This is a genomic window from Modestobacter caceresii, assembly GCF_000761485.1.
GTDB classification, from domain to species: domain Bacteria; phylum Actinomycetota; class Actinomycetes; order Mycobacteriales; family Geodermatophilaceae; genus Modestobacter; species Modestobacter caceresii.
In genome coordinates, this window is the sequence record NZ_JPMX01000077.1 from 11,768 (window position 1) to 64,571 (window position 52,804).

The 52,804-nt window shown below is 73.2% G+C and carries 58 protein-coding genes; 34 read left to right on the plus strand and 24 right to left on the minus strand.

Annotated elements, in window-relative coordinates; translation table 11 throughout:
* Positions 1–941 (plus strand): HNH endonuclease signature motif containing protein (locus IN07_RS16225; protein ID WP_231558417.1); only part of this gene is annotated, 941 nt, incomplete at its 5' end.
* Between the two features lie 42 nt (positions 942–983).
* On the opposite strand, the gene IN07_RS16230 is transcribed toward IN07_RS16225, so the two are convergent.
* Positions 984–1,343: a cupin domain-containing protein gene (locus IN07_RS16230; RefSeq protein ID WP_036337643.1), complete on the minus strand. Its 360-nt coding sequence runs from the start codon at positions 1,341–1,343 to the stop codon at positions 984–986.
* Between the two features lie 54 nt (positions 1,344–1,397).
* On the opposite strand from IN07_RS16230, the gene ychF reads away from it, so the two are divergent.
* Together ychF and IN07_RS16240 are read left to right on the plus strand one after the other, a co-directional pair.
* Entirely contained in the window at positions 1,398–2,471 is a 1,074-nt protein-coding gene (gene ychF, locus IN07_RS16235; RefSeq protein ID WP_036337381.1) for a redox-regulated ATPase YchF, read from the plus strand.
* 127 nt (positions 2,472–2,598) lie between these two features.
* Entirely contained in the window at positions 2,599–3,942 is a 1,344-nt protein-coding gene (locus tag IN07_RS16240) for a GntP family permease (protein ID WP_036337382.1), read from the plus strand.
* A 123-nt stretch (positions 3,943–4,065) separates the two neighbouring features.
* Here IN07_RS16240 and IN07_RS16245 read toward each other — a convergent pair whose 3' ends face one another.
* Positions 4,066–4,554: a hypothetical protein gene (locus IN07_RS16245; protein WP_156119239.1), complete on the minus strand. Its 489-nt coding sequence runs from the start codon at positions 4,552–4,554 to the stop codon at positions 4,066–4,068.
* A 149-nt stretch (positions 4,555–4,703) separates the two neighbouring features.
* Between IN07_RS16245 and IN07_RS16250 the strand changes: the two genes are divergently transcribed.
* Entirely contained in the window at positions 4,704–5,555 is an 852-nt protein-coding gene (locus IN07_RS16250) for a mechanosensitive ion channel family protein (protein ID WP_052091368.1), read from the plus strand.
* Positions 5,556–5,568: 13 nt separating this feature from the next.
* On the opposite strand, the gene IN07_RS16255 is transcribed toward IN07_RS16250, so the two are convergent.
* Complete coding sequence (locus tag IN07_RS16255; RefSeq protein ID WP_036337384.1) at positions 5,569–6,375, minus strand: LmeA family phospholipid-binding protein; 807 nt, start codon at positions 6,373–6,375, stop codon at positions 5,569–5,571.
* A complete protein-coding gene (locus tag IN07_RS16260; protein WP_052091369.1) occupies positions 6,372–8,762 on the minus strand; it encodes an MMPL family transporter in 2,391 nt (796 codons plus the stop codon). Before IN07_RS16260 ends, IN07_RS16255 begins: the two co-directional genes overlap by 4 nt.
* Positions 8,763–8,855: 93 nt before the next feature.
* Here IN07_RS16260 and IN07_RS26455 point away from each other — a divergent pair, with 93 nt between their 5' ends.
* On the plus strand, positions 8,856–9,434 hold the full coding sequence (locus IN07_RS26455) for a hypothetical protein (protein ID WP_052091370.1): 579 nt from the start codon (positions 8,856–8,858) through the stop codon (positions 9,432–9,434).
* Positions 9,435–9,567: 133 nt separating this feature from the next.
* Positions 9,568–9,801, plus strand: a complete 234-nt coding sequence (locus tag IN07_RS16275) for a hypothetical protein (RefSeq protein ID WP_036337391.1) — start codon at positions 9,568–9,570, stop codon at positions 9,799–9,801.
* 8 nt (positions 9,802–9,809) lie between these two features.
* Here IN07_RS16275 and IN07_RS16280 read toward each other — a convergent pair whose 3' ends face one another.
* Both IN07_RS16280 and IN07_RS16285 read right to left on the minus strand, forming a co-directional pair.
* Positions 9,810–10,541, minus strand: a complete 732-nt coding sequence (locus IN07_RS16280) for a polyamine aminopropyltransferase (protein ID WP_036337393.1) — start codon at positions 10,539–10,541, stop codon at positions 9,810–9,812.
* A gap of 26 nt (positions 10,542–10,567) precedes the next feature.
* Positions 10,568–11,917: a reverse transcriptase family protein gene (locus IN07_RS16285; protein ID WP_036337395.1), complete on the minus strand. Its 1,350-nt coding sequence runs from the start codon at positions 11,915–11,917 to the stop codon at positions 10,568–10,570.
* 294 nt (positions 11,918–12,211) lie between these two features.
* Here IN07_RS16285 and IN07_RS16290 point away from each other — a divergent pair, with 294 nt between their 5' ends.
* The gene (locus tag IN07_RS16290; RefSeq protein WP_231558418.1) at positions 12,212–12,832 is read left to right on the plus strand and encodes an LURP-one-related/scramblase family protein; all 621 of its coding nucleotides are present in this window, start codon (positions 12,212–12,214) and stop codon (positions 12,830–12,832) included.
* A 12-nt stretch (positions 12,833–12,844) separates the two neighbouring features.
* Here IN07_RS16290 and IN07_RS16295 read toward each other — a convergent pair whose 3' ends face one another.
* Together IN07_RS16295 and IN07_RS16300 are read right to left on the minus strand one after the other, a co-directional pair.
* Positions 12,845–13,249: a hypothetical protein gene (locus tag IN07_RS16295; RefSeq protein WP_036337400.1), complete on the minus strand. Its 405-nt coding sequence runs from the start codon at positions 13,247–13,249 to the stop codon at positions 12,845–12,847.
* A gap of 100 nt (positions 13,250–13,349) precedes the next feature.
* Positions 13,350–13,685 (minus strand): hypothetical protein, encoded by a 336-nt coding sequence (locus IN07_RS16300; RefSeq protein ID WP_156119240.1) that lies wholly within the window; start codon positions 13,683–13,685, stop codon positions 13,350–13,352.
* Positions 13,686–13,807: 122 nt separating this feature from the next.
* On the opposite strand from IN07_RS16300, the gene IN07_RS16305 reads away from it, so the two are divergent.
* Positions 13,808–14,797: an LLM class flavin-dependent oxidoreductase gene (locus tag IN07_RS16305; RefSeq protein WP_036337404.1), complete on the plus strand. Its 990-nt coding sequence runs from the start codon at positions 13,808–13,810 to the stop codon at positions 14,795–14,797.
* 5 nt (positions 14,798–14,802) lie between these two features.
* Here the strand turns inward: IN07_RS16305 and IN07_RS16310 are convergent, their stop codons facing one another.
* Positions 14,803–16,122 carry a C40 family peptidase gene (locus IN07_RS16310; RefSeq protein ID WP_036337406.1) on the minus strand — a complete coding sequence of 440 codons (1,320 nt, stop codon included), beginning with the start codon at positions 16,120–16,122 and terminating at the stop codon, positions 14,803–14,805.
* Positions 16,123–16,292: 170 nt separating this feature from the next.
* On the opposite strand from IN07_RS16310, the gene IN07_RS16315 reads away from it, so the two are divergent.
* Complete coding sequence (locus tag IN07_RS16315; protein ID WP_036337408.1) at positions 16,293–16,490, plus strand: hypothetical protein; 198 nt, start codon at positions 16,293–16,295, stop codon at positions 16,488–16,490.
* Positions 16,491–16,550: 60 nt separating this feature from the next.
* Complete coding sequence (locus IN07_RS16320; protein ID WP_036337410.1) at positions 16,551–17,159, plus strand: GDSL-type esterase/lipase family protein; 609 nt, start codon at positions 16,551–16,553, stop codon at positions 17,157–17,159.
* A gap of 1 nt (position 17,160) precedes the next feature.
* On the opposite strand, the gene IN07_RS16325 is transcribed toward IN07_RS16320, so the two are convergent.
* The 4 genes from IN07_RS16325 to IN07_RS16340 form a co-directional block, all read right to left on the minus strand.
* Positions 17,161–17,541 carry a thiol-disulfide oxidoreductase DCC family protein gene (locus IN07_RS16325; protein ID WP_156119241.1) on the minus strand — a complete coding sequence of 127 codons (381 nt, stop codon included), beginning with the start codon at positions 17,539–17,541 and terminating at the stop codon, positions 17,161–17,163.
* 85 nt (positions 17,542–17,626) lie between these two features.
* Positions 17,627–18,406, minus strand: a complete 780-nt coding sequence (locus tag IN07_RS16330; protein WP_231558419.1) for a succinate dehydrogenase/fumarate reductase iron-sulfur subunit — start codon at positions 18,404–18,406, stop codon at positions 17,627–17,629.
* Complete coding sequence (locus IN07_RS16335; protein WP_036337416.1) at positions 18,403–20,349, minus strand: fumarate reductase/succinate dehydrogenase flavoprotein subunit; 1,947 nt, start codon at positions 20,347–20,349, stop codon at positions 18,403–18,405. Before IN07_RS16335 ends, IN07_RS16330 begins: the two co-directional genes overlap by 4 nt.
* 17 nt (positions 20,350–20,366) lie before the next feature.
* Positions 20,367–21,077 (minus strand): succinate dehydrogenase cytochrome b subunit, encoded by a 711-nt coding sequence (locus tag IN07_RS16340; protein WP_036337418.1) that lies wholly within the window; start codon positions 21,075–21,077, stop codon positions 20,367–20,369.
* Positions 21,078–21,282: 205 nt separating this feature from the next.
* Between IN07_RS16340 and IN07_RS16345 the strand changes: the two genes are divergently transcribed.
* The 8 genes from IN07_RS16345 (at position 21,283) to IN07_RS16380 (ending at position 29,049) form a co-directional block, all read left to right on the plus strand.
* Positions 21,283–21,894, plus strand: coding sequence for a sulfite oxidase-like oxidoreductase (locus IN07_RS16345; RefSeq protein WP_036337654.1), 612 nt, complete (start codon positions 21,283–21,285; stop codon positions 21,892–21,894).
* 58 nt (positions 21,895–21,952) lie between these two features.
* Positions 21,953–22,666: an FAD-binding oxidoreductase gene (locus tag IN07_RS16350; RefSeq protein WP_231558420.1), complete on the plus strand. Its 714-nt coding sequence runs from the start codon at positions 21,953–21,955 to the stop codon at positions 22,664–22,666.
* Between the two features lie 216 nt (positions 22,667–22,882).
* Entirely contained in the window at positions 22,883–23,902 is a 1,020-nt protein-coding gene (locus IN07_RS16355) for an iron ABC transporter substrate-binding protein (protein ID WP_036337420.1), read from the plus strand.
* Positions 23,903–24,024: 122 nt separating this feature from the next.
* Positions 24,025–25,542: an ABC transporter permease gene (locus IN07_RS16360; RefSeq protein WP_036337422.1), complete on the plus strand. Its 1,518-nt coding sequence runs from the start codon at positions 24,025–24,027 to the stop codon at positions 25,540–25,542.
* Complete coding sequence (locus tag IN07_RS16365; protein ID WP_036337424.1) at positions 25,539–26,606, plus strand: ABC transporter ATP-binding protein; 1,068 nt, start codon at positions 25,539–25,541, stop codon at positions 26,604–26,606. The genes IN07_RS16360 and IN07_RS16365 overlap by 4 nt, the downstream gene beginning before the upstream one ends.
* Before the next feature lie 57 nt (positions 26,607–26,663).
* Positions 26,664–27,482, plus strand: a complete 819-nt coding sequence (locus IN07_RS16370; protein ID WP_036337425.1) for a beta/alpha barrel domain-containing protein — start codon at positions 26,664–26,666, stop codon at positions 27,480–27,482.
* A complete protein-coding gene (locus IN07_RS16375) occupies positions 27,479–28,378 on the plus strand; it encodes an NAD-dependent epimerase/dehydratase family protein (protein ID WP_052091371.1) in 900 nt (299 codons plus the stop codon). Before IN07_RS16370 ends, IN07_RS16375 begins: the two co-directional genes overlap by 4 nt.
* Entirely contained in the window at positions 28,375–29,049 is a 675-nt protein-coding gene (locus IN07_RS16380) for a glycosyltransferase (protein WP_036337426.1), read from the plus strand. Before IN07_RS16375 ends, IN07_RS16380 begins: the two co-directional genes overlap by 4 nt.
* A gap of 37 nt (positions 29,050–29,086) precedes the next feature.
* Here the strand turns inward: IN07_RS16380 and IN07_RS16385 are convergent, their stop codons facing one another.
* Positions 29,087–30,547 (minus strand): glycosyltransferase family 39 protein, encoded by a 1,461-nt coding sequence (locus IN07_RS16385; protein WP_231558421.1) that lies wholly within the window; start codon positions 30,545–30,547, stop codon positions 29,087–29,089.
* A gap of 558 nt (positions 30,548–31,105) precedes the next feature.
* Here IN07_RS16385 and IN07_RS24815 point away from each other — a divergent pair.
* From IN07_RS24815 to IN07_RS16400, 3 genes are all read left to right on the plus strand, one after another.
* Complete coding sequence (locus IN07_RS24815; protein WP_231558422.1) at positions 31,106–31,453, plus strand: MEDS domain-containing protein; 348 nt, start codon at positions 31,106–31,108, stop codon at positions 31,451–31,453.
* Positions 31,454–32,144: 691 nt separating this feature from the next.
* Entirely contained in the window at positions 32,145–33,137 is a 993-nt protein-coding gene (locus IN07_RS16395) for a helix-turn-helix domain-containing protein (RefSeq protein WP_036337430.1), read from the plus strand.
* Between the two features lie 227 nt (positions 33,138–33,364).
* Positions 33,365–34,786, plus strand: a complete 1,422-nt coding sequence (locus IN07_RS16400) for an ATP-binding protein (RefSeq protein ID WP_036337431.1) — start codon at positions 33,365–33,367, stop codon at positions 34,784–34,786.
* A gap of 84 nt (positions 34,787–34,870) precedes the next feature.
* On the opposite strand, the gene IN07_RS16405 is transcribed toward IN07_RS16400, so the two are convergent.
* From IN07_RS16405 to IN07_RS16430, 6 genes are all read right to left on the minus strand, one after another.
* Positions 34,871–35,797, minus strand: coding sequence for a cation diffusion facilitator family transporter (locus tag IN07_RS16405; RefSeq protein WP_036337432.1), 927 nt, complete (start codon positions 35,795–35,797; stop codon positions 34,871–34,873).
* Positions 35,794–36,429: a methyltransferase family protein gene (locus IN07_RS16410; protein ID WP_036337434.1), complete on the minus strand. Its 636-nt coding sequence runs from the start codon at positions 36,427–36,429 to the stop codon at positions 35,794–35,796. The genes IN07_RS16405 and IN07_RS16410 overlap by 4 nt, the downstream gene beginning before the upstream one ends.
* A 5-nt stretch (positions 36,430–36,434) precedes the next feature.
* Entirely contained in the window at positions 36,435–37,211 is a 777-nt protein-coding gene (locus IN07_RS16415) for a cation diffusion facilitator family transporter (RefSeq protein ID WP_036337436.1), read from the minus strand.
* The gene (locus tag IN07_RS16420) at positions 37,208–37,558 is read right to left on the minus strand and encodes an ArsR/SmtB family transcription factor (RefSeq protein ID WP_036337437.1); all 351 of its coding nucleotides are present in this window, start codon (positions 37,556–37,558) and stop codon (positions 37,208–37,210) included. The genes IN07_RS16415 and IN07_RS16420 overlap by 4 nt, the downstream gene beginning before the upstream one ends.
* Positions 37,559–38,129: 571 nt before the next feature.
* Positions 38,130–39,005, minus strand: a complete 876-nt coding sequence (locus IN07_RS16425; protein WP_036337438.1) for a cytochrome c biogenesis CcdA family protein — start codon at positions 39,003–39,005, stop codon at positions 38,130–38,132.
* Positions 39,002–39,595, minus strand: a complete 594-nt coding sequence (locus IN07_RS16430; RefSeq protein WP_036337440.1) for a TlpA family protein disulfide reductase — start codon at positions 39,593–39,595, stop codon at positions 39,002–39,004. The genes IN07_RS16425 and IN07_RS16430 overlap by 4 nt, the downstream gene beginning before the upstream one ends.
* A 169-nt stretch (positions 39,596–39,764) precedes the next feature.
* On the opposite strand from IN07_RS16430, the gene IN07_RS16435 reads away from it, so the two are divergent.
* The 9 genes from IN07_RS16435 to IN07_RS16480 all read left to right on the plus strand — a co-directional run bounded on the left by IN07_RS16435 (position 39,765) and on the right by IN07_RS16480 (position 45,532).
* Positions 39,765–39,977 carry a hypothetical protein gene (locus IN07_RS16435; RefSeq protein WP_036337441.1) on the plus strand — a complete coding sequence of 71 codons (213 nt, stop codon included), beginning with the start codon at positions 39,765–39,767 and terminating at the stop codon, positions 39,975–39,977.
* A gap of 275 nt (positions 39,978–40,252) precedes the next feature.
* A complete protein-coding gene (locus tag IN07_RS16445) occupies positions 40,253–41,005 on the plus strand; it encodes a prolipoprotein diacylglyceryl transferase (RefSeq protein WP_036337444.1) in 753 nt (250 codons plus the stop codon).
* Positions 41,006–41,145: 140 nt separating this feature from the next.
* On the plus strand, positions 41,146–41,514 hold the full coding sequence (locus IN07_RS16450) for a BlaI/MecI/CopY family transcriptional regulator (protein ID WP_036337662.1): 369 nt from the start codon (positions 41,146–41,148) through the stop codon (positions 41,512–41,514).
* The gene (locus tag IN07_RS16455) at positions 41,511–42,470 is read left to right on the plus strand and encodes a M56 family metallopeptidase (protein WP_052091372.1); all 960 of its coding nucleotides are present in this window, start codon (positions 41,511–41,513) and stop codon (positions 42,468–42,470) included. The genes IN07_RS16450 and IN07_RS16455 overlap by 4 nt, the downstream gene beginning before the upstream one ends.
* Before the next feature lie 64 nt (positions 42,471–42,534).
* A complete protein-coding gene (locus tag IN07_RS16460) occupies positions 42,535–43,488 on the plus strand; it encodes a F510_1955 family glycosylhydrolase (protein WP_052091373.1) in 954 nt (317 codons plus the stop codon).
* Positions 43,488–44,072 (plus strand): TlpA family protein disulfide reductase, encoded by a 585-nt coding sequence (locus tag IN07_RS16465; RefSeq protein WP_036337445.1) that lies wholly within the window; start codon positions 43,488–43,490, stop codon positions 44,070–44,072. The genes IN07_RS16460 and IN07_RS16465 overlap by 1 nt, the downstream gene beginning before the upstream one ends.
* A gap of 171 nt (positions 44,073–44,243) precedes the next feature.
* The gene (locus tag IN07_RS16470) at positions 44,244–44,651 is read left to right on the plus strand and encodes a four-helix bundle copper-binding protein (RefSeq protein WP_036337447.1); all 408 of its coding nucleotides are present in this window, start codon (positions 44,244–44,246) and stop codon (positions 44,649–44,651) included.
* Positions 44,652–44,935: 284 nt separating this feature from the next.
* Entirely contained in the window at positions 44,936–45,175 is a 240-nt protein-coding gene (locus IN07_RS16475) for a hypothetical protein (RefSeq protein WP_036337448.1), read from the plus strand.
* An 84-nt stretch (positions 45,176–45,259) separates the two neighbouring features.
* Entirely contained in the window at positions 45,260–45,532 is a 273-nt protein-coding gene (locus tag IN07_RS16480) for an SHOCT domain-containing protein (protein WP_036337449.1), read from the plus strand.
* 63 nt (positions 45,533–45,595) lie between these two features.
* On the opposite strand, the gene IN07_RS24105 is transcribed toward IN07_RS16480, so the two are convergent.
* The 3 genes from IN07_RS24105 to IN07_RS16495 form a co-directional block, all read right to left on the minus strand.
* The gene (locus IN07_RS24105) at positions 45,596–46,390 is read right to left on the minus strand and encodes an SCO family protein (protein WP_197058514.1); all 795 of its coding nucleotides are present in this window, start codon (positions 46,388–46,390) and stop codon (positions 45,596–45,598) included.
* Positions 46,391–46,605: 215 nt separating this feature from the next.
* Positions 46,606–47,265 (minus strand): class I SAM-dependent methyltransferase, encoded by a 660-nt coding sequence (locus tag IN07_RS16490; RefSeq protein ID WP_231558423.1) that lies wholly within the window; start codon positions 47,263–47,265, stop codon positions 46,606–46,608.
* Between the two features lie 94 nt (positions 47,266–47,359).
* Entirely contained in the window at positions 47,360–48,019 is a 660-nt protein-coding gene (locus IN07_RS16495; RefSeq protein WP_036337452.1) for a catalase, read from the minus strand.
* Between the two features lie 221 nt (positions 48,020–48,240).
* Here IN07_RS16495 and IN07_RS16500 point away from each other — a divergent pair, with 221 nt between their 5' ends.
* Positions 48,241–49,110 carry a formate/nitrite transporter family protein gene (locus IN07_RS16500; RefSeq protein ID WP_052091375.1) on the plus strand — a complete coding sequence of 290 codons (870 nt, stop codon included), beginning with the start codon at positions 48,241–48,243 and terminating at the stop codon, positions 49,108–49,110.
* Between the two features lies 1 nt (position 49,111).
* On the opposite strand, the gene IN07_RS16505 is transcribed toward IN07_RS16500, so the two are convergent.
* A complete protein-coding gene (locus IN07_RS16505) occupies positions 49,112–49,660 on the minus strand; it encodes a DUF1990 family protein (protein WP_081975472.1) in 549 nt (182 codons plus the stop codon).
* A gap of 40 nt (positions 49,661–49,700) precedes the next feature.
* On the opposite strand from IN07_RS16505, the gene IN07_RS16510 reads away from it, so the two are divergent.
* From IN07_RS16510 to IN07_RS16520, 3 genes are all read left to right on the plus strand, one after another.
* Positions 49,701–50,570, plus strand: coding sequence for a HipA family kinase (locus tag IN07_RS16510; protein ID WP_231558424.1), 870 nt, complete (start codon positions 49,701–49,703; stop codon positions 50,568–50,570).
* Positions 50,567–50,962 (plus strand): DUF3037 domain-containing protein, encoded by a 396-nt coding sequence (locus IN07_RS16515; protein WP_036337455.1) that lies wholly within the window; start codon positions 50,567–50,569, stop codon positions 50,960–50,962. Before IN07_RS16510 ends, IN07_RS16515 begins: the two co-directional genes overlap by 4 nt.
* 287 nt (positions 50,963–51,249) lie before the next feature.
* Positions 51,250–52,804: PhoX family protein (locus tag IN07_RS16520; RefSeq protein WP_231558425.1), on the plus strand; the 1,555-nt coding region annotated here is incomplete at its 3' end.

The window sequence follows — 52,804 nt, forward strand, 5'->3', positions numbered from 1 at the left end:
TGCTGGAGCGCTTCCCGGCGCTGGCGGCCGGGTTCGTCAGCGGTGACATCGCCGCGGCGCAGGTGAACGTGGTCGCCGAGAAGATCGGGGCCGGTGAGGTGGCCCGGGCCGAGGAGCAGGGCATCGACCTGGGCGCGTTCGATCGGGTGTGGGCGCAGGTAGCTGCAGAGTCCCCGCACGAGTCGCTGGCCGCCGCGGTGCAGGCCTTCGACGACGCCCTCGACCCTGATGGCCCGGAGCCGGATTCGACCGAGGGGCGTCGGCTGACGATGGTCAAGCACGCCGATGGGAGTGTCACCGGCCGGTTCGACCTGGATGCCGTCGGTGGGGAGAAGGTGCAGGCGGCGGTCGAGTCGATCGTGCAGGCCGACCGCCGCAAGGGGGACGACCGCACCCGCACCCAGCAGAACGCCGACGCGCTGGTGCAGCTGTGTGACAACCAGCTGGCCTCCGGGCAGCTGCCGATCCTGCGGACCGTCAAGCCGCACGTGGTCGTCGGCATCGACCTGAACGACCTGGTCGACCCGGCCACCGGCGCCGGTGCGGGGGAGATGGGCTTCGGGGCGACGATCTCCGCGGCGCGGGCCCGCTACCTGGCCTGTGACGGCAGCATCTCCCGGATCGTGATGGGCCCCGACGGAGTCCCGCTGGACCTCGGCCGGGACCACCGGGTCGTCACCCCGGGCCTGCGCAAGGCCGTCGAACGGCGGGACGAGTCCTGCGTGTTCGCCGGCTGCGGCGCCCTGAGTTGGTGGTGCGACGTCCACCACCTGATCCACTGGCTCCACGGCGGAGAGACCTCGCTGCAGAACTCAGCCCTGTTGTGCGAACGGCACCACACCAAGGTCCACCACGGCTTCCGGGTGGAACGAGATCCCGGCGGACGATGGCGCACCTACCGCCCCGACGACACCGAGATCCTCATCGGCCCACTGCTGTAGCGGCCTGCCCCCGAACGGTCCTGCACTCGGACGGACCGCTTCTCAGACGACTCTGCGCTCGGCGGTCAGCTCGCTGGGGGTGTCGCCGGTGTTCACCGTCGCGCTCGGCTCGACCAGCAGCACCTGGGCGCCGTCCGGGCTGTACGGCTGGTGCGGGGTGCCCTTGGACACGACGTACAGCTGACCGGGGGCGAGGGTGACGTCGCCGTCGTCCATCCGGATCGTGAGCGAGCCGGAGAGGACGAGGAACACCTCGTCGGTCTCCGGGTGGCTGTGCCGGGTGAACTCGCCGTGGGTGTGCACCACGCGCAGGTCGTAGTCGTTCAGCACGGCGACGGTGCGGGGCGACCACGGCTGGTCGACGGTGCTGAGGACGGCGGCGAGATCCACGGGTTCGGGCACCTGCTCATCCTCGCCCACCGGGGGAGCGCGCCGACGCCCGTAAGCTGGTCTCCCGTGAGTCTCACCATCGGGATCGTCGGCCTGCCCAACGTCGGCAAGTCGACCCTCTTCAACGCCCTGACCAAGAACGACGTGCTCGCGGCGAACTACCCGTTCGCGACGATCGAGCCCAACGTCGGCGTTGTCGGCGTCCCCGACCCGCGGCTGGCGAAGCTGGCCGAGGTCTTCGGGTCGCAGAAGATCATCCCGGCGACGGTGTCCTTCGTGGACATCGCCGGCATCGTGCGCGGCGCCAGCGAGGGGCAGGGCCTGGGCAACAAGTTCCTGGCCAACATCCGCGAGAGCGACGCGATCTGCCAGGTGATCCGGGTGTTCACCGACCCGGACGTGGTGCACGTCGAGGGCAAGGTCTCCCCGTCCGACGACATCGAGACGATCAACACCGAGCTGATCCTCGCCGACATGCAGACGCTGGAGAAGGCGATCCCGCGGCTGGAGAAGGAGTCGCGCAAGGAGAAGGACCGCAAGGTCCTGCACGACGCCGCCGTCGCGGCACAGGAGGTGCTCAACAGCGGCAGGACGCTGTTCGCCGCCGGCGTCGACGCGGAGCCGCTGCGTGAGCTGACCCTGCTGACCACCAAGCCGTTCCTGTACGTCTTCAACGTCGACGCCGACGAGCTGGCCAACACCGAGGTGCTCGACGAGCTGCGGGCGCTGGTCGCGCCGGCCGAGGCGATCTTCCTCGACGCGCAGACCGAGTCCGAGCTGATCGAGCTCCCCGACGACGAGGCCGCCGAGCTGCTGGCCTCCATCGGCCAGGACGAGCCGGGGCTGGACCAGCTGGCCTCCGTCGGCTTCCGCACGCTGGGCCTGCAGACCTACCTGACCGCCGGGCCGAAGGAGTCGCGGGCCTGGACGATCCCGGTCGGCGCCACCGCCCCCGAGGCGGCCGGCGTCATCCACACCGACTTCCAGCGCGGCTTCATCAAGGCCGAGATCGTCGGCTTCGAGCAGCTGATGGAGGCCGGCTCGATGGCCGAGGCCAAGTCCAAGGGCTGGGTCCGGATCGAGGGCAAGGACTACGTCATGGCCGACGGCGACGTCGTGGAGTTCCGCTTCAACGTCTAGCCATCGCTGGACGCTCGGCCCCTGACTGCGTCAGCCCGCGGTGGCGAACGATCGGTGCCAGGGTGAGCACCCGACGTGGCGACGGCGGTGGTGGCCGCGCCACTCCCCGTACCGGGAGGACCTGTTCATGGTCGTGGCGCACACCGCGATAGCCATCGCGGTCATCGTCCTGCTCATCATCAAGGCCAAGGTCGACCCGGTGATCTCGCTGATCATCGGGTCGCTCTACCTCGGCCTCGCGACGGGTGTCGGCTTCGCGGCGACGCTGGCGGCGATCGCGACCGGCTTCGGCGAGATCATGGCCGAGGTGGGCCTGCTCATCGGCTTCGGTGTGCTCATCGGGGCCCTGCTCCACGCGGTGGGCGCGTTCCGGAAGATGGTGGCGCTGCTCGTCGGCCGGGTCGGCGCGCAGCGGCTCCCGTACGCGTTGACGGCGGCGATGTCGACGATCTTCCCGTCGATCTACGTGGACGTGCAGGTCGTGCTGGCCTCGCCGGTGGCGCGTTCGACTGCGCCGTTCATCGGCCGGACCGGCCTGCCCCTCATGTCCGGTGCGCTCGGCGCCGGGATCTTCGCCGGCTACGTCTTCGTGATCCCGGGGCTGGCCGCCATCTCCATCGCGGGCCTGCTGGGCGTCCCGCTCGGGACCTGGCTGATCTACGGCGTCGTGCTCGGGCCGTTGACTGCGCTGGTGACGACGGTCGTCTTCCGGCTGCTCCTGCGCGGCGGCTACTGGAACTCGGCCAGGGACGAGCAGGTCGACGAGGCCATGGTCGAGCAGGAGCGGGCTGAGCTGGTCGAGGAGGAGCGCTCGACGCCCCCGCTGGTGGTCAGCCTGCTGCCGATCCTGGTGCCGCTGGTGCTGATCGCGTTCGGCGCGTTCGCGGAGCTCCTGGAGTTCTCCAACGACTTCATCGCCTTCCTCGGCGACGCCAACTTCGCGCTGTTCCTCGGCCTGGTCGGGGCCTATGTGCTCTGCCGGCGCACGCTGGGCCCGGAGGGCACGGACACGGCGATGAGCGAGGGCTTCCACACCACCGGCGCGATCCTCCTCATCACCGGCATCGGCGGGTCCCTCGGCGCCGTCATCGGGGAGACCGGGCTCGACGCGATCCTGGCCGGCCTCTTCACCGCCGACGCGGGGGCACCGGTGATCCTCAGCATCCTGCTCGCCTGGGTCATCGCCGCGGTGCTGCACCTGGCGATCGGGTCGGTGTCGGTGGCGGCCATCGCAGCCGCCGGGATCATCGGCCCGGTGCTCGGGTCGATCGACGTCGCGCCGATCGTCATCGGGCTCGCGATCGCCTCGGGCGCGATGTTCGCGCTCCAGGTCAACAGCAACTTCTTCTGGATGTACAAGTCGCTGCTGGGGCTGTCCACCCAGGGGAGCTTCAAGACCCTGACGATGGTCACCTCCATCGCCTCGGTCGTCTCGCTGCCGATGGTCATGGCAGCGGCGCTCATCGCATAGCCGTCGCCGCCGGGCCCGCTCAGCGGCTTCCGGACGACGTGCAGCTCGTCCTGCACGTCGTCCAGGAGCTGGTCGAGGAGCTGGAGCTGGTCGCCGGAGAGGGCCCGGACGAGACGACGCGGGTCAGCCCAGGGTCGCGGTCATGACGACGTTCTCGGGCGTGACGGTCGTGCACTCGAGGTTGAGCGGCCCGGCCGACACGCTCTCGCCCTCGCTGCAGGAGACCTCCTGGCCGGCGATGCCGACGGTGGCCCGGCCGTCCTGGACCTGCCCGAGGGTCACGGTCGTGCCGAGCACGTCCACCTCGGTGCCGTCGCCGGAGAGCGTGACCACGCAGGAGCTCCCGGAGCACTCCACGCCGGACTCGGTGCTCGTGGCGCCGCCGGTCCCGGTCGCCATGGCGTCGGTCTCGGTGGCGGTGGCGGTGGCGGAGTCGTCCGTCATCGTCGGCTCGCTCGTCTCCCCCTCGGCTGGGGTCTGGGTCGCGGTGTCCAGTGCGCTCGTGGCGTCGTCCACGGGCTCGTCAGAGCAGGCAGAGAGGGGGACGAGCAGCAGGCCGGCGGCGGCGAGGCCGGACGCCAGGCGGCGGGTGCGGGTCGGAGTAGTGGCCATGTCGGGAGCGTAATGTGACCCAGATCACTTTGCGTCCGGTGCGCGGAAAGCTTCACGTCAGCGTGACCTGCCCGCCACCTGCGGCCCGGCCGGAGGGCGGGTCGCGGTGCGGATGACTGATCCGCAGCCTCCTGGAGCATCCTCCTCGCATGCCGGTCGACCTGCACCTGCTCGACGTCCTGGCTGCGGCCGCGGTCGAGGACGTCGACGTCGTCGTCGAGGACGACATCACGCTCAGCGAGGTCCTCCAGGCGCTGGCGGTCTTCGTCGCCTCCATCCTGCTCGCGGTGCTGCTGCGGCGGCTGCTGGTCCGCGCCCTCGACCGCGACGCGAACCGGCACGTCGGGCTCGTCGCCGGTCGCTTCCTCGGGCTGCTCGCGGTCGCCGTCGGCATCGTCTACGCCCTGGACCTGCTCGGTGTGCAGATCGGCCCGCTGCTCGGCGCCCTCGGCGTGGGCGGCATCGCCATCGCGTTCGCCGCCCAGGACATGCTGCAGAACCTGATCGCCGGGGTCATGTTGCAGATCCGCCGTCCCCTGCGGCTGGGCGACCAGGTCGCCAGTGGCGACTTCGAGGGCGTCGTCACCGACGTCAACCTCCGGACGACGGTGCTGAAGACCTACGACGGCCTGATCGTGTACCTGCCCAACGCCGAGGTGCTGAAGAACCCGATCATCAACTACACCAGCACCCCGCTGAACCGGACGACGCTGACCGTCGGGCTGGCCTACGACACCGACCTGGTCCGCGCCCGCGAGGTGCTGCTGGCCGCCTGTGCAGCTGCGGACGGGGTCGCGGACGACCCGTCCCCGGAGGTGTGGGTGGAGGAGTTCGGCGACTCCTCGATCAACCTCGCGGTGCGCTGGTGGCACGCTGCGGACATCGCCAGCCGCTGGCGGGTGCGCAGCGGCGTCGCCATCTCCGTGAAGTCCGCGCTGGACCAGGCCGGCATGACCATCCCGTTCCCCCAGCGGGTCCTCTGGTCGGGGGAGCAGGACTGACCGGCGCCCGGGGTCAGGGCCGGATGACGACGTCGGTGCCCCGGGCGCGCACCACCAGACCCTCCGCTGCGCCCTCGATCGCGGTGAGGTCCTGGCCGAACGGCAGCGGGTCCAGCGGCACCCGCAGCGAGAACCGCTGCCCGAGCAGCAGCCGGCTGGCCGGGGCGAGGTCGGACTCGGTGTCCAGCGCGGTGGGGGCGATCGACAGCGCCCCGCCCTGCGGCGACAGCTCGGCCAGTGCGGAGGCCGACACGGACTGGCCGAGGAGGTCGACCGTGCCGGTCAGCAGCACCTCCTCCCCGGGCGCCGGCCCGAGGCTGATCAGGCGCCCGGTGACCTCGAGGTAGCGGTTGAGGTCGTCGTAGCCCAGGAACGCCTCCCCGACCGACCGCTCGATCCACACCGGCGCGGGCTCCTGGGTGAGGAGGTCGTGGAAGGAGACGTGCACGCCGGAGAGCCGGGCGTCCACCTCGTCGACCGACATCGGCCCCGACGACACCTCGCGGAGGCTGACCTCGACGTCGTCGTAGCGGCCGTCCACCGCCTGGAGGAGGAAGAACGCGCCGTGCACCTGGACCTGCGGACGGTCGGCGACGCCGGTCGCCTGCTGGATGTCGCGCGCCAGGAGTGACTCAGCGCCCCACCGGGCCAGCTGGTCGGTCCCCCACAGCAGCAGCAGGGTGCCCAGCACCACCGACACCCCCACGACCACGGTGCGCCGTGCTGGCCGAGTGCGTGGTGCGGTCTTCCCGTGGGCGGTCGCCCCGCCGACGTCCGAGTCGACCCAGCCGTCGTGCGCTGGCTCGCCGTCCGCGGTCACCGTCGTCCCACGTCCGCGCCGACCGGCAGGCTCTCGCGTGCCTCGTCCTCCCGTGCCTGGTCCTCCAGCGACTCGTCCCGCACCACCTCCGGGCCTCCGCTCCGGGCTCCCGCGGCCCCGGTGCGGCGCAGCTCGTCGACCGGCACCGACTCGGTGCGGACCCGTCGGCTGGGCCAGCTGGACGCCCGCCCCAGCAGGGTGAGCACGGCCGGGGTGAGCACCGGACGGATCAGGAAGGTGTCGATGAGCAACCCGGCGGCCATGGTGAACGCCACCTGCCGGAACGTCTGCAGCGGGATGATCGCCACCATCGCGAAGGTGAGGGCGAGGATCAACCCCGCCGCACTGATCGCCCGGGACGTGCTCGGCATCGCCAGCATGATGGCCTTGCTCAGCGGATGTCGGGTGGCCGCCTCCCAGATGGAGCCGACGGCGAACACGTTGTAGTCCGATCCCAGCGCCAGCAACAGCACCGCGGTCGCGAACGGGACGTAGAAGGCCAGCCCGGGGTCCCCGAGCACGACCTGGAAGACCAGGACGCTCAGCCCGAGCGCCGCCGCGACGCCCAGGGCGCTGCAGGCCATCAGGATCACCGGGGCGCAGAGCGCTCGGAGGTACACGAGCAGGATCAGCAGCTCCACCAGCAGCACCGCGGTCAGCGTGATCCGGAGGTTCTCCCGGGTGATCGCGGCGAGCTCACCGGCGATCGCGGTCTGCCCGGTCACCGACACCTCGGCGTCCTGCAGCCCGGCCTCCGCGGCGAGGGTGTCCAGCTGGTCGGTGAGCCCGCGCAGGTCGCTGATCGCCGGTGCGGCCAGTGGGTCGCTGTCCAGGATCACGACGAAGCGGGCGGCGTCGCCGTCGGGGGAGAAGACGACGCCGAAGCCGTCGGGGAGCGGGTTCTGGGCCGGGCCGAGCACCTCGGCCACCCCGGGCTGGGCCGCGATGGCCTCCTGCAGCTCCTCCAGCTCCGCCCGCTGCTCGATGACCGCGTCGCCCTCGACGATCACCTCGGTGGGTGCGCTCACGCCCCGGACCTCGGACTCCTCGAGCACCGCGGCGCCCCGGCGCACCGGGTCCTCGGCCGGCAGCCCCGAGGTGAAGGACAGGTCCAGGCGCATCTGCAGCAGTGGCGCCGCGGCCAGGAGCAGCACACCGGTGGCCAGCAGCGTCGCCACCGTCGCGCCGCGCCGGTCGACGACGATCCGGAGCAGCCAGCCGTTCCCTCGGCGACTCGGCGGGCGGCGTGAGGTGCGCAGGGTCCCCAGCCCGAAGAGCCGCTCGCCCAGGATCGCCATCAGCGCCGGCACCAGGGTCAGCGACACCAGCACCCCGATGACGACGGTCAGCGACAGCGCCGGCCCGAAGGCTTGGAACAGCTGGAAGTCCGCCGCCAGCAGGGCCGCGGTGCCGGCCGCGACCGTGATCCCGGCGACGGCGATGATCGGCGCGTTGGTGCGCACCGCCCGCCGGGTCGCCTCCAGCCGCGGGAGCCCTCGGTCCAGCTGCTGCCGGAGGCCGGCGAAGAACAGCACGCAGTAGTCGGTGACCACCCCGATGAGCAGCGCGGCGATCAGCGGCTGCAAGAGGTCGGGGAGCGCGAAGCCCAGCGCCGCGGCGAGCACCCCGAGGGTGCGGATGGCGACCAGGTAGCCCAGCCCGGCGGCCAGCAGCACGACGAAGGGCGCCACGACCGAGCGGAAGGTGAGCCCGACGACGACGGCGATCAGCACCAGGGTCGCGATCTCGAACAGGTGCAGGTTCGACTGGAGGTGGTCGGCCTGGGCGACCTGGGCCGGGGCCACGCCGACGACGTAGGTCTGAACCGAGCTCTGGTTGTGGAAGTGGGCGGCGTACTCCCGGGCCAGGTCCCTGGTCTGGGTCAGCGACGTGTCGTTGGAGACGTACAGGTAGGTGACGGCGGTCTCCGGCGTCGAGGTGGGCAGCGGGACGGCGGCCACGATCTGCCCGCGCCCGGGCGGCACGTCGCCGTCCACGTAGGCCTGGGTGTGGGCGGCCGCCCACAGCGCGACGTCGGCCTGGGTGAGGACGCTCAGGCCGTCGGGGTCGTGCACCACGACCGAGGTCTGGGAGAGCACCGGCACCCGGAACAGCTCCAGGGACCGTTCCTGCACGGCGGCCGCCGGGCTGCCCTCCGGCAGCAGGTTGCCGATGTCCGCGCCGCCGCCCCCACCGGAGGTGGGGAGGGACGTCGACACCACCACGGTCAGCAGGAGCCACCCCGCCACCACGAACCAGCGGGCCTTGACGACGGCGTCCCGGTAGACGCTGGCGGCCCGCCGTATCGCGTACCGGGCCGGTCGGGTCGCCCATCGGGCCGCGGCGGCCAGCGCGGTGAGCCAACGCGGGACGGCCGTGGCTGGCACCGGGGCCTCCCGCCTCACGGTCCTACCGGATGGGCTCAGCAGCCGTAGGCTACCGGCGGTTGTGCGCCCGCGCTCGACGGTGAGAGGACGACCATGGCCGACCCCGAGACAGACGGCGGGACCAGCTCCCCGGACCCTGACGAGCGGTCCGGCCGTGCGGTGCGGTGGTGGCTGGCCGCGGCCACCTTCGTGCTCGGGCTCTTCGTCGGCGGGCTCGTCGTCGGGTTGCTGGACGACGGGTCGGCGCCGGTCCCGGTCGCCACCCCGGCCGGGCCGGCGACCGGCGTCGGCGTCCCGCTGCCGGACGCCCCGCCCACGGGGGAGACCGCCGAGGTGGTCGTCAACGCCGCCTGCCTGCGCGCGGTCAACGGGGCGCAGGACGTCGTCGCCGCCATCGACGACCTGGGTGAGGCGGCCGGCGAGTTCAACGCGGCCCGGCTGGACGAGGTCATCCGGCAGCTGCAGCCCCTGCAGGGGCGGCTGAGCGGCGACATCGCCGGCTGCCAGGTCGTCAGCGAGGTGGCGGAGGGGATACCCACGGGGACGGCCCCCGGGGCGCCCACGGGGACGGCCCCCGGGGCGCCCACGGGGACGGCCCCCGGGACGCCCACGGGCACGTCGCCCGCGAGCCCGGCGCCGCCGCCGGCCACCACCGTCGCACCGCCGAGCTGACCAGGGGACGGTCCACAGGCTGGACACACCTCGGGCACAGCGGCGTGCCACCGAGCCTGACGAGGCTGGGGGCATGACAGCGTGGACGGCACCCGGCTCCGACACGACCGGACCAGTCGGGAGGGCGCCGGACATGGACGACGGCGCCGGGGCGATCCGGCGGGACTTCCCGTTCCCCGAGGCCGGCGACCACCACATGCGGGAGTGGCCGCTGGTCTGGCACCCGGCACGCGGCCACTTCGAGCGCACCTGCCCGCACGGCGTCGGGCACCCCGACCCCGACGACGTCCTGTACCTCCAGTCGGTCGGCGGCGTCTCCGGCGCGCATCCCTGTGACGGCTGCTGCATCGCGCCGCTGCGGGACTGACCCGACGGTCAGCGCGGCTTCGTGCCCAGGTAGACCGTGTTGGTGGCCGGCCGGCCCTGCAGCGGGTTGGGGAAGCTGACGACCTCGGCGGCGACGTCGGTGAGGACCTCGGACAGCACGGCCAGGTAGCCGTCCTCGGGCGGGTCGTTCGACCACAGCGAGAACACCCCGCCCGACCGCAGGTGCCGGGCCAGCTGCTGGGTGCCGTCGACCCCGTAGAAGCCGGCGCTGCCGTCGGCGAGCAGGTGCTGCGGTGAGTGGTCGATGTCGACGACGACGGCGTCGAACACCCGGTCCGGCGCGACCGGGTCGAAGCCGGTGCCCGCGGCCATCGCGAAGAAGTCCCCGTGCACGAATCGGCAGCGGGGGTCGGCGGTGAGCGTCGGGCCGACCGGCACCAGGCCGCGTTCGTGCCAGTCGATCACCGGCTCGAGCAGGTCGACCACCACCAGTTCGGCCACCCGCGGGTCGGCCAGCACGGCCTCCGCGGTGTAGCCGAGCCCCAGCCCGCCCACCGCGACGGCCAGGCCGGGGGCATCCGGGGCAGGTGCGTCGAGGCGGGCCAGGGCCAGGCGGGCCACCGCCACCTCGGCCACGGTGAACTGGGTGGACATCAGGAACTCGTCGCCGAGCTTCACCTCGAAGACGTCCAGGCCGGTCGCCGGGTCCCGCCGCCGGCGCAGGCTCACCTCGCCGATCGGCGTGGGGCTCCAGTCGAGCTCCTCGAACCGGGCGCTCATCGGGTGACCACGGTCATCGGCCGAGCCTACGAGTGAGCGGGTGCGGTCCAGTCGATCCGGTCGGCCAGGCGGTGCAGCCGCGCGCCGAACGCCGGGTCGACCGAGGCGGCCCAGGCCACCCGGCCCAGCACGTGGTCGCGGAAGGTGCCCGGGTCGCGGCCCCGGGTCTGCGTCGTCCAGCCGTGGACGGCGCAGTTGTGCAGCAGCGCCCGCAACGCGTCCCGCTCCGGCCTGGGCAGCGTCGGGTGGTCGTTGACCACGGTGCCCAGCACCGCCTGCCGGCGGGCGGCGCTGGTGGCCGAGGTCTTCGCCGCGTTCACCCGGAAGCCCTCGTCGGTGACCACGTCGGTGACCAGGTCGGCGAACCGGTCGCGGGCGATCCGCCGGTCCCCGCTGAAGGTCAGGTCGTCGACGTACCGGGTGTAGGTGCCACCGGAGGCGGCGGCGAGGCCGGCCAGTCGGCGGTCGAGGCGGTGGCAGACCAGGTTGGCCAGCGCCGGGGACGTCGGGGCCCCCTGCGGCAGGTGCGGCACCGTCAGCCGCTGCTCCAGGCGCCGGTGCCGCTCCCGCGCCTCGATGCCGTCCGGGGGCGGGATGCGCCGCCACACCTCGGTCGGCAGCACCGTCGTCATCAGGCCGGTGAGCACGTGGGCCACCGGTTCGGGCAGCCCGGCGACGCCCAGCAGCAGGCCGTGCACCCGACCGGCGGCGACGCTGGCGAAGAACGCCTCCAGGTCCATCCGCAGCACGACCGCCGACCCGGCGTGCGGGGCCACCGCGGTGCGCACCGAGCGGCCGGGCACGCAGCCGTGCGCGGCGTCGTGGGCCGGGACGCGGTCGAGCACGTGCCGCAGCAGCCGCCGCTGCGCCTCCTTGAGCCGCGGCTTGGGCGCGGCGAGCAGCCGGACCCCGGCCGGGCGCTGCACCACCCGCCACCGGTAGTGCCGCAGCGCCTCGCCGGCCGTGCGTTCCAGCCGGCGGGCGTCGGCGAACCACGCCAGCTCCCCGGCGTCGACGTCGAGCAGCCGGGCGACCGCGGCCTGGTCGGGGAGGTCGGCGACCGGCCACCGGCGCCAGGCCAGCGCCGTCGGCACCGGCTCCCACCGCACGGCCCGGGCGAGTGGCCGGTGGGACTGCCCGCGCTCCCACCCCTGGGTCGTCCGGACGACGCGGGCCAGCTCCCGCGGCCGGTCGACCGGGGCGGTGGGGTAGACCGTCTGCACCTCGCCGACCAGCGTGCCCACCCAGGTGCGGGCGCGGGCCTGGCCCAGCGCCACCGCGACCCGGCGGACCATCTCCCGCCGTCGCCACGGGCCGGCCAGCAACGCGGTCGCGATCGCTGCGGCGGTGGCGGCGGCCTGCCGCTCGGCGGTCATCGCAGCTCCCGAGGTGCACGGCGGGGCGGCCAGCCGCTCCTCGCTGGAGGCGCCGCCTGGTGCGCGGAGCGCACAGCGCGGCTCATGACGCGATGCCCGACCTGCTCACGATGCCCCGGGGTTGCCCCGGGGTGACCGGCTGCTGCCGGTCGTCCTGCCCGCCCCGTCGTGCACGCGGCCACCGTAGTGGTGTGTGATGGCCGGCTGACCGCCGCCGGAGTCAGGTGCGGGACAGGTGGCCGCGGGATGCACCAGGATGGGCCCCCGTCGTCCCCGACCCCCTGGAGTGCCACCGTGACCTCTTCGCCGTCCGGCCAGCCGCCGGCCCCGATGGCAGTGCCGGCCTTCTTCGTCTCGCAGCGGGTCACCATGATGGTCAACCGCTACGAGATCCGGGCTGCCGCTCCCGACGGTTCCGAGGGGCAGCTGCTGGCCCTGGCCGAGCAGAAGCGGATGAAGCTGAAGGAGGAAGTGGTCTTCTTCGCCGACGAGGCCAAGAGCCGCCCGGTCTTCTCCTTCAAGGCCCGCCAGCGGCTGGACACCTCGGCCCAGCACGACGTGTTCGACGAGCACGGCGCGCCGCTGGGCATGTTCAGCAAGCAGTTCGGCGCCAGCCTGCTCCGCTCCACCTGGAACCTGGAGGTGCCGGGGCTCTCCGCCCGCGGGCAGGAGCGCCGCCCGGCGATCGCCGTCCTGCGCCGGGTCTGGGACCTGGTCCCCATCGTCGGTGACGTGCCGGTGCCCTTCGTCTTCCACTTCGACTTCGTCGACACCGCGACCGGCGCCCCGGTGCTCACCAGCGAGCGGAAGAAGTCCGTTCGCGACCGTTACACCGTCACGGTGCCGGACCCGCGGCTGGACTTCCGGGTCGCCGCCGCGATGGCCGTCGCCCTGGACGCGCTGCAGAGCCGCTGAGCCGGGCGGCCGCTACAGGTAGCGGCTCTCAAGCTCTGCGAAGAACGCCTTCGCCAGCGCGGTGAAGTCGGCCTCGCGGACGGCGATCTCGTCGCCCACCCGGTACTTGAGCACGGTGCGCGCCGGGTCCAGCCGGATGTGCTTGTCGGTGATCATCGTGCCGCCGTGCACCAGCGACTCGGCGATCAGCCGCACCTCGTTGAGCGCGTTGCCGTCCGAGCCCTCGATGCCCCGGCCGCGGTGCACGAACCAGTTCTCCAGCACCACGACCAGGTCGTTGAAGAACACCGGTTCGAACTCCCGCAGGGCGGCCGGCTCGGTGGCGGCGGCCAGGGACCGGTAGGCGGCGACGCGGGCGTCGACCGCCGCACGCCGTCCGTCGATGTAGTCCAGTGCGTACGTGCTGTGACACAACACGGCTGCTCCTCACCCGATCGCGACGCTGCGTTCCGGCTGGCACCTCCAGGGTCGCACTCCGTGCCGCGATCCGGAACCGGTCCGGGTCCAGGACCGTCGGTCAGGCCCAGCTGGTGTCGGGCTGCAGGCTGCGGGGGACCGGCAGCGGGGGGAGCGGTGTCAGTGCCCGCCGGGACCGCCCTGGGCCGGGGAGCTGCAGGTCCGGCCGGGTCCGCGGCTCCGGCGCTGGGGTCGCCCGGTCCGGCTGGGGAAGGCGCAGGTCGGCCAGGTGCACCCAGCTGGCGCGGCGCAGCCCGCCGACGACGGCCTGGACGCGTACCCAGCAGGTGCCGTCGGGCTCGTGTCGCCAGCCGAGCAGGACGGCGGGGCGCCAGTCGCCGTCGATCGGGAACTCCACCGGCAGCGGCTCACCCAGCAGTGACGTCATCTCCTGCACGACGGCGACTCTAGGTGCGCAGGTGATCACTGAAGGGCAGGCGCGCGTGCGCCGTCCCGGCCGGGAAGGGCCTCGGGGTGCGCTGCGTTGACCCGGACAACCAACGCGAAAGGCACCACCCCATGCACATCCCGCTGTCCGTCCTCGACCTCGCCCCGATCGCTCGCGGGGAGACCGTCAGCAGCAGCATCGCGGCCAGCGTCGCGCTGGCGCAGCGCGCGGAGGAGCACGGCTACCAGCGGGTCTGGTACGCCGAGCACCACAACATGCCGAGCATCGCCTCCTCGGCCACCAGCGTGCTCATCGCCCACGTGGGCGCGCAGACCAGCCGGATCCGGCTCGGTGCCGGCGGCGTCATGCTGCCCAACCACGCACCGCTCACCATCGCCGAGCAGTTCGGCACCCTCGACGCGATGTACCCGGGCCGGATCGACCTCGGCCTGGGCCGTGCGCCGGGCTCGGACCAGAACACGATGTACGCACTGCGCCGGGACCCGAACTCCGCCGACACGTTCCCGCAGGACGTGCTGGAGCTGCAGGGGTACCTGACCGGCTCGAGCCGGGTGCCCGGCGTCGACGCGATCCCCGGCAAGGGCTCGGACGTCCCGCTCTACGTGCTGGGCTCCTCGCTGTTCGGGGCACACCTGGCCGCCGCGCTGGGCCTGCCCTACGCCTTCGCCAGCCACTTCGCACCGCAGGCCCTGGAGGCCGCCGTCGCCACCTACCGGCGGGAGTTCCAGCCCTCCACCCAGCTCGACGCCCCCTACGTGATCGCCGGGGTCAACGTCATCGCCGCCGACACCGTGCGTCAGGCGGAGGAGAACCTGCAGGCGGTGCGCCGGACCATGGCCGTGGGCCTGTTCGGCCGGGGCCGCAGCTTCACCGACGAGGAGGCCGACCTGCTGCTGGAGCAGGGGGCCGGGCAGCACGTCAGCTCGATGTTCACCTACGCCGCGATCGGCACCCCGCGCGAGATCGGCGACTACCTCGACGGGTTCCGCAAGCAGGCCGACGCCGACGAGCTGATCGTCGCCCACCAGGCCCCCACCACCGAGGGCCGGCTGCGCTCGGTGACCCTGACCGCCGAGGCCATGGCGGCCGTCGACGTCTAGCTCCGTCAGGCGGTGGGGCGGGTGCCGCCGATGAAGCCGCCCCACCGCATCGACGTGACGCGGATGACCGAGCCGCTCTGCGGCGCCTCCAGGATCTGGCCGCCCCCGAGGTAGATGGCCACGTGGTGGATGGTCGCGGGGCTGTTGGTGTCGGTGGCCCAGAAGACCAGGTCGCCACGCTGCAGCTCCGACCGGGAGACCTTGGGCAGGGCCGAGTACTGGGCGCGGCTGTTGCGCGGGATCGAGATGCCGGCCTGGGCGTAGGCGTAGCGGGTGAGCCCGGAGCAGTCGAAGCCGACGATGCCGGCGTCCACACCCCAGCCCATGCTCGGTCCGTTGAGCGAGCCGCCGCCCCAGGAGTAGATGGTGCCCAGGTGGCGCCGGGCGGCGGAGATCGCGGTCTCGACCGCGGAGGAGTCGCCGGTGCCGGCGGAGGTGCCGCCCTGCGGTGCGGAGACGAGGGGGCGGGTGGGAGCCGGCGTCCGCTCGACGGTCGCCCGCTCGGCCGCAGCGCGCTCCGCTGCAGCGCGCTCGGCGGCGGCCGCCTGCTGGGCGGCGTGCTGCTCGGCGGCGGCGCGGGCGCCCTCCAGGCCGAGGAGGGCCTGCTGGGCCTGGGCGAGCTCCTGCTCCAGGGTGTCCTGTCGGGCCGCCAGCCCGGACGCCTGCGCGCGGGCGCCGGCCTCCAGTTCCTCGGCGGCGGCCAGCGCGTCCTCGGCCTCCTGCTTCAGCGCCACGGCCTCGGCCAGGGTGGCGTGCGCAGCGGTCTCGGCGGTGCGGGCCCGCTCCTCGGCGGCCGTCACCTCGGTGACGACGTCACCCTGGTGGGCGCCCGCGGCCTCGAGGAGGGCGGCGCGCTCCAGCATCTGCGCCGGTCCGTCGGCGGTGGTCAGCGCCTGCAGCGTCGGGGAGGTGCTGCCCTGCTGGTAGCTCTGCCGGGCGAACGCGGCGATGGCCGTGCGGGCGGTCGCCAGCTCGGTCGCGGCGGCGTCGGCGGTGGCCGCGGCGGCGTCGGCGGCGGCCTGGGCGACCTCGTACTCGGCCTGCTCGGCCTGGAAGGTGTCCAGCGCGATCGCCGACCGGGCCCGGGCGGCGTCCACCTCGGCCTGGGCGGTGGCGAGCTCGGCAGACAGGGCGCCGACCTGCTGCGCAGCGGTGTCCTGCTGCTGCCGGGCAGCGCCGATCTGCTCGTCGGAGGGGTTGGTCGGGGTCGCCCCGGCGGTGCCGGGGGCCGCCACCAGGCAGAGGGTCGCCACGACGACCACCCCGGCCATGCGGCGCACCGGACGGCGGCCGGTCCGTCGCTGGGTCGTTGCCTCGGTGCCCATGTCCTGGTGTCCCTCCACTGCCCTCGTTCACCCGATCAGGTGACCTGACAGAGAGTTCGGACGTTCCCGGACGGTGCTTGAGCATCTCGACACCATGAGTTGTGCAAAGCAACCCGGTGCCCGGGCCTGGTCGGCCGGGGCCCGAACAGCGCAGGGGAGACCATGGGGGCATGAACGTCTTCACCGACTACGCCCAGACGCACTGGGTCCCGATCAACGGCGACATGGTGACCGTGCAGACCATCGACGACGCGGGGAAGCGGGAGACGCACGTGCTGTCGGTGCCGGACGCGCTGGCCCAGTTCAAGGTCAAGTACCCGTTCGTGGACGACGCCCAGGCCGCCGCGCTCTTCGCCCAGGGGGGCTGAGTCGGCGCAGCGAGGTCCGGATCACGGCACACCGGGCGGCAGCAGGGCGTTGACCGAGGTGTGACGCTCCGCTTCCTCGTCCTCGGTGACTCCCTCGCGTTCGGCACCGGCGCCGCGACGGCGCGGGACACCATCGGCGCACGACTGACCCGTTCGCTGCAGGGGGCCGGGCACGACGTCGACCCGCAGGTGGTCGCGGTGCCCGGTGCCACCTCGCTCGACCTCGCCGCCCAGGTCCGTCGGGTGACCGGGCCCGTCGACGTCGCGTTGCTCGTGGTCGGCGCCAACGACCTGACCCGGCAGGTGTCACCGGTCCGGGCGGCCGCGGCGCTGGGTGCGGCCGTGCAGGACCTCCGGGAGGCCGGCGCGGCGGTGCTCGTGGTCCCCACGCCCGACCTGTCGTCGGTGGCCTGGGTGCCGCCGGCCTTGCGGGCGGTCGTCGCGGGCATCTGCGACCTGCTGCGCACCCGGCAGACCGTCGCCGCGGAGCGGGCCGGCGCCGTCGTCGCCCCGGTCGCCCCGGAGCTGGCCCGGCGGTTCGCCGCCGACCCCGCGCTGTTCTCCGCCGACCGGTTCCACCCGTCCTCGGCCGGCTACGCGCTGGTCGCCGAGGCCCTCGCCCCGCCCCTGCTCCGCCTGGTCGCCGAACGCACCGACGCCGCGGCCTGACTCAGCCGGCGCCCGGCGGGGGCACCCGGCAGGACGCCGTCCCGCCGGGGAGCCGGTGCCGGTTGGCCGCCACCAGCCGGTAGGCGATCCGGGCGACCCACCGCACCGGCGGCACGGAGAGGACGACGCCGGGCACCGACCACGGCAGGCCCGCCGCCCGCAACGCCCGCGCGACCGCCGGTGCACCGCCGGACACCGCGCCGTCTCGGTCGAACCACAGCACCTCCGTCTGCGCCCGTGCGGCGCTCACCCCGGCCGCCGCCAGGTCGGTGGACTGCCACGGGACCACCTGCACGTCGGCCGGCAGCAGCCGCCGGGCGACGTCGGCGCAGCGGGTGCAGAAGGCGCAGTCGCCGTCGAAGACGAGCACAGGCCCGGTCACGTGTCCCATCGTCCGTCCCGTCTCCTGGAACGACGAACGGGCCGGCATCCCCTGAGGGTGCCGGCCCGTTCGTTGGGTCCATCGGTCAGCTGGTCGGGACGCCGCCGGCTCGCAGCGCGCCGAGCAGGTCGTGGTTCAGCCGGGAGATGGTCTCCATCGAGATGCCCTTGGGGCACACGGCCGAGCACTCGCCGATGTTGCTGCAGCCACCGAAGTCCTCGGCGTCCTGCTGGGCCACCATCTTCAGCACCCGGCTGTCCCGCTCGGGCTGGCCCTGCGGCATGAGCCCGAGGTGGGAGACCTTGGCCGCGGTGAACAGCATGGCCGAGCCGTTCGGGCAGGCGGCCACGCAGGCACCGCACCCGATGCAGGTCGCGGCGTCGAAGGCGGCGTCGGAGTTCTTCTTCGGCACCGGGGTGGAGTGCGCCTCGGGAGCCGTGCCGGTGGGGGCGCTGATGAACCCGCCGGCGGAGATGATCCGGTCGAACGCCGACCGGTCGACCGCGAGGTCCTTGACCACCGGGAAACCGCCGGCGCGCCAGGGCTCGATGTCCAGCACGTCACCGTCGGAGAACGACCGCATGTGCAGCTGGCACACGGTGGTCTGCTCCGGGCCGTGCGCGATGCCGTTGATCATCAGACCGCAGGAGCCGCAGATGCCCTCGCGGCAGTCGTGGTCGAAGGCCACCGGGTCGTCGCCGTCGAGGATCAGCTTCTCGTTGAGCACGTCGAGCATCTCGAGGAACGACATGTCGGGCGAGACGTCGGTGACGTGGTAGGTCACCATCTTGCCCTTCTTGGTCCGGTCGCGCTGACGCCAGATGCGCAGCGTCAGGTTCATCGTCCGTGTCTCTGTGCTGGTCACTTGTAGCTCCGCTGTGCGAGGTGGACGTACTCGTACTCGAGGGCCTCGCGGTGCAGCACCGGCGGCTCGCCCTCCGGGGTGTACTCCCACGCGGCGACGTAGGCGTAGTTCTCGTCGTCGCGCAGCGCCTCACCCTCCGGCGTCTGGCTCTCGGCCCGGAAGTGGCCGCCGCAGCTCTCGTTGCGGTGCAGTGCGTCGACGCACATCAGCTCGGCGAGCTCGATGAAGTCGGCGACCCGGCCGGCGTGCTCCAGGTTCTGGTTGAAGATGCCCTGCTCGCCGGAGACCTTGACGTTGGACCAGAACTCCTGGCGGATCTCCGGGATCCGGTCCAGCGCCTTGCGCAGGCCCGGCTCCGAACGCTCCATGCCGCACAGGTCCCACATCAGCTTGCCCAGCTCGCGGTGGAAGGAGGCCACCGTGCGGGTGCCGTTGATCGACAGCAGCCGCTCGGTCTGGGCGCGGACGGACTGCTCGGCCTCGACCGCCGCCGGGTGGGTGGCGTCGACCGCGGGGAACGGACCGTCGGCGAGGTAGTTGCTGATCGTGCTGGGGAGCACGAAGTAGCCGTCGGCCAGGCCCTGCATCAGCGCGCTGGCGCCCAGCCGGTTGGCGCCCTGGTCCGAGAAGTTGGCCTCACCGATGACGAACAGGCCTGGGATGTTGGACGACAGGTCGTAGTCGACCCACAGGCCGCCCATCGTGTAGTGCACGGCCGGGTAGATGCGCATCCCGGTCTCGTAGGCGTTCTCACCGGTGATCCGGTTGTACATGTCGAAGAGGTTGCCGTACTTCGCCTCGATGGCGGCCTGGCCGACCCGGGCGATGGCGTCGCTGAAGTCCAGGTAGACGCCCAGGCCGTTCGGCCCGACGCCGCGGCCCTCGTCGCAGACCGCCTTCGCCTGGCGGGAGGCGATGTCGCGGGGCACCAGGTTGCCGAACGCCGGGTACTTCCGCTCGAGGTAGTAGTCGCGCTCGTCCTCGGGGATGTCCTTGGGGTTGCGGGTGTCGCCGCGCTCCTTGGGCACCCACACCCGGCCGTCGTTGCGCAGCGACTCGCTCATCAGCGTCAGCTTCGACTGGTAGTCGCCGCTGACCGGGATGCAGGTCGGGTGGATCTGCGTGTAGCAGGGGTTGGCGAACAGTGCGCCGCGCTTGTGCGCCCGCCAGGCCGCCGTGACGTTGGAGCCCTTGGCGTTGGTGGAGAGGTAGAAGACATTGCTGTAGCCACCCGAGGCCAGCACCACGGCGTCGGCGAAGTGGCTGGTGATCTCGCCGGTGATCAGGTGCCGGACGACGATGCCCCGGGCCTTCCCGTCGACGACGATCAGGTCGAGCATCTCGGTGCGCGGGTGCTGCTCGACGTTGCCCAGCCCGATCTGCCGCTCGAGGGCCTGGTAGGCGCCGTAGAGCAGCTGCTGGCCGGTCTGGCCGCGGGCGTAGAAGGTGCGCGAGACCTGGGCGCCACCGAAGGAGCGGTTGTCCAGCAGGCCGCCGTACTCGCGGGCGAACGGCACGCCCTGGGCCACGGCCTGGTCGATGATCGCGGCGCTGACCTCGGCCAGTCGGTACGAGTTGTCCTCGCGGGAGCGGAAGTCACCGCCCTTGACGGTGTCGTAGAACAGCCGGTGCACGCTGTCGCCGTCGTTGCGGTAGTTCTTGGCGGCGTTGATGCCGCCCTGCGCCGCGACGCTGTGCGCACGCCGCGGGCTGTCCTGGAACCAGAAGTTCTTGACCCGGTAGCCCATCTCGGCCAGCGTGGCCGCCGCCGAGCCGCCGGCCAGGCCGGTGCCGACGACGATGACCGAGAGCCGGCGACGGTTGGCCGGGTTGACCAGCCGGGCGCGGAACTTGCGCTCGTTCCAGCGGTCGGGGAGCGGGACGTCGCGGGGTGCCGTGGTGTCGGCGATGGGCTCGCCGACGGTGAAGAGCTCGAGAGGCATGACGGTGTCCTTCTCTCTCAGTCGATCAAGCCGAAGGCGACGGACAGCGGTACGAGCAGGAAGCCCACGGTGATGACCCCTGCGACGAGGTAGGCGAGGCCGTTGACGGCGCGCTCGCGGCGCTTGTTCGTCTGGCCGAGGGTCTGCGTGGCGGCGAAGATGCCGTGCCGCAGGTGGAGGCCGAGCAGCACCATCGAGACCACGTAGAAGAGCGTGATCGGGATGTTGGAGAAGCTGGCGACCAAGCGGTCGTAGGGCGTGGAGTCGTGACCCACCGGGTTCACCGCGCCGAGCGTGAGGTCCAGGATGTGCCAGATGATGAACAGCGCCAGGATCAGCCCGCCCCAGCGGACGGTGCGCGAGGCGAAGCTCTGCTGCACCCGCTTCTTGGTCACGTAGGGCACCGGGCGCGCGCGCCGGGCCTGGCGCCACAGCGAGATGGCCGCCCAGAAGTGCAGCACCACCGCGGCGAGCAGCACGAGCCGGATGATCCACAGCGCCGTCTGGGCCGGGAGCGCCGGCTCACCGATGGTTCGGATCCACCCGGAGTAGCTGTTGAACGACTCGGGACCCGAGAAGGCCTTCAGGTTGCCGACCATGTGGGCGAGCAAGTAGAGGATCATGATGATCCCGCTGACCGCCATGACGGTCTTCTTCACGACCGAGTTGTCGAACCGGCCGGTCTTGGGGGCCCTGCGCTGGGCCGGCTGCGTCGTCACTGTCGCCACAGGGCCAAAGGTAAGCCCAGTGCCCACGTGACACCCAGGTGAACGCACCGTGACACAGCTCATGTAAGGCGACCCTGACCGGCCCGAGGGTCGAATGGGGGACCGGTCCGGCCGGGGAGCCGTGTCGCCACCCAGGGGGACGGTGGCCTCGGGGGTGGAGGAAGATCGTCCTCGCCCCAGTCCGGTGCCCCGAGAGGACGACGACGTGCCAGGACCCACCCGCGGCTTCCTCGGCCGCCGCCGCGCGGCCGGAGACCCCCGGCTCCCACCCGGCCAGTACGACGCCGGCAGCGACTGGCCGGTGCTGACCGCCGAGCCCACGCCCCGGATCGCCCCGGAGACCTGGAGCATCACCGTCGACGGCGAGGTGGCCACCCCGACCACCTGGACCTGGGACGAGGCGCACGCACTGCCGTCTGCCGAGTACCGCGGCGACATCCACTGCGTCACCACCTGGTCGAAGTTCGACACCCGGTTCGGGGGCATCAGCGTCGACTCGCTGCTGGACGTCGCCCAGCCCACGGCCGAGGGCCGGTTCGTGATGGCGACGTCCAAGACCGGCTACACCACCAACCTGCCGATCGAGGACGTCACCGGTGGCAAGGCGTGGCTGGTGTGGGAGTTCGACGGCAAGCCGTTGACCGCCGAGCACGGCGGGCCGGTGCGGATGCTGGTGCCGCACCTGTACTTCTGGAAGAGCGCCAAGTGGATCAGCAGGATCACCGTGCTCAAGCGCGACCAGCCCGGCTTCTGGGAGCAGAACGGCTACCACGACCGCGGCGACCCGTGGAAGCAGCAGCGGTACCAGGGTGACTGATGAAGGACCCCCTCCTCCTCACCACTCGCAAGCTCGCGGCGAGCCTCTGGACGGGGCCGTGAGCGCGCCGGCGGGCGGCTGGACCACGGCGACGGTCGCCGGGCTGCGTCGGCCGATCGCCCGGGCGGTGGAGCTGCGGCTGGACGTGCACGACCGGATCGACCACCTGCCCGGCCAGCACTACGTCGTCCGGCTGACCGCCGAGGACGGGTACACCGCGCAGCGTTCGTACTCGGTGGCCTCGGCGCCGGACGACCCGCTGGTGGAGCTGTTCGTCGAGCGGCTGGACGACGGTGAGGTCTCCACCTACCTCGCCGACGTCGTGGAGCCCGGCGACGAGCTGGAGGTCCGCGGCCCGATCGGGGGCTGGTTCGTCTGGGACGGCGTCACGCCGGCACTCCTGGTGGGTGGTGGCAGCGGCGTCGTCCCGCTGGTCGCGATGGTCCGGCACGCCCGGGCGCTGGGGCGACTGGACCTGCTCCGGGTCGCCGTCTCGGCCCGCACGCTCGCCGAGCTGCCCTATGCCGACGAGCTGGTCGAGGCGGGGGCGTTGATCGCGCTCACCCGGGAGGCGCACGGCATCCGCCCGGGGGCCCGGCTGACCGACATGGACCTGCTCCCGCTGTGGGAGCCCGGACAGACGGCCTACGTGTGCGGGTCCGCGGGCTTCGCCGAGTCGGCGAGCCAGCTGCTGGTCGGGCTGGGCCTACCGGCGGCGTCGGTGCGGGTGGAGCGGTTTGGGCCGTCGGCGCTGGAGCTCCCGAAGCGCTGACCCCGGCCGGCCAGCACGGCCGGCGCGATCCCGGCCGACGGCTCGCCTCCGGCCCCCGGGCGGCTGCGCCGCGGCAGGGGCGTCGGAGGGCCGCATGGAGGTGGCTATCGTCGACCCGGACGCCGTGTTTAGGTGTGCCTTGCCTCATACTGAGGGCGCCGTCATGGCTGTTGGCTCGCACCTACCTGTCTCATTACGACCTCGGAGGACTGACCCGTGAACCGGCCTGGGCGCTCCACCGCCACAGCGATCGTCGTCCTCACCGTCTCCGGCGTCCTGGCCGGCTGCGGCGGCGGCGCATCCGACGCCGAGACGCTCACCGTCTACAGCGCGCAGCACGAGAGCCTGGTCCGCACCATGCTCGAGGGGTTCACCGAGGAGACCGGCATCGAGCTGGAGTTCCGCGACGCCAACGACGCGGAACTGGCCAACCAGATCGTGCAGGAGGGGGAGGCCTCGCCGGCCGACGTCTTCCTCACCGAGAACAGCCCGTCGATCGACGTCCTGGACGACGAGGGACTGCTCGCCCCCCTGGAGCAGGCGACGCTGGACCAGGTCGGGGAGCGGTACCGACCGGAGTCGGGGAACTGGACCGGGTTCGCGGCCCGTTCCACCGTGCTCGTCTACAACCCCGCCGTCCTGCCGGAGGCGGAGCTCCCCGCGTCGATCCTCGACCTGGCTGACCCGGAGTGGGCCGGGCGCATCGGCATCGCCGCCGGCGGGGCGGACTTCCAGGCGATCGTGGCCGCCGTGCTCGCACTGCAGGGCGATGAGGGCACCCGCACCTGGCTGGCCGGGCTGGAGCGCAACGCCGACATCTACCAGAGCAACAGCGCGGTGATGAAGGCCGCCGACGAGGGCGAGATCGACGCCGGCGTCATGTACCACTACTACTGGTACCGCGACCAGGCCGAGGGTGGCCTGGTGGGCGACGACGCCGAGCTGCACTTCTTCCGCAACCAGGACCCGGGCGCCTTCCTCAGCGTCTCCGGTGCCGGTGTGCTGGCCTCTTCCGACCAGCCCGAGCAGGCCCAGCAGTTGGTCGCCTACCTCACCGGCCCGGAGGCCCAGCAGCGGCTGGCGGAGAGCTCGGCGCTGGAGTACGCGGTCGGCACCGGCGTCGCCTCCGCCGAGGCGCTGCCCCCCCTGGAGGAGCTGGAGGCGCCCGACGTCGACCCCGGGTCGCTGGACCAGCGGCGGGTCACCGAGCTGATGCAGGAAGTCGGGCTGCTCTGACCACCACGGCGACCCCGCCCGCCCCGTCGGCGCGCCCGGGCTCGGGCCGGCCTGCCCGGAGGTCGGACGGCACTGCCCGGAGGTCGGACGGCACTGCCCGGAGGTCGGACGGCACTGCCCGGGTGAGCCGATCCCCGGCGGTGCTGGTGCTCGCGACGCTGGTCGCCGCACTGGCGTTGCTGCCCCTGGGGTACATCGTCGGGTACACCCTGGACATCGGCTGGAGCGGCGCGCGCGAGCTGGTGTTCCGCGCCCGGGTGGCCGACCTGCTGTGGAACACCGTCCGGCTGGCCGTGGGCACCGTCGTGTGCTCCGTCGTCCTCGGCGTCGGTGCGGCCTGGCTGGTGGAGCGGTCGTCGGTCCCGGCCCGGCGGCTGTGGCACGTGCTGCTCGTCGCCCCGCTCGCGGTGCCGGCCTTCGTGAACAGCTACGTGTGGATCTCGTTGCTGCCCTGGCTGGACACCTACGCCGGGGCGCTGCTGGTGGTCACGCTGTCCTACTTCCCGTTCGTGTACCTCCCGGTGGCGGCGGCCTTCCGCGGGCTGGACCCGGCACTGGAGGAGACCGCCCGGGGGCTCGGGCTGGGGCACGGCGCGGTGTTCCGGCGGGTGCAGCTCCCCCAGCTGCGGGTCGCGGTGCTGGGCGGCAGCCTGCTGGTGGCGCTGCACGTGCTGGCGGAGTTCGGTGCACTGCAGATGCTGCGCTTCCCGACCTTCACCACCGCGATCTACGACCAGTACCGGTCGACCTTCAACGGCCCGGGCGCGACGATGCTGGCCGGTGTGCTGGTGCTGCTCTCCCTGCTGCTGCTGGTGGGCGAGCTGGGGATGCGCGGCCGGGCCGGCTTCGCCCGGACCGGTGCCGGAGCCGCCCGGCGGTCCCGCCCGGTGGCGTTGCGCGGCCTGACCGTCCCCGCCCTCCTGGCGCTGACGGCGCTGGTCGGGCTGGCGCTCGTCGTCCCGCTGGCCGGCGTCACCTGGTGGCTGGTGCGCGACACCGGCGGCGCTCTGGACCTCGCGAACCTGGCCAGCACCACCGGGACGACGCTCGCTCTGGCCGCCGTCGCCGCGCTGGGGACCACGGCCCTGGCGCTGCCCACGGGCTGGCTCGCCGTGCGGGCCCGCACCCGGGTGTCCACCATGTTGGAGCGGAGCACCTACCTCGGCAGCTCGGTGCCGGGCATCGTGGTCGCGCTGGCGCTGGTGACGATCAGCATCCGTGCCACGCCGTGGCTCTACCAGACCACTCCGGTGCTGCTGGCCGCCTACGCGATCCTCTTCCTACCGCGGGCCATCGTGAACGTCCGCTCCGCGGCGGAGCAGACCCCCCGGTTGTACGACGACGTGGCCGCCTCGCTGGGCTCCTCGGGGCTCGACCGGCTGCGCCGGGTGACGGTGCCGCTGCTGGCTCCCGGCCTGGGGGCGGGCGCGGCGCTGGTGTTCCTGGCGGTGGTGACCGAGCTGACGGCGACCCTGCTGCTGGCGCCGACCGGGACGGCCACGCTGGCCACGGCGTTCTGGTCGGCGAGCAGTGCGCTGGAGTACAGCGCGGCGGCGCCCTACGCACTGGTGATGGTCCTGCTCTCGGCGCCGGTCACGGTGCTGCTGTCCCGCGACGCCCGACGAGGTCTGACCCCATGAGCTCCCTGACCGTGCAGCACCTGACCAAGTCCTTCGGGTCGACGCCGGTGCTCGCCGGCATCGACCTGACGGTGCCCAGCCGCAGCCTCACCGCTCTGCTGGGTCCGTCCGGGTGCGGCAAGACCACCCTGCTGCGGCTGATCGCCGGCTTCGAGGAGCCCGACGCGGGAACGGTCAGCCTGGGGGGTGCGGTGGTGTCCGGCGGCGGGCGCACGGTGCCCGCCCGCCGGCGTGGCATCGGCTTCGTCCCGCAGGAGGGCGGGCTGTTCCCGCACCTCACCGTGGCCGGCAACGTCTCCTTCGGGCTGCCCCGGCAGGAGCGCCGCGACCGGGAACGGGTGCGGGAGCTGTTGGCGCTGGTCGGCCTGGACGCCGCACTGGCCGACCGGCACCCGCACCAGCTCTCCGGTGGGCAGCAGCAGCGGGTGGCCCTCGCCCGGGCGCTGGCCCCCCGCCCGTCCCTCGTGCTCCTGGACGAGCCCTTTTCCTCCCTGGACGCCGCACTGCGGGAGGAGACCCGCCGGGAGGTTGTCGAGGCGCTGCGGGCCACCGGAGCCACCGCCGTCCTGGTCACCCACGACCAGGCCGAGGCGTTGTCGATGGCCGACCAGGTGGCCGTTCTGCGCGGTGGTCGGCTGGTCCAGCTCGCCGACCCGCAGACCCTCTACCGCCGGCCCCGCGACCTGGACACCGCCGCCTTCGTGGGGGACGCCGTCGTGCTGGACGCCGACGTGCGCGGCGGGCAGGCGCACTGCGCACTGGGCACGGTCCCGGTGGCCGAGGGGTGCCCCGACGGACCGGCCCGGGTCCTGCTGCGTCCCGAGCAGCTCCGGCTCGGGCCCCCCTCCGCCGGTGCCGTGCTCGCGGTGGTGCACAGCGTGGACTTCTACGGCCACGACGCGCGCGTGGTGCTCGACCTGGCCGCGGGGCTGCGGGTGGCGGCACGGCTGGACGGCGCCGACCTGCCCGCCGGCGGGCAGCAGGTGGCGGTGTCTGTCGCGGGTCCGGCGCTGGCCTTCCCGGGGGCCGACGCAGCCCTCGGCGAGGCCGTCCGCTCGCCCTGACGGGGGCCCGTGGAGGGCGGCGGAAGGCAACTACTTAGGAGTGCCTAAGCTCACCTCGTGGATCTCTTCGTCTTCACCGTGGACCCCGGCTGCGCCCGCGACGTCGTCGCCGGCGGGGCGGCCGGCATCGTCGTGGACTGGGAACGCCGGGGGAAGGCTCGTCGGCAACTGGGTGAGGGCACGCAGATCAACGCGGACACCCCCGCCGACCTCCGCCGGGTGCGGGCCGCGACCGACGGCCGGGTGCTGTGCCGGCTCAACGGCTTCGGCTCCTGGACCGCCGGGGAGGTCGAGGAGGCGCTCGCCTGCGGTGCCGATGAGATCCTGCTGCCCATGGTGCGCGAGCCCGGGGAGGTGGACCGCACCCTGGAGCTGGTGGCCGGCCGCTGCGGCGTCGGCATCCTGATCGAGACTCAGGACGCCGTCGAGCAGGCGGCCGCGCTGGCCGCCCGGCCGCTGAGCCGGATCTACGTCGGCCTCAACGACCTGCGCATCGACCGCCGCTCGCGCGAGCTGTTCCGGCCCCTGGTCGACGGCACCGTGGACGCGGTCCGTGCGGTGGCCACCGTGCCCTTCGGCGTGGCCGGTCTCACCCTGCCCGGCGGCGGGTGGCCGGTGCCGACCCGGCTGCTCGCGGCCGAGCTGGTGCGGGTGGGTGCCGACTTCACCTTCCTCCGCCGCTCGTTCCACGCCGACATGGTGGGCCGGGACCCGTTCGTCGAGGTGCCCCGGATGCTCGCGGGCCTGGCCGAGCTGCGGGCGGCCACGGCCGAGCAGGCCGCCGTCGACCGTCGCGCCCTGGTCGCGGCGATCGACGAGGCAGGGCGGCGGTCCGGTGAGCCGCTGGTCCCCGCCCCGATGTCCCAGCCCGCGTGAGGGCCCTGGTCACCGGAGCCGGCGGGTTCGTCGGCCGGCACTTGGTCCACCGGCTGCGCGCGGACGGCTGGGACGTCGTCGGGCTGACCCGGGTGCAGGTCGACCTGGCCGACCCGCGGGCCGGCGCGGCAGCCGTCGCCGCGGCCGATCCGGACGTGGTCTTCTCCTTGGCCGCGGGCCGAGCCAAGGGGAGTGCCGCGGAGCGGGCCGCGACCACGGTGGTGAACACCAGCCCCTGGCTCGTCGACGCGCTGCCCGAGCGCTGCCGGACGGTGGTCCGGCTTGGGTCCTCGACCGAGTACGCCGCCGCGCCGCACCCGCTGGCCGAGGACGCCGCCCTGGAGCCGCGGGGCTTCTTCGGCGCGACCAAGGCCGCCGGCTCGCTCCTGCTGCAGGCGGCCGCGGCCGAGCGCGGCGTGCGGGCAGCGGTGCTGCGCGCCTTCCAGGTGTACGGGCCGGGGGACCACGCGACCAGGCTGGTCCCCACGGTCCTGCGGGCCGCGGCCACCGGCGAGGTCGTCCCGTTGCCGGGCCGACTCAGCCGGCGCGACTGGGTGTGGGTGGAGGACGTGGTGGACGCCTGCGTCCGGGCGGCGCTGGCCGACGACCTGCCCCCGGGCGTGGTCCTCAACATCGGTACGGGGGTGCAGACCAGCACCGAGGAACTCGTGGCCATCGCCCGCGAGGTGACTGGCCGGGCGATCGCCACGGCCCCGGGGGCCCACCCCGGCCGCTCCTGGGACACCGCCGACTGGGTGTGCGACCCGGCCGCGGCCACCCGGCTCCTCGGATGGCGACCGACCGTCGACCTGGCCGCCGGCCTGACCCTGACCTGGGCCAGCTCCGGGGGCCAGGAGGGCCCGGCGGCCGGGGGCAGCGGGACCGCGGGTTGGTGACCCGATCCCGCGTCGCCGTCATCGTCCCGGTGTACGGCAACGCCGCGACCCTCCGTCCGCTGGCGGAGCGGCTGGCCGGCGCGCTGACCGGGCGGGACTGGCGGCTGCGCCTGGTCGTCGATGCCTCGCCCGACGACAGCCTGGCGGTGGCCGAGGAGTTGTCCCGGGCCGATCCGCGGATCGCGGTCACGGCCCTGTCGGTCAACGTCGGCCAGCACGCCGCCCTCACCCACGGCCTGGCGGACGAGCCGGAGGCCGACGCGTGGGTGTGCCTCGACGCCGACCTCCAGGACCCTCCCGAGGCGGTGCCCGAGTTGCTGGACCGGCTGGCCCGCGGCGACGTGGGTGCGGTCTTCGCCGGGCGGCGGGGACGGTACGAGTCCCGGGTGCGTCAGGCCACCGGAGCGGTCCACCGCCGGCTGGCCGCCCGGCTGACCGGCCTGCCTCCCGACGCAGGGGCCTTCCTGGTGATGGGACGGGCTGTCCGCGCCACCGTCGTCACCGAGCGCGCCCCCAGCGTCGTGCTGGCCGTCGGCGCCTCCGGGCAGCCGGTCGCCAGCGTGCCGGTGACGCGGGATCCGCGGCCGGTCGGCGACTCGGCCTGGAGCGGACGGGCGCGGCTGGCGCAGTCGGTACGGTCGCTCGTCTGGGCCTTGCGCTCCCGGCGCTGAGCCGGCCCGAGGCTGCTGCTGCGCAGGCAGGCGCTGGTCAGCTCCGGCCCGGACGGTCCCAGCGCTGCACGACCAGATCGGTCTTCGCCGCTGGGAAGTCCCACTGCTCGGTCATCCGAAGGCCGGCCCCGATAAGCACGGCGTCGTCGTCGGTGGGGACCGGTTCGCCGTCGATCAACCGGCGGACCAGCCACACCCGGTCGGCGGAGCCGGGGGCGTCGTCCGGCGGTAGCACGACGTCGGGGCGGAGGCCCGGGGCCGCCACCCGGACGTAGTGGTCCAATCCGGTGGCCGAACGCTGGTCGGCGGCGACGACCGGCTCCCCGGCGCGGTGGAACTGCGCCAGCAGGGCCACCACATCGTCGGAACGTTCCCGCGGTCCCCGGTCGGCCAGCGGGGCAGCGGCCACCAGAGAGCAGCCCACCAGCAGCGCAGTCGCCGGGCCCCGCGCCTTCCGCGGCAGCGCCCACGCGCCGGCTGCGGCGAGTACGCCCAGCCCGATCAGCCCGACGAGCAGGTACCTCGGGTGGTACACCGGCCGCAGCTGCTCGGCGGTCATCAGCAGGGCCAGCGGCACCAGCACCCAGGACACGGCCACCAGCCGCACCCCGCGCGCCCGCACCGCGCCCACGAGCGCCAGACCGACGGTCAGGTAGAGCGCCGGCCCCCGCCCGCCCGCCCAGGCCGTCGCGGCCAGTGCGGCCAGTTCCCCGCCGGTGTCACGGAGGTGCTCGGCGTTGCGGCTGCCGGTGCCGTTCAGCAGGTTCACCACGATCAGCCCGACGGTCGGCAGGACGGCGACCGCGCCGACGACGGCCGGCCCGACCGCCCGGCGGCCGCGCAGCACCAGCGCCGCCAGGACGAAGGCGGCGAGCACGGTCGCGGCGTACCAGTGGGCCAGGCCCATGCCCGCGCCGGCGAGGCCGAACAGCACGAGGCCGGTGGGCGGGTCCTGCAGCCAGCGGGTCAGCCCCAGCAGCGCCCCGCCGGTCGCGAGCACCGCCAGCCCGTAGCTGCGTGCCTCCACCGCCTGCTCCAGCAGCAACGGGCTGCTGGCGACCACCACCCCGGCCAGGACGCCCGTCCCGGTGCCGGCCAGCCGGCTGACCGCCCGGGTGATCAGCGCCAGCCCGCCGGCGGCGGCCAGCAGTGACAGCACCCGCAGGGAGGTGTCCCCGCCCAGCCCGGGAAGTGCGCTCCAGGCCCAGGTGACCAGGTAGTAGGGGGCGTTGTAGGACGGCGGCACGTCGACCAGATAGCTCGTGGTGCCCCGGCCCTGGACGACCGCGCTGACGATGGTGCCCAGCGATCGCCGGGAGACCTCCGCGGTGAACAGCTCGTCGAACCACAGCCCGTGGCCGGGGAGCAGGAGCACGGTGCCGAGGGCGAGCAGGAGAGCGGGGGGCAGCACCTCCCACGGTCGCCAGCGCCGGCCGGCAGGCCGCTCGGCGCCGGGTTCGACGCGGGGGCGGATCGTTGCCCCGGCCGCCTGCGTCACGGGTGCACCGTAGCCGGACGGCCGGGGGAGAAGTGAGGGGAGGCTTGCCTCCGGCGACGCCGGGCGGGGGGCGAGGCGACCGCAGCACCCCGCCCCTCGCCGTCCTCCTCCTGGCCCGCCGGTCAGACGGCGGGCGGTACCGCGCTCGCCGCCACCAGACCGGCGCGCTCCCACACCCGGTCGCGGTCAGCACCTCGGCGCCGTCGCCCCAGGCGCCGATTGAGCAGTTGCATGAGATTGGCACGCGTGGAGTTGCCTGAGCTGCCAAGAGTTGCGCCTTGACAATCTCAGGTCGCGCGTTGCCAAACGCGTGCCGATTGGCACATGCAGCGATTGGCACAAGCAACTCTTGGCACACGCAACCCACGAGGCGAGGTCCTGGTCCGTGGCGGGGTCGGCTGCGCGGGGCGCTGGCTCCAGCACCCCGTCCGACGGCGCGAGAGCGACCCGTTGCCGTGTCCCCATCGGGGCGCCGAGTAGCGGAACGGAAGTGGGCGTCTACCGCGGTTCCGGGCCGCCCCTGCCCGAGCGCGTCCGGCACGATGGGGGTTGGGAGCCTTGGGCCTAGAGACGACGGGGACACCGAGCGGCAGGTCGGCACGGTGCGGGGCGGCCCGCACACCGACGGCGATCATCACGTTCCGCGGGCTGGCCGAGCAGGCCAGCCTTGGTCGGCGGATCCGGGTGGTCGGCGAGGTCGACTTCGGCACCACCGACGCTGACTGGCACGAGTGGCAGCGGTATGAGGCGGTCATCAACTCCGCCTTCGCCGCCTCGCCGCTGTGGGGGTTGTGCGTGATGAGCACCGCGCTGCCCGAGCCGGTGCTGACCGCTGTCCGACGGACCCATCCGCAGCTGCTCGGCGCCGCAGGCCGGGCGGCCAACCCCGACTACGTCGACCCGTAGCCCCACCCACCTACCGTGTGGGTCAGCGGCCTGGCCTTCTTGTCAGCTGCTTCCGGTGGCGCACCGTCAAGGGCATGTGGTGGCCTTCGCGCGCGGCGCAGCAGCAGCGTCCTCCTCAGTCCGGGCCGCACGCCACCAGTACTCGCGGCCGGTCTGCACTGTTGCGCCGACTGGCGCTGGCCGAGCGGGATGTCCTAGCGCTGTGCCAGGCCGGCATCGGCGATCCCACCCTCACCCCCCTGCTCACCTGGCCGAGCTACGGGACCGGCTGTGTGCGTGCACCACCGCGCCCACGCTCGACCCCGACCTTCGTCCGCGGCGATCGGGCAACGGCTACGGCGGCGTCGTGCTGCGTGATCCGTTCCGCCCCCCGGCCGGCGAGAACGCGGATGACGTGCCGGACCCCTACCGCCCGTAGGAGACCTGGCGGGTCTTCGCCGGCTACATCACCCGACACAGCGACGACGGGACCCGGTGTTGGCCGACCCGGAGTTCGATCTGGCGGAGTGGCTCGTCAGCCTGTTGCAGGCCGTCGGCGCATGCGTGCCCACCGAGATGGCCCGTGCGCGCAGCCGACACCGGGCGACCTGCAGTGCGACCGTGCAAGCGAGAGGCCCGCACGCCTGACCTGTGGGTCACACGACCGTTGCCAGTGCCGTGGAGGGCGGCGGCGCTGCGTAGATCCAGGCCCGTGTACGACAGCGTCACCACGTGGCGGCTCTACTCGGCCGAGCAGAGCATCCGGCTGGGGCAGCCTCTGACCGACGTCACTGCCGCCCGGGGTCTCGTGCGCCGGGTGGAGCGGTCAGCGTGGTGGCGGGACAACGTCGCCTACGACGTCCGAGTGGGCGTGCGGCTCGGAGGATGCGAGGCCGATGGGTGGGTCAGCTCGTTCGCGCGCCCGGGCGGTCTGGGGCAGTCCACGTCGTGGACCATCAGCCTGCACCCCTCGATGCTCAACGACATGATCGTGTTCCACGAGCTGGCGCACTGCATCGCACCCCGCTGGCAGCACTCCGGCCGGCCGCGCCGGAGCGGGGAGCTGCCCAACCACATCCGGTGCTCCGCACACGGTCCGGGGTTCGCCGCGGCGTCGGCCGAGCTGGCCGGGCAGTTCGGGACCGTCGAGCATCACGACGAGCTCCGCGTGGCCTACCACCACTTCCAGGTCCCGGTCCTGGCGTGGGAGGAGTACCTCGCTGCGGTGCAGGGCAGCCTGCTGGCCGAGCGGGACATCGTCGAGATGCACCGGGAGGTCGACGAGCTGTTCTCCAGCCAGCCATCCACCCGCTCAGGGAGCGTCCCACAGTGGACGTGGGGCGACCGGCTCCGCAGCGTGCGGGGCAGCGCCGGCACCGGCCCGCGCCGTGGCATGAGCCGGGAGCACCTGGCCCAGCTGGTCTCGCGGGTGGAGCGGTGCTCACCGCGCGACGTGCAGCGCCTGGAGGCTGCCGCGCACCCGCCCGAGGATCCACGGCTGCGCCGGCTCGGCATGTGCATGGCCGTCGCCTTGGGCTTCGACCCGATCTACGCCCGCTTCCAGCTGGGGCTGGCGCGGTGGGACTGCGACGTGAAACTGGATGAGCTGGCGGCGATCAACCCCGAGTGGGTGCAGCTCGTGGAGACGATGAACGCCCAGCTGGCGGCACGACCACCCCGCTGGGCAGTCGACGGGGACCGGTGAGGTCGCTGCCGTCGTCGCCGGCTGCTACCCGCACCCGCCGTGAAGCGCGGGGAGCTGGTCCGCGGGCCCGGCGGGGCAGCATTCGCTGACCATTGGTCGACAGAGCTGCTGACCGTTGCTCCCGGCTGCTGGCGCTGCTTCCAGTGGTCCGCCAGACCCCGGACGGACTATCGCTCGATGATACTATCCTGAAGGATAGTATACTTCCAGGGTAGGCAGGTGGCGGCATGGGCGTCTTCATCGGGCGGGACGAGCAGCTGCGGCTGCTGGACCACCAGCTCGATCTGGTCCGCGCCGGCGGCGACCGGCCGGGCCGTGCGCTGCTGGTCCGCGGCCGTCGCCGGGTGGGCAAGTCCCGGCTGATCGAGGAGTTCATCGAGCGGGCCGGGGTGTCGCACGTGTACTTCACCGCCTCGATGCAGTCGCCGGCCGAGGAGTTGCGGCTGTTCGCCCAGGAAGTCGCCGACTCCGACCTCCCCGGTGCGGAGACCTTCGCCGGTGTCGTCCCGGGCACCTGGGAGGCCGCGCTGCGGTTGCTGGCCACCGCCGTGTCGACCGATGGGCCGAGCATCGTCGTGATCGATGAGCTGCCGTACCTGACCGGCGCTGACACGGCGTTCGAGGGCACGCTGCAGAAGGTGTTCGACCGGGTCATCGCTCGCCACCCGGTGCTGCTCATCGGCGTCGGCTCGGATCTGGCGATGATGGAGGCGCTCAACGAGTACGGCCGCCCCTTCCACCAGCGCGCTACCGAGATGGTCGTGCCGTCGCTGAGCCCCCGGGAGGTCGGCGCCATGCTCGATCTCGACCCGGCTGCCACCTTCGATGCCTACCTCGTCACCGGCGGCCTGCCGCTGATCTGCCAGGAGTGGCCCCGTGGCCTGTCCCTGTGGGAGTACCTTGAGGGGGCACTGTCGCACTCCACATCGGCGCTGCTGGTCAGCGGCGAACGGGCACTGGCCGCCGAGTTCCCCACTGAGACCCAGGCCCGGCGTGTGCTGTCGACGATCGGTTCGGGCCAGCGCACCTTCACCACGATTGGGCGGAAGGCCGGCGACCTTCCCCAGCCGTCCCTGAATCGGTCGCTGACGCTGCTGCGCAGCAAGCGCGTCGTGGCCGCCGACATCCCGCTGTCGACCGCAGCCTCCCGGGAGACCCGCTACCGGGTCGCGGACCCCTACCTGCGGTTCTGGCTCAGCTTCCTCGGCCCGCACCTCGCCGAGATCGACCGCGGCCGCGGCGACCGGGTGCTCGGGCGCATCCAGTCCGCGTGGACCTCCTGGCGCGGCCGCGCCATCGAACCGGTCATCCGGGAGACCCTGTCCCGGCTGCCGGCCGAAGCCCGCGGCGGGGCCGGCGGCGTCGTCGGCGGCTTCTGGACCCGCACCAACAACCCCGAGATCGACCTGGTCATCGCCGACCGCGAGCCGGTCGCCCAGCGCATCCAGGCAGTCGGCTCCATCAAGTGGCTGGAGAACCAGCCGTTCGACGATCGCGACTTCGCAGCACTGGTCACCCACCGCGGCCAGCTGCCGGGGGCGTCGGCCAGCACCCCACTGCTGGTGGTGTCCCGCTCCGGAACGACGTTCGAGGGCGTCCCGGTGCTGGGGCCCGAGCAGCTACTCGACGGCTGGCGCCGACCCCACTGACCCCACCGGCGGCGAAGACATCGCCGGGTGCCCGGCCCGCCGCAGTGCGATCGACGTGACCGCCCTGGGGTGGACGTACGCCGGTCAGTCGTGGGCGACGAGCTCGTGGTCGGCGTGCGTGGCGGCCTCCAGCTGGAAGGTCGAGTGCTCGACGCTGATGTCGAAGTGCTCGGCGAGGCAGGCCTGCAGTCGGTCGAGCACCTGCGGGGCGTGCCCGTCGTAGAAGCAGGAGTCCTCCACGACGACGTGCGCGGTGAGCACCGGCAGCCCGGTGGTGATCTGGGAGGCGTGCAGGTCGTGGACCGCCAGCACGCGGGGTTGGGCGAGCAGGTGGGTGCGCACGGCGTCCAGATCGAGTCCCGGTGGGGCGCTCTCCAACAGCACCGACACCGTTTCGCGCAGCAGCTTGAGCGTGCGCGGCACGATGAGCGCGACGATCACCAGGGAGGCGATCGCGTCGGCCTGCTGCCATCCGGTGAGCGCGATGACGGCGGCGGAGACCAGCACCGCGACCGAGCCCAGCGCGTCGTTGACGACCTCGAGCAGCGCCGCGCGCATGTTGACGCTGCCCTCGCGGGCGCCGCCGCGGGTGAGCACCAGGATGCCGATGATGTTGGCGGCCAGGCCGAACGCGCCGAAGACCAGCACGGAGGTGGAGGCCACCTCGGTCGGCTCGAACAGCCGGCCGACGGCCTCGATGCAGATCCAGCTGCCGACGGCCAGCAGCACGGCGGCTTGCAGGGTGGCGCCGAGCACCTCGGCCCGCCGGTACCCCCAGGTGCGCCGGGCCGTGGCCGGGCGCAACGCCAAGGTGGCCGCAAGCAGTGCGATGACCAGGCCGGCGGCGTCGGTGGCGGCGTGCGCGGAGTCCGCGGCGAGCGCCAGGGATCCCGAGACCAGCGCGCCGACCAGTTGCAGGACGAGCACGCTGACGGTCAGGGCGAGCACGATGAGCAGGCGGCGGCGGTCGGCTCCGGCCCCGCCGTGCGCGTGGTCGTGTCCGGCGCTCATCTGGTGCTCCTTCCCTGGGAGGCGAGAGGGGCCGCCGCGGTGAGACGTCCGACGCCGGGCAGGAACCGGCCGGTCCGCTCGGCGTAGGCGGCGTACGTCCCGCCGTGGACGGTGCGCAGGTAGGGCTCCTCCACGGCCCGGACCTGCAGCTGGATCGCGGCCACCAGCGCGACCACCGCCAGGATGCTCACCCAGGTCGGGACCATGAGCACCACACCGGCCTGGGCGACGGTCATCGCCGTGAAGATCGGGTTGCGGACGTGGGCGAACACGCCCGTGGTGACCAGATCGGTGCGCTCGCCCGGGTCGACACCGATCCGCCAGGAGGCACCCATGCCGGTCTGCCCGGCCAGCGTCGCGGCGAACCCGGCCAGGGCCAGCACCAGCCCGGCCAGCTGCACGGCGGCTGGCGCGGCGGCGGGAACGACGCCGAGGACGGCCAGCAGCAGGCCGGCCAGCCCGGCGACCAGGGCAGCGAGGAACAGGACCCCGCCCCACCAGCCGGCCTGCGCCGGCGTGCCGGAGATCCCGTGGAAACCGGCCGAGCCGGTGCGGCGGTACTGGACCGCCGACCGGACACCGAACAGCACGACGAGCGCCACGACGTAGAGAACGAGTGCGGCGGTGGTCATCGGAGCTACTCCCGGGGCGTGATGGTCAGGGTCTGCGGTGCCGGCGCATCGTGGGCACAGCACGCGTCGCTGCAGCCGTCACCGCAGCAGCCCGACCCGCCGGCACTCCCCGCGTCGTGTCCGTCGGCCCCCGGTCGGGACGGCGCGCAGCAGCCCTCGCCCCGCCACGCCTGCACCGCTTCGCGGGCGGCGACGGCCGCAATCACCAGGCCGGCGACCGGATCGGCCCAGCTCCACCCGAGGGCCGCGTTCAAGATCAGGCCGATGGCGACGGCCGCTGAGAGCCAGGCACACAGCGCGGTCTGCGTGCCGTCGGCCACGACGGCGTCGGAGCCCAGCGCTCGCCCGGTGCGCCGCTGCGCCCAGGACAGGAACGGCATGACGATCAACGAGGCGACCGTCAGCGCGATCCCGACCGGCGAGGCCTCGGGCTCGGCGCCGGCGGCCAGCGCCCGCACCGACTCCACGCCAACGACCACCGCCAGCGCGGCGAACGCCACCGCCATCGCCCGCTGCGCAGCCCGCTCCCGGGTCTCGGGCAGCCGGTGGGAGAACTGCCACAGGACGATCAGCCCGCTGGACACCTCGATGATGCTGTCGGCGCCGAAGCCGACCAGCGCCACCGACCCGGCGACCAGCCCCGCGGTGATCGCCACGACCGCTTCCACCGCGTTGTAGGACACACTGACGCCGGCCAGCAGCCGCGCGCGGCGGCCGAGCCGGGCCCGCTCGGTGACGGGCAGGCCCGCGGGTGCGGGGGCATGGGCGTGGGCGGCGCTCATCGGGCCACCGCCTCGCCGGTCACGGCGCTCAGCAGCCGGTGCCCGACATCGGTGAGCCGGTACATGACCAGCTTCCCTTGCCGCTGGGACTGGGCAAGGCCTGCTCCGCGCAGCACGCCGCAGTGGTGGCTGACTGTCTTCTCCGGCAGCTCGGTGACCCAGGCGAGATCGCACACGCACAGCTCGGCCAACCCCAGTGCCGCAGCGATCCGGAGTCGCGTCGGGTCGGCCAGCGCCTTGGCCCGCGTTGCTTGCGCGCGGGCCTGCTCCTGCCCGGTCAGCCGGGCACGGACGGCCTCGGCCTGCGCCAGGTCCAGGCACAGCAGGTCGCAGCTGTCGTCGGTCATCGGTCCTCCATCTTCGCCGCGAGCCTGACGTCTCATCCCAACATACCAACGGCCATTGGGACGACACGCATCGAGCGCACGGATCCGCAGTTGATGTCGGCGGCACCGAGCAGGTCGGTCAGCTGTGCCAGCGTCACCTCGAGCGCGTCCGCCGACGCGGTCTCGGTCTCCCCCCTCCCGCGGGGTGCCGGCCACCGGCCCGATCCCGATGGTGTGCCACCCGGTGAGGACGGCCCGTTCGGTCTCGGTGCAACCACGACCGGGGCGCCGCGTCGGACGACAGAGACCACCCCGCCTTCCGCGCGGTCCAGGGTCCGCGCCAGTGGTCGCGAGTCCTGAACTGATGGGTCAGCTGAAAGCCCGCACTGGCCAGGCCCCGGGAGAGGGGGTCACGTTCTGCGACGGTCCCAGTGGTGCCACTGGACCGTCGGCATCTCGACTGGCGCTCGTCGGCGCGTTCCAAGGCGCTTGCCGTTGGGCTGCGCCCGAGCTCGATGAGCATGCTTGTTCGGCGGAGATGCCGGGGTGGCCGGCGATCGGTACGTCGGCGCCGGCCAGGTCGGCATGGAAGTCACACGATCGAGGTGCCGAGCCCGGTGGCGCCCAGCCACGCTCGCAGCCAGATCATCAACGCCTCCCACCAGCCGGTGACCAGCAGGATCCCGAGCAGGATGAGCAGCGCGCCCCCGACTCGCATGACGGTGGGGGCGTGGCGGCGTGCGAGGGCGGAGAAGGTCAGTGCGCGGCGGGCGCCGAGGGCGACGAGGACGAAGGGGACGCCCAGGCCCAGGCAGTAGGCGGCGGCGAGGATCGCGCCGCGGCCGGCCGAGGCCTGGGTGTAGGCCAGCGTGTTGACCGCGGCCAGGGTCGGGCCGAGGCAGGGCGTCCACCCGAGCCCGAACACGACGCCCAGCAGCGGCGCGCCGGCCAGCCCCGCCGGGGGACGTCGGTGGATGCGTCGTTCCCGCATCAGCCACGGCAGGACGCCGAGGAACGACAGGCCCATCGCGATGACGACCACACCGGCGACCCGGGTGAGCACCGGGGACCACTCCAGCAGCAGCCGGCCCAGGCCGCCGAAGAGGGCGCCGAAGGAGATGAACACGGCGCTGAACCCGGCGATGAACAGCAGCGATCCGGCCAGCACCCGGCCGCGGCCGGCAGCTGCCGCGGCGGCGGGAGGCGAGCTGTCCGCAACGGCCTCTGTGTCGTTCTCGGTGGCGCAGCCGGGTGCTGGCGTCCCCGGCGCCCCTGTTGGGACCCGGACCCGGCCGGCGGTGGCCTGGGATCCGGTGAGCCCGGCGACGTAGCTGACGTAGCCGGGGATCAGCGGCAGGCAGCAGGGGGAGGCGAAGCTGATCAGCCCGGCCAGGGCGGCCACCGCCATCGCCAGTAGCAGCGAGCCGTCGGTGACGACGTCGGCGAAGGTGGTGCCGAGGTCGCTCACGCCCGGTCCTCGGCCAGGAGGAGCTCGACGGCGGTGCGTAGGTCATCGCCGCGGACCTGGCCGGTGTAGACGGCGGCCACCCGCCCGGTGCGGTCGAGCAGGATCGTGGAGGGCACCACGTTGGCCGGGAAGCCGCGGAAGGCCATCGCCACCTCACCGCGCGGGTCGAACACCGACGGGTAGGCCACCCCCAGCTCCTCGACGAAGGCGACTGCCAGCTGCCGCTGGTCCTTGACGTCGATGCCGAGGAACTGGACCCCGCGGTCGGCGACGTCGGCGTGCACGGCCTGGAACTCCGGGGTCTCCACCCGGCAGGGCACGCACCACGACCCCCAGGAGTTGATCACCGCGACGTCCCCGGCAAGGGAAGAGGAGTCGAACGGGCTGCCGTCCAGCAGCTCACCGGAGAAGGCCGGCGCCGGCGCCCGCCGGCCCTCGGCGATCACCGTCGCCGCCGGCGTCGGCTCGGTGAACTCGTACTCCTGGGTGGCCGCAGCGCCACCGCCCTCCCCGGCGGAACAACCGGCCAGCGCCCCAGCGGCTGCCCCGGCGGCCAGCAACAAAGTCCGGCGGCTGAACGGCCGGCTCATCGACGCCTCCGCGGCCGAACCGTCGTGACCGAGCCCGAACGCCTGCGACGGCGAGCCGTGCGACAGAAATGCTCCCTCACCACGAGACCTACTATGACAGGTAGCAGCAGGCGTCTACTATCGACCGTAGTGGTTCGCCGTCGGGGCGTCCCGCATCCCTGGAGGGCCGATGTCCGAGCTGCTCTACCTGCTGGCGCTGCTGGCCTGCCCGATCGGCATGGGCGCGATGATGTGGATGATGAACCGCGGCCACAGGTCGCGGCCGCAGGCGACCGAGGACAAGCAGATCGAGCTCGCCGGCCTGCGCGCCGAGATCGACCAGCTGCGCGCCGAGCGCTCCGATGCCGGTGGGCACCCGCGGCTGGCCGAGCCGCGCCGATGAGCGAGTGGGTGGTACCGGTCCTCGTCCTCGCCGTGGCCCTGGCCGTGGCCTATCGGTGCTGCCTGCGGCCGCTGCGCAGCGGAGCCTGCCACCTCAGCCCGGCCAGAGATCGGGCTGGGATCGAGGGTCTGGACCGGCAGCTGCGCCAGTCGCGCGCTGAGCGGGACCAGCTGCGCGCCCGGTAGTCCAACCCCCCGGCTTCCGGTGAGGGCGCCGGGTGCCCCGCGCGATCGTCGGGCCGCCCGGGACTTCCAGTACCAGAGAGGAATCGATCGGTGAGACCGATCCTGTTCGAGGTCTTCGGCTTCCCCATCCACAGCTATGGGGTCAGCAAGGCCGCCGCCGCCCTGGTCGCCGGCTACCTGCTGGCCCGGGAGTTCCGCCGCCTGAACTGGGAGCCCGACCGTGCCTGGTCCATCGTGGCGACCGCCACGGTCGTCGGGTTCGCCGGGGGCAAGCTGTACTTCCTGGCCGAGCACGCCGACAACCTGTCGGCGCACTCCTTCGGGGGCTCGGGGTTCACCTGGTACGGCGGCCTGATCGCCGGCGCCGCCACGGTGATGGTGATGGCCCGCCGCTACCGGCTGCCGCTGGCGCAGCTGGCCGGTGTGGCGGCCGCACCGCTGTCGGTTGCCTACGGGATCGGCCGGATCGGCTGCTTCCTGGCCGGGGACGGCTCCTACGGTCAGCCCTCGGACCTGCCGTGGGCGACCGCGTTCCCCAACGGCATGGTGCCCACGGTGGTGCCGGTGCATCCGGCGTCCCTGTACGAAGCCGCCGCCGCACTCGCCGTCGGCGGGCTGCTGTGGGCGCTGCGAACCCGGTGGTCACCGCTGGCCGTCGTGGGGCTGTACGCGGTGCTCAGCGGAACGGCGCGGTTCCTGGTGGAGGAGATCCGGATCAACCCCGAGGTACTGGTCGGGTTGACCCAGCCGCAACTGTGGTCGGCACTGCTCGTCGTGGGCGGCGCGGCCCTGCTGGTCGCCTCCTCAGCGCGTCGAGTCCGTCCTGCCCCCGTGCCCGGGTGACCCGATCGGGTGGTCGGCGCGGCGGCCTCGCCCACTACGTGCGGTAGTACTGTGGCCGGAAGTTCCGCCGACGTCGGCGGGTTGCCCAGGCGACACGGTGCAGCACCCGGTCGTGCGCTGGAACGGTGATGGAGGTGGCGATGCGACCCTTCGGCGAGCTGGAAGCCGCGGTCATGGACGTGCTGTGGCGACGTGGGACCCCGGCGACGGTGCGCGAGGTCCTCGAGGAGCTGAACACGACCCGGTCGCTGGCCTACACCACGGTGATGACCGTGTGCTCGAACCTGGCCGGCAAGGGCGCGCTGCGGCGGGAGATGGAAGGCCGCGGCTGGCGGTACAGCCCCACCCGCACCCGGGCCGAGCACTCCGCGGTGCAGCTGCGTGACGTGCTCGGCGCGGCCGGGGACCGCGACGAGGTCCTCATGCACTTCGTCGCCGATCTGGACCCCGAATCGGTCGCGAGCCTGCGCAGTGCGGTCGAGGCCGCCCGGCAGGCGAAGAACGCGTGACCACCGCGGTCGGGCTGCTCGCCTTCGCCGCGGTCATGGCGGTGCTGGCGCCGCGGGCGCTGGGTGCCGGCTGGTCGGCGCGGTCTCCACGGCTGGCGCTGGCCGCATGGCTGGCGGCCTCGGCCGGGGTCCTGGTCTCGGTGGTGCTGGCCGGGTTGACGCTGCTGGTGCCGGCGACCGCGGTCAGCCAGGGACTGGCCGCGATCCTCGACGCCTGCGCGATGACGATCGCCGGGGTGTACCGCTCACCCGGACAGCTGGCCGCCGTGCTCACCGGCGTCGCGCTCACCGCCGGCACGCTGCTGCGCCTGGGCTGGGTGGCAGTCGGCGACATGAGGCGCACCCGCCGGGAACGCCACCGGCTGCACGCCGCCATCGCCACCGGCGCACGCACCGAGCCGTCCCTGGGTGCGGCGGTGCTGGACTCCGACCGGCCGGCCGCGTTCTGCTTGCCCGGGCGGCGCCGCAGCGTCGTGGTGACCACCGCCGCCCTCGATGCGCTCACCGGCGACGAGCTCGCCGCCGTGCTCGCCCACGAGCGGGCCCACCTGCGCGGCCGTCACCACCTGGCCGCGGGCGCGGTGCGAACCCTCGAGCGAGCCTTCCCCGGTGTGCCGCTGTTCACCCAGGGCCGGGCGGAGGTCGAGCGGCTGGTCGAGCTGCTCGCCGACGACGCCGCCGCCCGGCGCGTGGACCGGGTCGAGGTCGCCTCCGCGCTGGTGACCCTCGCCGGCATGCGTGCTCCGGCCGCTGCACTGCCGGCCGCCCAGGGTGCCGGTGCGTTCCGGGTGACCCGGCTCCTACGCCCGGGCGCCCCACTGGGCCTGCTGGCCCGGCTGAGTGCCGGGTTTGCCGTCGTCGCGGTGGTGACCGGGCCGGTGGCGCTGGCCACGTGGCCGCTCGCTGATGCGGTGGCCAGTGGCCTGTGCCTGCTCCCCGGGGCCGACTGGGTCTGACCGGCGGCTGGCCGCACCGGCTACTATGGACGGTAGTAAGCACTGTCCGGCCCTTGGGGAACTGATGCTGTCGTCCGTCCTGCCCGTCCACACCACCCGTTCGACCCGACCCGGGATGCCGGGCCGCAGCTCACGGCGCTGGAACGCACTGGGCGTGGCCGCGGCCGGCGCGCTGCTCCTCGCCGGCTGCGGCACCGACGGCGAGGCTGCCGCCGGCGAGGCTGCCGGCGGTGAGACCCACAGTCACGAGGGCGACGCGCATGCCTCCGGCGAAGAGGTCACCCTCGAGCACGTGCACGGCCTCGGCGTCGACCCCGGCGACGGGGAGCTGTACGCCGGCACCCACTACGGGCTGGTGCGCATCTCCGAGAGCGGGGAGCTGACCCGGATCGCTGACCGGGTGCAGGACTTCATGGGCTTCACCGTTGCCGGCCCGCAGCACTACCTGGCCAGTGGCCACCCCGGCGCCGGACAGGGCGGGCCGGGCAACCTCGGCCTGATCGAGACCACCGACGGCGGCCAGACCTGGGAGACGCTGTCACTGCCCGGCGAAGCCGACTTCCACGCCCTGGACGCCGCCGACGGCACGATCTACGGCTACAGCGGCGGCCAGCTGCTCGTCAGCGAGGACGGCGAGGAGTGGGCCGACCGCGGTGACATGCGCATCGCCGACCTGGCCGCCGACCCGGCCGACCCCCAGCGGGTGCTGGCCACCACCGAGGCCGGTCTGGTGGTCAGCGAGGACGCCGGGGGGACGTTCACCGCCGTTGAGGGTGCGCCGCTGATGGTGCTGGTCGACATCGCCGCCGACGGGGGACAGGCCGCCGGGGTGGCTCCCGACGGCACGGTCTTCAGCAGCACCGACGCCGGGGAGACCTGGGCCGAGGCCGGGAACGTCGGCGGCGCGCCGGCGGCGCTGACCGTCGAGGAGAACGAGGTCTACGTCGCCGTGGACGGTGCGGTGCTGGCCTCGACCGACGGCGGTGCGACCTTCACCGAGCTCTACCGGGAGCGCTGATGGCGGTCCGGCTGGCCGGCGGGCTGCTCGCAGCCACCCTGCTGGCCGGCTGCACTACCGGACAGCAGGGTGCGCCGGATCGGGAGTCCGCGGCCGGAGAGGCAGTGCCGGCCGCACCGGCCTGCGAGCAGCTCCCCGAGCGGCCGGCGGAGGCCGACCAGTTGCCCGCGCTGACCCTGCCGTGCCTGGGGCCAGGTCCCGACGTGGCCCTGGACCGGCTGACCGGCCGACCGACCCTGGTCAACCTGTGGGCGACCTGGTGCGGCCCGTGTCGGGAGGAGATGCCGCTGCTGCAGGACGCCCACGCCCGCCACGGCGAGCAGATCCGGTTCCTGGGTGTCGACGTTCAGGACGATCCCGAAGCTGCCCGGTCGTTCCTGGCCGAGCTCGGGGTCGGCTATCCGCACGCCGTCGACGCCGACGGGGAGCTGCTGCGCGAGCTGGGCGGCCGTGGGCTCCCGATCACCCTCGCAGTGGACGCCGAGGGGCGCGTTCTCGAGCAGGTGATGGGGCAGCTGAGCGCCGAGGAGCTGGAGCGGCTGACCGACACGCTGCTCTCCTCTGACTCACCCGGCGGTTCGTGACCGCGCCGCCTGCAGGTGGGCGTCGCCGCAGCCGGCCCCCCACCGCCAGGCGGCGAGGAACATGTCGAACTGCTGTTCTCCGTACGACTGCACGGGTATGCCGACGCCATCGGCGTCAGTCCCGGCCGGCGGCGTGAGCCGGCCGGCGCCGCGCAAGACCGAGGAGTTCCCATGACCGTGGCCGCCCAGATGCTCGACACGTACCCGAAGGACCTCGGTGGGGTGGACAAGCAGAAGCTGCTGGAGTGCATCGAGGCGTGCTTCGAGTGCGCCCAGGCGTGCACCGCCTGCGCCGACGCCTGCCTGTCCGAGGACATGGTCGTCGAGCTGACCAAGTGCATCCGCACCAACCTCGACTGTGCCGACGTCTGCGCAACGACCGGGCGGGTGCTGTCCCGGCACACCGGCTACGACGCCAACCTGACCCGCGCGGTCCTCGAGGCGTGTGCCGCCGCCTGCAAGGCGTGTGGGGACAACTGCAGCGAGCACGCCGAGATGCACGAGCACTGCCGGGTCTGCGCCGAGGCCTGCCGTCGCTGCGAGGCCGCCTGCCGCGACCTCATCAGCTCCCTGGGCTGACGCCGGCCCTCCGGGCGTCGAGCAGGGGGGCCTCCAGCAGGGCCTCCTGGCTCGCGTCTGCAGTCGCACCACCGATCACGCCCGGCCGCAGGTGGCCAGGGCCACCTGCGGCCGGGCGTGATCGGTCACGGGGTAGCGAGGTCGCAGCACGACACCGCTGAGAACGACGACGACCTGACTGAACGCACGTCCGCCGATGCTGCCGTGCACCCGCGCTGGCGACCCGACCGAGGTACTATGGAAGGTAGTAGTTTGACAGGTCGACGCAAGCGAAGGAGTGGATCATGGTCAGGTCGCTGGTGGTAGCCGTGCTGGTCGCCGGAGGAGTCGCCGTCCCCGCCGGGGTCGCCCAGGCGCACCCGGGCAGCGGCGGGCAGTCGCAGGGCCCAGGGATGGCGCAGATGCACGAGCTGATGGAGCAGGGGAACCCCGGCATGGCGCGGATGCACGAGCTGATGCAGGCCGAGAATCCCGGCATGGCGCAGATGTGCGAGCGGATGCACGCCGACGCCGATCAGGCCTGATCCGCACCAGGGGCCAGTGGTCACCGAACATCTGCCGCCGGGCGCTCGCAGCGAGCTCCCGGTGGCCCGAGGGAAGGACAACCGATGGGCGACGGCGGCACGATGATGGGCACGATGATGGGCGGCTGGATGCTGCTGTGGGCCTTGCTCGGGCTCGCCGTACTCGTCCTGGCGGCGCTGGGTGGAGTCTGGTTGGCCCGCCGACTCGGCCGGGATCGGGACGAGCAGACCCGCGGCACGTCCGGGCCCTCGGATGCGGCTCCCGGCGCCCAGGAGCTGCTCCGTCGGCGCTATGCCGCCGGCGAGATCGACCGTGAGGAGTACCTGCGCACGCAGCGAGACCTCGCCGAGGGCTGACCGTTCCCGGCGGGAGCCTCCACATCGCCGGCGCCGGTTGACCCGGTTGGCGCCCGGGCGGGGTCAGCCGGCGGCGGCCAGGCGGCTGAGGTCCTCGGCGTACTGGCCCGGCGTCGTTCCGCCGGTGTAGATGACTGCCTGACCGCCGGGGCCCCAGACGTACACGGTGCCGGCGTGGTCGACGCCGTAGTCGCCGTGCGTGTGCCCGTCTGGCTCGTGCGCCTCCTCTGCTTCGTGCACCTCCTCCGCCTCGTGCGCCTCCTCCGCATTGCCGTCCTCGACGTCGTGGGGGTGGACGATCGCCGTCGACGGGTCGGCGATTTCAGCGCTCTCAGGCAGGTGCAGCTCGGTCAGCACGGTGGCGGTGGCCTCGGTGCCGCCAATGAGCCCGGTGAACGCCGGATCGAAGCGGCCCAGCCACTCGCTCAGCAGCTGCGGGGTGTCCCGGGCCGGGTCTTCGGTCACGAACACCACCTGCACCCGGTCACGGACCTCTGGCGCCAGCATGTCCCGGGCGAGGGCGAGGGCGAGGTCGGCCATCGTCGTCGGGCACAGGTCCGGGCAGTGGGTGTAGCCGAAGAACAGCACCGTGACCTCGTCGGCCGGCCGGTCGCCGAGGTCGAACAGCTCCCCGCCGGTCGTGGGCAGCACCAGCTCCGGGCGCGGTGGTGCCGGGTCCAGCCGCGTGCCGTGGAAGCCGTCCTCGGCACCGCTGACGGTCACCTCAGCACCGCTGATGGTCACCCCGGCCCCGGAGACGGCATCGCCCTGCGGGGTCTCCTCGCCGCAGCCGGCCAACACCAGCCCGGCTGTCACCACGACCACGCCGATTGCGGCGCGACCTGACACTGTGCGCACCAGACCTCCTGAGCTTGCTGACCGGGATGAGCGCCGGCCCCACACTACTACCGAGCATCGTAGTCGCTGGCGGGTGTGTGCCCGCGCCGACGGTCGGGGTCACCCCCGCAGCCCCCGGCCGCACCTCCTGACCCCCAGCTGCGGACCAGGGGGCGCTGGCCACGCATGTAGGCCGCGCGGCCGGCGTCGTTGCGCGCGCCGTGCACGTGGCGCGGTCAGGTGTGGGTCGCTGTCCCCAGGATCTGCGGCTTCGTCGGGAGCGGGATGCGGGCGTCGGGGAAGGCGAAGTGCTCGATGCGTTCGATGGTGAACCCGGCCTGCTCGATCGTCGCGGCTGTGTCGCGGGCGGTGTGGCAGCCTCCGCCGAGGATCGGCCAGACCGTGGCGTCCAGTGCGCGCTGCGCCTGCGCCGCGGCGCGCCCGCTGGCGCGCACGTGCTCCCAGAAGAACAGCCGGCCACCCGGCCGCACCACCCGCCGCAGCTCACCGAGCGCTGTGGCCTGGTCCGGCACGCTGCACAGGACCAGTGAGCTGACTGCAGCGTCGAATGTGCCATCCGGCGACGGGAGCCGATCGGCGACCCCGTCGACCACGGTGATCGGTACCGCCGCACCGGAGGTAGCGGCCTCGGCCAGGGCGCGCAGGCGTGGTTCGGGCTCGACGGCAACCAGCTCGGTCACCGCCGGCGGGTAGTGCGGAAAGTTCGCGCCGGACCCCGCCCCGACCTCCAGAACGCGCCCGGAGATGTCGGCGAGCAGGCGCTGTCGGTGCTTGGCGGCGCCGTGGCGCTCCATCGCAGCCGCGGTGCGTGCGTACATCCAGGCAAACACCGGGTGGCTGACCTCTAGGGTCCCGCGAGGCCGCTCAGCCTTCACCGGGCCCACCTCCTGGTCCGGCGTAGGACGGCTGGCATCACACCGTCACCGTAGGGGCATCGCAGAGTGTCAGCGCGACGCAGACGGGTCGTCACTACCGGCGGTTGGGTTCCAGCCGTGAACGAGCACAAGGGGCTGTCCACGGATACGGAGCTGCCCGAACGCCTCGTTCGGCCCAGGTGTGCAGCGTGACGAAGTCCCAGAACGTGTCGTGCGCCGACTGTGCCGGCGGGATCTCCCGGTCCGGATGCGGCTTCCCGGCGTGGATGATGTCCGAGAACTTGATCGCGTCCTGGATGAAGAAGACCGGCATGTTGTCGCCGACCAGGTCCCAGGTGCCTTCCTTCGTGTAGGACTTCGTCGCGAAGCGGCGGGTGTCGCGCACGGTGTCGGCCGAGCCGCGCGTGCCCAGCACCGTGGAGAACCGGACGAACACCGGCGTCTCCAGGCCCTCCTCCGCCCGCACCGCCGCCCGGGTCACCCCGGCCGCGTTGCCGTAGGCGGTGAAGACGCCGTGCGCCCCGGCGCCGCGGGCGTGCACCACGCGCTCCGGGATCCGCTCGTGGTCGAAGTGCATGATCTTCTCGCGGAGGTGGAAGTCCTCCAGCAGCACCGGCCCGCGGCGTCCCGCCTTCAGCGAGTGGTCGGTGTCCGGGATGCGCACGCCGTTGGGCGTGGTGAGGAACTCGCCGGCCCGGGCGCGGGGGTCCCGCCCCTTCTCGGGGCCTTCGTGGACCACGCCGGTGGCGCTCACGGTGGCCGGGGCGGGAGTGGTCGGGCTGGCGCTTCGGGGGCCTGCGGGAGCTCCTGTGCTCGGAGAACGGGTCGGGGTCCGCTACCCGGTCCTCGGCGGTGGGGAAACGGCGCCCGACGACGTGTGACGTGGTCGGTGTCGGGTGTGGTCGGCCCGGCAGCGGGTAGCCCGGCGCAGGACCGTGGCGCCCGACTGCCCGGCCGTCGTGGCAGGAGAGCACCGTGGGCACCACCCGTGAGGACCTCGGGGAGACCAACCCCTCGAACGAGGAGTTCGGCGACACCGACTCGGCGCGTGAGGAGCTCGGCGACGCCGACGGCGCCACCGAGGACGAGCTGCAGGAGGCCTTCGACGCCATCGTCAGCGACGGGGCGCAGCGACTGCACCGGAACTGGCGCGAGGTGCTCACCACCGGGTTCGCCGGCGGGCTCGAGGTCGGCACCGGGGTGCTGCTGCTCTTCGCCGTCTACGCCGAGACGGGCAGCCACCTGCTCGCCGGGCTGGCCTTCTCGGTGGGCTTCATCGCCCTGCTGCTGGCCCGCAGCGAGCTGTTCACCGAGGGCTTCCTCGTCCCGGTGACCGCCGTGGCTGCCGGTCGGGCCAGCTTCGCGCAGCTGGGCAAGCTGTGGGGCGGCACCCTGGTGGCCAACCTGCTGGGCGGCTGGCTGTTCATGTGGCTGGTCGTCCGGGCCTTCCCGGACCTGCGGGCCACCGCGATCGAGAGCGCCGTCCACTTCGTGGAGTCGCCGCTCGACCTGCAGTCGGCGTCGCTGGCCTTCCTGGCCGGGATCGCCATCACGTTGATGACCCGGATGCAGCACGGCACCGAGTCCGACCCCGCCAAGATCGTGGCTGCGATCGGTGGCGCCTTCGTGCTGGCCGGGCTGCAGCTGTTCCACTCGATCCTGGACTCGCTGATCATCTTCGCCGCACTGCACGCCGGGGCGCCGTTCGGCTACGGCGACTGGCTGGCCTGGCTCTGGTACACGGTCCTGCTGAACATGGCCGGTGGGCTGTTCGTGGTCACCCTGCTGCGGCTGGTCCGCAGCAAGGACATGATCAAAGAGGAGCGGGCGAAGGCAGGGGCCTAGGTCAGCCCTGTCGGGCGGCTCGGCGGATCGCCACCACGTAGCGGTCCAGGGCCAGCCGCTGCGCCCGCCGGCTGACCGGAGCGCCCAGCCGAGCCAGCGGCGTCGCCAGCCGGGAGAACGCCCGCAGCGTGTACACGACGTCGCCACCGGGCTCCAGCGTGACGACGAAGGACTCCTCGCCGCTCTCCGGGTGCCCGGGCAGCGTGCCGTAGCCGAACCCGCGTCGCCGGGGCTCGTCGACCGCCCACACCACCCGGCAGGGGACGTCCAGCCCCAGCCGGCGCAGCCCCGCGGTCATCAGCACGACCGTGCCCGGGGTGCTGGCCGGCCCGTCGGCCAGGACCCGCAGGCCCGCGCCGCGCTGGGCGGCCCAGCGGAACACCGCGGCCGCGGCCCGGTCGAACTCCGCCCGGCCGGAGCCGACGACGGCGGACCGCTCGACGTGGTGGTAGCCGGCGGGCAGCGTCGGGTCCTGCGTGGCCCCGACCTCGGGGTAGGTGAACGGCGCGTCGGCCAGCTGCAGCAGCGTCGTGCGGCGGAGGAGTCCCACGTCGTCAGTGTCCCCAGCCGTGCCCCGGCCCGCCGGTAGGGTGCGCAACACTGTGCTCCCCGCCGTCTCCGCCACCCGTTACGTCACCCCGCTGCGCGAGGGTGGCTCGCTGCCGGGGCTCATGGAGGCCGACGACCTCGGCACCTACGTGGTGAAGTGGCGGGCCGCCGGGCAGGGCGTGAAGGTGCTGGCCGCCGAGGTGGTCTGTGCGGAGCTGGCCCGCCGGCTCTCCCTGCCGGTGCCCGCGCTGGTGACGGTGGACGTCGTCCCGGAGCTGGCGGTGGGGGAGCCGGACCAGGAGGTCCAGGAGCTGCTGCGCAACTCCGCCGGGACCAACCTCGGCATGGACTACCTGCCCGGTGCGCTGGACTTCGAGGCGGGGGCGGCCCAGGTCGACCCGGAGCTGGCCGGGCGGGTGCTCTGGTTCGACGCGCTGATCGGCAACGTCGACCGGTCATGGCGCAACCCGAACATGCTCTTCTGGCACGGGCGGCTGCACCTGATCGACCACGGTGCCGCGCTGACCTTCCACCACAACTGGCCGGGGGCGCCCGCCGCCGTCTCCCGCGCGTACGACGCGGCCCAGCACGCCCTGGTGGAGTGCGACCCCGACGTCCTGGCCGCCGACGCCGCGCTGGCCGCGCAGGTCACCGGCTCGCTGCTCACCGAGGTGCTGGCCCAGGTGCCCGATGCGTGGCTGGAGGGACCGACGGCCGAGGAGCCCGCCGACGAGGTCCGCGCCCGCTACGTCGGCCAGCTGCTGCAGCGCCTGGCCGCTCGTGAGGCCTGGCTCCCCGGCGTCGTCGCGGCCGCTGCGGCGGGAGGGGCGGGACGACGGACCGCGCCGCGGGGGCAGAACCGGCCGACCTGGCTCGGGCCGCCCCCGCCGGAGGGCGTGACCCAGCGATGACCGGCCGGGACACCTTCGAGTACGCGGTGCTCCGGGTGGTGCCGCGGGTCGAGCGTGGGGAGTCGTTCAACGCCGGGGTGCTCGTCTACTGCCGGCAGCGGGACTACCTGGGCTCCCGGCTGCACCTGGACGTCGACCGGCTGCGCGCACTCGACCCGACCGCGGACCCGGTGGCGATCACCGCCGCGCTGCAGGCGGCCGCCGACGTCTGCTCCGCCGCGGTCGGGGCGGGCGCCGCCGGGCGGGAGGCGCTGGGGTCGCGGTTCCGCTGGCTGACCGCGCCGCGCAGCACCGTCGTCCAGCCCAGCGCCGTGCACACCGGGCTCACCGCCGACCCGGACGCCGAGGCCGACCGGCTGCTGCGACTGCTGGTCCTCCCCGTCGAGGTCTGACCTCCTGGCCCGGAGCTACCCCCCGGCTACGCTTCGACACGACACGCCCAGCCGCCCCGCCGGAGTCCCGCGGGTCGCCGAGCATTCGTCTCCCGCTCGCCTGAAAGGTGAGCAAAGTCACTTAACGTCCCCGGTCCGGACCTTCCCAGCCGACCAGAGGACTCCCCATGACGGACATCGCCCCGCCCCGTCGTCGTCTCCTTCTCCCGCTCCTGAACTCCGTCCGCCATGGCAGTCGCACGCACACGACGTGCCACTACAAGTGCGGGAACGCCTGCGATGCTGCGGTGCCGAACAAGTCGGTCAACCCGACCATCGGCGAGGTCGTCGAGTCTGCGTTCAGCCGGCGGACCCTGCTGAAGGCCGCCGGCGCCGGGGCGCTGGTCGTGGCGGTGGGGCCGTTGCGCACCACGCCTGCGCTGGCCGCCGAGAGGCCGGGCGGAGGCTGGCAGCCGCACCCGGAGGCACCGCTCACCTTCGAGCCGGTCGAGCAGAACTTCCTCGACGAGCTCGTCACCGCCACCGGCTACGAGTACGCCGTCGTCCTGCGCTGGGGCGATCCGGTGGAAGCGGGTGCCCCGGCGTTCGACGTCGACAACCAGACGCCGGAGGCCCAGGCGAAGCAGTTCGGCTACAACTGCGACTACATCGGGGTGCTGCCCCTGGACCGGAGCGGGCACCGGGCGCTGATCGTGGTCAACCACGAGTACACCAACGAGCAGCTCATGTTCGCGGGCGTGGCGGACGAGGACGCGCCCACCACCGACCAGCAGAAGCGCATCGCGATGATGGCCCACGGGCTCTCGGTCGTGGAGCTGCACCGGGACGGGGACTCGGGCAACTGGCGACCGGACCCGCAGGGGAAGCGCAACCGTCGGCTGACGCCGGCGACGACCTTCGAGCTCACCGGGCCGGTGGCCGGTTCGGAGTACGTGCAGACCCACGCCGACCCGGCGGGCCGCCACGTCCTCGGGACACTGAACAACTGTGCCGGCGGCACGACGCCGTGGGGCACCACCCTGCACGGGGAGGAGAACTTCAACCAGTACTTCGGGCCGTCGACGCCGTTCGCGGAGGACCCGAGGGAGCCGCGGTGGTCGCGTTACGGCATCTCCACGGATGAGCCCGGCGGCCGCCGGTGGGACCAGGTCGATCCCCGCTTCGACGTCACCCAGGAGCCCAACGAGCCCAACCGCTTCGGGTACATCGTGGAACTCGACCCGTACGACCCCACCTCCACGCCGAAGAAGCGGACGGCGCTCGGGCGGTTCAAGCACGAGGGGGCCAACGTCCAGATCGCCGAGGACGGACGCGTGGTGGCCTACTCCGGCGATGACGAGCGGTTCGACTACATCTACAAGTTCGTGTCGAAGAAGTGCTACCGGCCCGGCTTCGACCGCGCGTCGCGCGCGCACAACATGACGCTGTTGGAGGAGGGGGACCTCTACGTCGGACGCTTCACCGGCGACTCGCCGCCCGAGCAGATCGACGGCCTCGCGACGTTGCCCGCCGACGGTGAGTTCGACGGCACCGGCCAGTGGCTCCCGCTGGTCAAGGACGGGCAGTCGATGATCCCGGGCAAGTCGGTGCCCTGGGTGCTCACCTTCACCCGGCTGGCCGCCGACCGGCTGGGCAAGGAGCTGGACGCCAACGGCGACTTCCCCGACCCGGCCGCCCCGGTGGTCCTCGACCCGTCCCAGCTGCCGACCCGGATGGACCGGCCCGAGGACATCCAGGTCAACCCGGTCAACGGTCGCGTCTACGCCGCGCTGACCAACAACTCGCAGCGTGAGGTCGCCGACGAGCCCAACCCGGTGTCCCGGTCCTTCGCCTTCGACCTCG

Bases quoted from the DNA above. Each gene is read 5' to 3' on its own strand.
- IN07_RS16240 (WP_036337382.1), top strand. From the start codon at position 2,599: ATGGTCGTGGCGCACACCGCGATAGCCATCGCGGTCATCGTCCTGCTC.
- IN07_RS16245 (WP_156119239.1), bottom strand. From the start codon at position 4,554: ATGGCCACTACTCCGACCCGCACCCGCCGCCTGGCGTCCGGCCTCGCC.
- IN07_RS16250 (WP_052091368.1), top strand. From the start codon at position 4,704: ATGCCGGTCGACCTGCACCTGCTCGACGTCCTGGCTGCGGCCGCGGTC.
- IN07_RS26455 (WP_052091370.1), top strand. From the start codon at position 8,856: ATGGCCGACCCCGAGACAGACGGCGGGACCAGCTCCCCGGACCCTGAC.
- IN07_RS16275 (WP_036337391.1), top strand. From the start codon at position 9,568: ATGGACGACGGCGCCGGGGCGATCCGGCGGGACTTCCCGTTCCCCGAG.
- IN07_RS16280 (WP_036337393.1), bottom strand. From the start codon at position 10,541: ATGAGCGCCCGGTTCGAGGAGCTCGACTGGAGCCCCACGCCGATCGGC.
- IN07_RS16285 (WP_036337395.1), bottom strand. From the start codon at position 11,917: ATGACCGCCGAGCGGCAGGCCGCCGCCACCGCCGCAGCGATCGCGACC.
- IN07_RS16305 (WP_036337404.1), top strand. From the start codon at position 13,808: ATGCACATCCCGCTGTCCGTCCTCGACCTCGCCCCGATCGCTCGCGGG.
- IN07_RS16310 (WP_036337406.1), bottom strand. From the start codon at position 16,122: ATGGGCACCGAGGCAACGACCCAGCGACGGACCGGCCGCCGTCCGGTG.
- IN07_RS16315 (WP_036337408.1), top strand. From the start codon at position 16,293: ATGAACGTCTTCACCGACTACGCCCAGACGCACTGGGTCCCGATCAAC.
- IN07_RS16335 (WP_036337416.1), bottom strand. From the start codon at position 20,349: ATGCCTCTCGAGCTCTTCACCGTCGGCGAGCCCATCGCCGACACCACG.
- IN07_RS16365 (WP_036337424.1), top strand. From the start codon at position 25,539: ATGAGCTCCCTGACCGTGCAGCACCTGACCAAGTCCTTCGGGTCGACG.
- IN07_RS16400 (WP_036337431.1), top strand. From the start codon at position 33,365: ATGGGCGTCTTCATCGGGCGGGACGAGCAGCTGCGGCTGCTGGACCAC.
- IN07_RS16405 (WP_036337432.1), bottom strand. From the start codon at position 35,797: ATGAGCGCCGGACACGACCACGCGCACGGCGGGGCCGGAGCCGACCGC.
- IN07_RS16410 (WP_036337434.1), bottom strand. From the start codon at position 36,429: ATGACCACCGCCGCACTCGTTCTCTACGTCGTGGCGCTCGTCGTGCTG.
- IN07_RS16415 (WP_036337436.1), bottom strand. From the start codon at position 37,211: ATGAGCGCCGCCCACGCCCATGCCCCCGCACCCGCGGGCCTGCCCGTC.
- IN07_RS16420 (WP_036337437.1), bottom strand. From the start codon at position 37,558: ATGACCGACGACAGCTGCGACCTGCTGTGCCTGGACCTGGCGCAGGCC.
- IN07_RS16430 (WP_036337440.1), bottom strand. From the start codon at position 39,595: ATGAGCCGGCCGTTCAGCCGCCGGACTTTGTTGCTGGCCGCCGGGGCA.
- IN07_RS16435 (WP_036337441.1), top strand. From the start codon at position 39,765: ATGTCCGAGCTGCTCTACCTGCTGGCGCTGCTGGCCTGCCCGATCGGC.
- IN07_RS16450 (WP_036337662.1), top strand. From the start codon at position 41,146: ATGCGACCCTTCGGCGAGCTGGAAGCCGCGGTCATGGACGTGCTGTGG.
- IN07_RS16460 (WP_052091373.1), top strand. From the start codon at position 42,535: ATGCTGTCGTCCGTCCTGCCCGTCCACACCACCCGTTCGACCCGACCC.
- IN07_RS16465 (WP_036337445.1), top strand. From the start codon at position 43,488: ATGGCGGTCCGGCTGGCCGGCGGGCTGCTCGCAGCCACCCTGCTGGCC.
- IN07_RS16470 (WP_036337447.1), top strand. From the start codon at position 44,244: ATGACCGTGGCCGCCCAGATGCTCGACACGTACCCGAAGGACCTCGGT.
- IN07_RS16475 (WP_036337448.1), top strand. From the start codon at position 44,936: ATGGTCAGGTCGCTGGTGGTAGCCGTGCTGGTCGCCGGAGGAGTCGCC.
- IN07_RS16480 (WP_036337449.1), top strand. From the start codon at position 45,260: ATGGGCGACGGCGGCACGATGATGGGCACGATGATGGGCGGCTGGATG.
- IN07_RS16515 (WP_036337455.1), top strand. From the start codon at position 50,567: ATGACCGGCCGGGACACCTTCGAGTACGCGGTGCTCCGGGTGGTGCCG.